The sequence below is a fragment of the Mycoplana dimorpha genome, from assembly GCF_003046475.1.
Classification (GTDB): Bacteria; Pseudomonadota; Alphaproteobacteria; order Rhizobiales; family Rhizobiaceae; genus Mycoplana; species Mycoplana dimorpha.
In genome coordinates, this window is sequence record NZ_PZZZ01000005.1 from 1 (window position 1) to 54916 (window position 54916).

At 64.2% G+C, this 54916-nt stretch carries 58 protein-coding genes and 1 tRNA gene (1 of these 59 cut by a window edge); 22 read left to right on the plus strand and 37 right to left on the minus strand.

Going from position 1 to position 54916, the window contains the following annotated elements; translation table 11 throughout:
• Positions 1–609 precede the first annotated feature (609 nt).
• From cyoA to cyoD, 4 genes are read left to right on the plus strand one after another with little or no spacing between them, the layout of a single operon-like run.
• Positions 610–1458 carry a ubiquinol oxidase subunit II gene (gene cyoA, locus C7449_RS12900; RefSeq protein ID WP_245414381.1) on the plus strand — a complete coding sequence of 283 codons (849 nt, stop codon included), beginning with the start codon at positions 610–612 and terminating at the stop codon, positions 1456–1458.
• A gap of 2 nt (positions 1459–1460) precedes the next feature.
• Positions 1461–3473 carry a cbb3-type cytochrome c oxidase subunit I gene (locus C7449_RS12905; RefSeq protein WP_108003228.1) on the plus strand — a complete coding sequence of 671 codons (2013 nt, stop codon included), beginning with the start codon at positions 1461–1463 and terminating at the stop codon, positions 3471–3473.
• Positions 3470–4162 (plus strand): cytochrome c oxidase subunit 3, encoded by a 693-nt coding sequence (locus C7449_RS12910; RefSeq protein WP_108003229.1) that lies wholly within the window; start codon positions 3470–3472, stop codon positions 4160–4162. The genes C7449_RS12905 and C7449_RS12910 overlap by 4 nt, the downstream gene beginning before the upstream one ends.
• The gene (cyoD, locus tag C7449_RS12915) at positions 4162–4581 is read left to right on the plus strand and encodes a cytochrome o ubiquinol oxidase subunit IV (protein ID WP_108003230.1); all 420 of its coding nucleotides are present in this window, start codon (positions 4162–4164) and stop codon (positions 4579–4581) included. The genes C7449_RS12910 and cyoD overlap by 1 nt, the downstream gene beginning before the upstream one ends.
• A 43-nt stretch (positions 4582–4624) precedes the next feature.
• On the opposite strand, the gene nhaA is transcribed toward cyoD, so the two are convergent.
• Both nhaA and C7449_RS21960 read right to left on the minus strand, forming a co-directional pair.
• Positions 4625–6463: a Na+/H+ antiporter NhaA gene (gene nhaA, locus C7449_RS12920; RefSeq protein ID WP_108003231.1), complete on the minus strand. Its 1839-nt coding sequence runs from the start codon at positions 6461–6463 to the stop codon at positions 4625–4627.
• 455 nt (positions 6464–6918) lie between these two features.
• Positions 6919–7572: a hypothetical protein gene (locus C7449_RS21960; RefSeq protein ID WP_210204733.1), complete on the minus strand. Its 654-nt coding sequence runs from the start codon at positions 7570–7572 to the stop codon at positions 6919–6921.
• A gap of 314 nt (positions 7573–7886) precedes the next feature.
• Between C7449_RS21960 and C7449_RS22345 the strand changes: the two genes are divergently transcribed.
• From C7449_RS22345 to C7449_RS12940, 4 genes are read left to right on the plus strand one after another with little or no spacing between them, the layout of a single operon-like run.
• Positions 7887–8015 carry a hypothetical protein gene (locus tag C7449_RS22345; RefSeq protein WP_280952476.1) on the plus strand — a complete coding sequence of 43 codons (129 nt, stop codon included), beginning with the start codon at positions 7887–7889 and terminating at the stop codon, positions 8013–8015.
• Positions 8012–8248 (plus strand): PepSY domain-containing protein, encoded by a 237-nt coding sequence (locus tag C7449_RS21795; protein WP_108003233.1) that lies wholly within the window; start codon positions 8012–8014, stop codon positions 8246–8248. Before C7449_RS22345 ends, C7449_RS21795 begins: the two co-directional genes overlap by 4 nt.
• A complete protein-coding gene (locus C7449_RS12935) occupies positions 8248–8910 on the plus strand; it encodes a response regulator transcription factor (protein ID WP_108003234.1) in 663 nt (220 codons plus the stop codon). Before C7449_RS21795 ends, C7449_RS12935 begins: the two co-directional genes overlap by 1 nt.
• The gene (locus C7449_RS12940) at positions 8907–10331 is read left to right on the plus strand and encodes a sensor histidine kinase (RefSeq protein ID WP_108003235.1); all 1425 of its coding nucleotides are present in this window, start codon (positions 8907–8909) and stop codon (positions 10329–10331) included. Before C7449_RS12935 ends, C7449_RS12940 begins: the two co-directional genes overlap by 4 nt.
• Before the next feature lie 225 nt (positions 10332–10556).
• On the opposite strand, the gene C7449_RS21800 is transcribed toward C7449_RS12940, so the two are convergent.
• On the minus strand, positions 10557–10733 hold the full coding sequence (locus tag C7449_RS21800) for a hypothetical protein (protein ID WP_170115880.1): 177 nt from the start codon (positions 10731–10733) through the stop codon (positions 10557–10559).
• Positions 10734–11041: 308 nt separating this feature from the next.
• Here C7449_RS21800 and C7449_RS12945 point away from each other — a divergent pair, with 308 nt between their 5' ends.
• Positions 11042–11902 carry an NAD(P)/FAD-dependent oxidoreductase gene (locus C7449_RS12945; protein WP_245414382.1) on the plus strand — a complete coding sequence of 287 codons (861 nt, stop codon included), beginning with the start codon at positions 11042–11044 and terminating at the stop codon, positions 11900–11902.
• A gap of 55 nt (positions 11903–11957) precedes the next feature.
• On the opposite strand, the gene C7449_RS12950 is transcribed toward C7449_RS12945, so the two are convergent.
• Positions 11958–12359, minus strand: a complete 402-nt coding sequence (locus C7449_RS12950) for a DUF2188 domain-containing protein (RefSeq protein WP_108003237.1) — start codon at positions 12357–12359, stop codon at positions 11958–11960.
• A gap of 161 nt (positions 12360–12520) precedes the next feature.
• On the opposite strand from C7449_RS12950, the gene C7449_RS12955 reads away from it, so the two are divergent.
• Together C7449_RS12955 and C7449_RS12960 are read left to right on the plus strand one after the other, a co-directional pair.
• Entirely contained in the window at positions 12521–12793 is a 273-nt protein-coding gene (locus C7449_RS12955) for a hypothetical protein (RefSeq protein ID WP_108003238.1), read from the plus strand.
• A gap of 75 nt (positions 12794–12868) precedes the next feature.
• Positions 12869–13123, plus strand: a complete 255-nt coding sequence (locus C7449_RS12960; RefSeq protein WP_108003633.1) for a PilZ domain-containing protein — start codon at positions 12869–12871, stop codon at positions 13121–13123.
• 105 nt (positions 13124–13228) lie between these two features.
• Here the strand turns inward: C7449_RS12960 and C7449_RS21805 are convergent, their stop codons facing one another.
• The 8 genes from C7449_RS21805 to C7449_RS12995 form a co-directional block, all read right to left on the minus strand.
• Positions 13229–13375 (minus strand): hypothetical protein, encoded by a 147-nt coding sequence (locus C7449_RS21805; RefSeq protein WP_170115881.1) that lies wholly within the window; start codon positions 13373–13375, stop codon positions 13229–13231.
• A 39-nt stretch (positions 13376–13414) separates the two neighbouring features.
• Positions 13415–13954: an eCIS core domain-containing protein gene (locus tag C7449_RS12965; RefSeq protein WP_108003239.1), complete on the minus strand. Its 540-nt coding sequence runs from the start codon at positions 13952–13954 to the stop codon at positions 13415–13417.
• Between the two features lie 202 nt (positions 13955–14156).
• Positions 14157–15437, minus strand: coding sequence for an NRAMP family divalent metal transporter (locus C7449_RS12970; protein WP_108003240.1), 1281 nt, complete (start codon positions 15435–15437; stop codon positions 14157–14159).
• Between the two features lie 240 nt (positions 15438–15677).
• Positions 15678–15753: transfer RNA gene (locus C7449_RS12975), tRNA-Ala, on the minus strand.
• 129 nt (positions 15754–15882) lie between these two features.
• Positions 15883–16050, minus strand: coding sequence for a hypothetical protein (locus C7449_RS21810; RefSeq protein WP_170115882.1), 168 nt, complete (start codon positions 16048–16050; stop codon positions 15883–15885).
• Between the two features lie 347 nt (positions 16051–16397).
• Positions 16398–16652: a hypothetical protein gene (locus C7449_RS12985; RefSeq protein ID WP_108003242.1), complete on the minus strand. Its 255-nt coding sequence runs from the start codon at positions 16650–16652 to the stop codon at positions 16398–16400.
• Positions 16653–16852: 200 nt separating this feature from the next.
• Entirely contained in the window at positions 16853–17785 is a 933-nt protein-coding gene (locus C7449_RS12990; protein WP_108003243.1) for a DUF5996 family protein, read from the minus strand.
• Between the two features lie 150 nt (positions 17786–17935).
• Positions 17936–18634 carry a gamma-glutamyl-gamma-aminobutyrate hydrolase family protein gene (locus C7449_RS12995; protein ID WP_108003244.1) on the minus strand — a complete coding sequence of 233 codons (699 nt, stop codon included), beginning with the start codon at positions 18632–18634 and terminating at the stop codon, positions 17936–17938.
• Between the two features lie 268 nt (positions 18635–18902).
• On the opposite strand from C7449_RS12995, the gene C7449_RS13000 reads away from it, so the two are divergent.
• Positions 18903–20045, plus strand: coding sequence for a cache domain-containing protein (locus C7449_RS13000; RefSeq protein ID WP_210204734.1), 1143 nt, complete (start codon positions 18903–18905; stop codon positions 20043–20045).
• On the opposite strand, the gene C7449_RS13005 is transcribed toward C7449_RS13000, so the two are convergent.
• Both C7449_RS13005 and C7449_RS13010 read right to left on the minus strand, forming a co-directional pair.
• The gene (locus C7449_RS13005) at positions 20042–22015 is read right to left on the minus strand and encodes a glycosyltransferase family 2 protein (protein WP_108003245.1); all 1974 of its coding nucleotides are present in this window, start codon (positions 22013–22015) and stop codon (positions 20042–20044) included. The genes C7449_RS13000 and C7449_RS13005 overlap by 4 nt on opposite strands.
• A gap of 2 nt (positions 22016–22017) precedes the next feature.
• Positions 22018–23220 (minus strand): HlyD family secretion protein, encoded by a 1203-nt coding sequence (locus tag C7449_RS13010; RefSeq protein WP_245414383.1) that lies wholly within the window; start codon positions 23218–23220, stop codon positions 22018–22020.
• A gap of 359 nt (positions 23221–23579) precedes the next feature.
• Between C7449_RS13010 and C7449_RS13015 the strand changes: the two genes are divergently transcribed.
• The 3 genes from C7449_RS13015 to C7449_RS13025 are packed head-to-tail and all read left to right on the plus strand — an operon-like array spanning position 23580 to position 25454.
• Positions 23580–24797, plus strand: a complete 1218-nt coding sequence (locus tag C7449_RS13015) for an Nramp family divalent metal transporter (RefSeq protein ID WP_108003247.1) — start codon at positions 23580–23582, stop codon at positions 24795–24797.
• Position 24798: 1 nt separating this feature from the next.
• Positions 24799–25143, plus strand: coding sequence for a hypothetical protein (locus tag C7449_RS13020; protein ID WP_108003248.1), 345 nt, complete (start codon positions 24799–24801; stop codon positions 25141–25143).
• The gene (locus C7449_RS13025; RefSeq protein WP_108003249.1) at positions 25140–25454 is read left to right on the plus strand and encodes a hypothetical protein; all 315 of its coding nucleotides are present in this window, start codon (positions 25140–25142) and stop codon (positions 25452–25454) included. The genes C7449_RS13020 and C7449_RS13025 overlap by 4 nt, the downstream gene beginning before the upstream one ends.
• A 30-nt stretch (positions 25455–25484) precedes the next feature.
• Here the strand turns inward: C7449_RS13025 and C7449_RS13030 are convergent, their stop codons facing one another.
• Positions 25485–26258 carry a helix-turn-helix transcriptional regulator gene (locus C7449_RS13030; protein ID WP_108003250.1) on the minus strand — a complete coding sequence of 258 codons (774 nt, stop codon included), beginning with the start codon at positions 26256–26258 and terminating at the stop codon, positions 25485–25487.
• 89 nt (positions 26259–26347) lie between these two features.
• Between C7449_RS13030 and C7449_RS13035 the strand changes: the two genes are divergently transcribed.
• The 5 genes from C7449_RS13035 to C7449_RS13055 all read left to right on the plus strand — a co-directional run bounded on the left by C7449_RS13035 (position 26348) and on the right by C7449_RS13055 (position 31125).
• Positions 26348–27442 carry an ABC transporter ATP-binding protein gene (locus C7449_RS13035; RefSeq protein ID WP_170115883.1) on the plus strand — a complete coding sequence of 365 codons (1095 nt, stop codon included), beginning with the start codon at positions 26348–26350 and terminating at the stop codon, positions 27440–27442.
• Positions 27443–27509: 67 nt separating this feature from the next.
• Positions 27510–28667, plus strand: coding sequence for an ABC transporter substrate-binding protein (locus tag C7449_RS13040; RefSeq protein ID WP_108003251.1), 1158 nt, complete (start codon positions 27510–27512; stop codon positions 28665–28667).
• Positions 28668–28678: 11 nt separating this feature from the next.
• A complete protein-coding gene (locus C7449_RS13045; RefSeq protein WP_108003252.1) occupies positions 28679–29530 on the plus strand; it encodes an ABC transporter permease in 852 nt (283 codons plus the stop codon).
• A 9-nt stretch (positions 29531–29539) separates the two neighbouring features.
• Positions 29540–30346 carry an ABC transporter permease gene (locus C7449_RS13050; protein ID WP_108003253.1) on the plus strand — a complete coding sequence of 269 codons (807 nt, stop codon included), beginning with the start codon at positions 29540–29542 and terminating at the stop codon, positions 30344–30346.
• A gap of 20 nt (positions 30347–30366) precedes the next feature.
• Positions 30367–31125 (plus strand): SDR family NAD(P)-dependent oxidoreductase, encoded by a 759-nt coding sequence (locus C7449_RS13055; protein ID WP_108003254.1) that lies wholly within the window; start codon positions 30367–30369, stop codon positions 31123–31125.
• A gap of 209 nt (positions 31126–31334) precedes the next feature.
• Here C7449_RS13055 and C7449_RS13060 read toward each other — a convergent pair whose 3' ends face one another.
• Genes C7449_RS13060 through C7449_RS13090 form a run of 7 tightly spaced genes read right to left on the minus strand, consistent with a single transcriptional unit; the run spans position 31335 to position 39180 of the window.
• Positions 31335–33092: an ABC transporter ATP-binding protein gene (locus tag C7449_RS13060; RefSeq protein ID WP_245414384.1), complete on the minus strand. Its 1758-nt coding sequence runs from the start codon at positions 33090–33092 to the stop codon at positions 31335–31337.
• Between the two features lie 8 nt (positions 33093–33100).
• Positions 33101–34060 (minus strand): acetamidase/formamidase family protein, encoded by a 960-nt coding sequence (locus C7449_RS13065; protein ID WP_108003256.1) that lies wholly within the window; start codon positions 34058–34060, stop codon positions 33101–33103.
• Between the two features lie 8 nt (positions 34061–34068).
• A complete protein-coding gene (locus C7449_RS13070; RefSeq protein WP_108003257.1) occupies positions 34069–35685 on the minus strand; it encodes an ABC transporter substrate-binding protein in 1617 nt (538 codons plus the stop codon).
• Between the two features lie 28 nt (positions 35686–35713).
• Complete coding sequence (locus tag C7449_RS13075; RefSeq protein WP_108003258.1) at positions 35714–36634, minus strand: ABC transporter permease; 921 nt, start codon at positions 36632–36634, stop codon at positions 35714–35716.
• Positions 36634–37533: an ABC transporter permease gene (locus tag C7449_RS13080; RefSeq protein ID WP_108003259.1), complete on the minus strand. Its 900-nt coding sequence runs from the start codon at positions 37531–37533 to the stop codon at positions 36634–36636. Before C7449_RS13080 ends, C7449_RS13075 begins: the two co-directional genes overlap by 1 nt.
• Positions 37508–38119 carry an ANTAR domain-containing response regulator gene (locus C7449_RS13085; protein ID WP_108003260.1) on the minus strand — a complete coding sequence of 204 codons (612 nt, stop codon included), beginning with the start codon at positions 38117–38119 and terminating at the stop codon, positions 37508–37510. The genes C7449_RS13080 and C7449_RS13085 overlap by 26 nt, the downstream gene beginning before the upstream one ends.
• On the minus strand, positions 38116–39180 hold the full coding sequence (locus C7449_RS13090; RefSeq protein ID WP_245414385.1) for a transporter substrate-binding protein: 1065 nt from the start codon (positions 39178–39180) through the stop codon (positions 38116–38118). Before C7449_RS13090 ends, C7449_RS13085 begins: the two co-directional genes overlap by 4 nt.
• A 549-nt stretch (positions 39181–39729) precedes the next feature.
• Here C7449_RS13090 and C7449_RS13095 point away from each other — a divergent pair.
• Complete coding sequence (locus tag C7449_RS13095; protein ID WP_108003262.1) at positions 39730–42051, plus strand: methyl-accepting chemotaxis protein; 2322 nt, start codon at positions 39730–39732, stop codon at positions 42049–42051.
• Between the two features lie 160 nt (positions 42052–42211).
• Here the strand turns inward: C7449_RS13095 and gndA are convergent, their stop codons facing one another.
• The 14 genes from gndA to blh form a co-directional block, all read right to left on the minus strand.
• On the minus strand, positions 42212–43627 hold the full coding sequence (gene gndA, locus C7449_RS13100) for an NADP-dependent phosphogluconate dehydrogenase (RefSeq protein WP_108003263.1): 1416 nt from the start codon (positions 43625–43627) through the stop codon (positions 42212–42214).
• 57 nt (positions 43628–43684) lie between these two features.
• Entirely contained in the window at positions 43685–44233 is a 549-nt protein-coding gene (locus C7449_RS13105; protein WP_245414386.1) for a gluconokinase, read from the minus strand.
• Positions 44234–44283: 50 nt separating this feature from the next.
• On the minus strand, positions 44284–44607 hold the full coding sequence (locus tag C7449_RS13110) for an EthD domain-containing protein (protein ID WP_108003264.1): 324 nt from the start codon (positions 44605–44607) through the stop codon (positions 44284–44286).
• Positions 44608–44681: 74 nt separating this feature from the next.
• On the minus strand, positions 44682–45587 hold the full coding sequence (locus tag C7449_RS13115) for a 2-hydroxyacid dehydrogenase (RefSeq protein ID WP_108003638.1): 906 nt from the start codon (positions 45585–45587) through the stop codon (positions 44682–44684).
• 64 nt (positions 45588–45651) lie between these two features.
• The gene (locus C7449_RS13120; protein WP_108003265.1) at positions 45652–46425 is read right to left on the minus strand and encodes an amino acid ABC transporter ATP-binding protein; all 774 of its coding nucleotides are present in this window, start codon (positions 46423–46425) and stop codon (positions 45652–45654) included.
• Positions 46426–46446: 21 nt separating this feature from the next.
• Positions 46447–47250 carry a transporter substrate-binding domain-containing protein gene (locus tag C7449_RS13125; RefSeq protein ID WP_108003266.1) on the minus strand — a complete coding sequence of 268 codons (804 nt, stop codon included), beginning with the start codon at positions 47248–47250 and terminating at the stop codon, positions 46447–46449.
• 51 nt (positions 47251–47301) lie between these two features.
• Positions 47302–47964 carry an amino acid ABC transporter permease gene (locus tag C7449_RS13130; protein WP_108003267.1) on the minus strand — a complete coding sequence of 221 codons (663 nt, stop codon included), beginning with the start codon at positions 47962–47964 and terminating at the stop codon, positions 47302–47304.
• Positions 47965–47974: 10 nt separating this feature from the next.
• A complete protein-coding gene (locus C7449_RS13135) occupies positions 47975–48643 on the minus strand; it encodes an amino acid ABC transporter permease (RefSeq protein WP_108003268.1) in 669 nt (222 codons plus the stop codon).
• Between the two features lie 107 nt (positions 48644–48750).
• Complete coding sequence (locus C7449_RS13140; protein WP_108003269.1) at positions 48751–49782, minus strand: LacI family DNA-binding transcriptional regulator; 1032 nt, start codon at positions 49780–49782, stop codon at positions 48751–48753.
• Positions 49783–49992: 210 nt separating this feature from the next.
• On the minus strand, positions 49993–50613 hold the full coding sequence (locus tag C7449_RS13145) for a sulfite exporter TauE/SafE family protein (protein WP_210204735.1): 621 nt from the start codon (positions 50611–50613) through the stop codon (positions 49993–49995).
• Complete coding sequence (locus tag C7449_RS13150) at positions 50610–51041, minus strand: YeeE/YedE family protein (protein ID WP_108003271.1); 432 nt, start codon at positions 51039–51041, stop codon at positions 50610–50612. Before C7449_RS13150 ends, C7449_RS13145 begins: the two co-directional genes overlap by 4 nt.
• Complete coding sequence (locus C7449_RS13155) at positions 51038–51448, minus strand: YeeE/YedE family protein (protein WP_108003272.1); 411 nt, start codon at positions 51446–51448, stop codon at positions 51038–51040. Before C7449_RS13155 ends, C7449_RS13150 begins: the two co-directional genes overlap by 4 nt.
• Positions 51445–51792, minus strand: coding sequence for a sulfite-sensing transcriptional repressor BigR (gene bigR / locus C7449_RS13160; protein WP_108003273.1), 348 nt, complete (start codon positions 51790–51792; stop codon positions 51445–51447). Before bigR ends, C7449_RS13155 begins: the two co-directional genes overlap by 4 nt.
• Complete coding sequence (blh, locus tag C7449_RS13165; protein WP_108003274.1) at positions 51783–53081, minus strand: bifunctional sulfur transferase/dioxygenase Blh; 1299 nt, start codon at positions 53079–53081, stop codon at positions 51783–51785. Before blh ends, bigR begins: the two co-directional genes overlap by 10 nt.
• A 234-nt stretch (positions 53082–53315) precedes the next feature.
• Here blh and C7449_RS13170 point away from each other — a divergent pair, with 234 nt between their 5' ends.
• On the plus strand, positions 53316–53924 hold the full coding sequence (locus C7449_RS13170; RefSeq protein WP_108003275.1) for a DsbA family protein: 609 nt from the start codon (positions 53316–53318) through the stop codon (positions 53922–53924).
• Positions 53925–54099: 175 nt separating this feature from the next.
• Here the strand turns inward: C7449_RS13170 and ugpC are convergent, their stop codons facing one another.
• Positions 54100–54916, minus strand: partial view of a sn-glycerol-3-phosphate ABC transporter ATP-binding protein UgpC gene (gene ugpC, locus C7449_RS13175; protein WP_108003276.1) — the 3' portion only. Its footprint extends 236 nt past the window's final position; the window shows 817 of its 1053 coding nt (coding positions 237–1053); its start codon lies beyond the right edge, outside the window; the stop codon is at positions 54100–54102.

Consider the following 54916-nt stretch of genomic DNA (forward strand, 5'->3'; position numbering starts at 1 on the left):
GGGTGGAGCAGCCCGGTAGCTCGTCAGGCTCATAACCTGAAGGCCGCAGGTTCAAATCCTGCCCCCGCAACCAGAACCACCATCCAAACCGCCTCACAAAAGCTCCTCCGCATAAGCGCCGAGGAGCTTTTTTGCGTTTTGCGAGCGCAACTCAGGACGGGTCCGCCGCCAGCAGCGGGTAGGGATGGCGCCGGGATCCGGGGTCACCGTCGCGGTATGATCTGGCGAGGGGCTGCGCTGGAGTTCATTCTGGCCGGCAGGGACGGGGGCGTTGCGCGCGGCGGTGGAAAGCGGCACAGCGACGTCCAGGCGGCGAATGTCAATTGAGTTCCGGGCTGATGAGAAGTAACATGCATCGGCTTGCAACTGCGGTCTGCACCATGTCGGGATCGCGTCGTTCAAACGACCTGAAGAGTTCCGGGAGCGGTAAGCGGCCACTTCGGTACATGCCGGTGCTCGGTCACCGTGCGACTAGTCTCAATCACACTTGAAGTCTTCTCGGTGGCGGAGCGTGCCCAGATGAGGGTGGTCGAGGTGAATCGACAGCTGGTCTCGAAGCAGGCCCTGCGCGTGTGCCGATGTTCGGTCCTGGGCCTGTTGAGCGTCGGCTTGACATCGTGCTCCGGCATCCTGGCGCCGATCGGTCCCGTCGGCGCGGGGAATGCCGAGATCCTCATCGATGCGACGGTGGTGATGCTCGTTATCGTCATTCCCACCATCATCGTGGCGTTCTGGGTGGCGTGGCACTACCGGGCGTCCAACGCCGCTGCCGAATATCTGCCGTACTGGTCCTACTCCGGGCGCATCGAGGCGGTCGTCTGGTCGATCCCGATCCTGACGATCATGTTCATCGGCGGCCTGATCTGGATCGGTTCCTACAGGCTGGACCCGTTCCGGCCTCTTCCCTCGAGGGATCCGACCCTGGAGGTGGAGGTGGTCTCGCTCGACTGGAAGTGGCTCTTCATCTATCCCGAGCAGGGGATCGCAACGGTCAACCAGCTCGTCATGCCGGTCGGCACTCCCGTGCATTTCTCGATCACGTCGGCCAGCGTCTTCAATGTCTTCTTCATCCCCCGCCTGGGTTCGATGATCTATGCGATGCCGGGCATGGTATCGGAGTTGCATCTGCAGGCGGACAGGGCGGCGCAGATTGCCGGGCTGTCGGCCCAGTTCTCCGGCGACGGTTTTTCCGACATGGATTTCGAGGTCCGCAGCGTGCCGGATGCGGAATTCGGCGCCTGGGTCGACGGCGTCCGCGGCACCGGACCGACCCTGGACCAGGCAGCCTATTCGGAGCTTCTGAAGCAGAGCCACCGGGTTCCGCCGTCGTCCTACCGGGCTGCGGATCGCGGCCTCTTCCACGCCATCGCCACCCAGCAGATTCCTCCGGGACCAGGTCCACAGCCGGAGGGCCCGGGGCATGCGGGCCGTGAAGTGTCCACAGGCGGGAGTGATTGACCATGTTCGGGAAGCTCGACCTGTCCGCAGTGCCACTGTCCGAGCCCATCCCGTTGATCACCTCGGCCGTGGTGATCCTCGTCGCACTGGGGGTGCTGGTCCTGATCACCGTTCGGGGCTGGTGGCCTTATCTCTGGCACGACTGGATTACCAGCGTCGACCACAAGCGGATCGGCATCATGTACTGCCTGCTCGGCGTCCTGATGCTCATTAGAGGTTTCGCGGATGCGATCATGATGCGGACCCAGCAGGCAGTGGCGATCAATGCGGAGGGCTATCTGACGCCGGAGCACTACAACCAGATCTTCACCGCGCACGGGACGATCATGATCCTGTTCGGCGCCATGCCGCTGGTGCTCGGTTTCATGAACTTCCTGGTTCCGCTGCAATTGGGCGTCCGCGACGTGGCCTTTCCGACGTTCAACTCGGTGGGCTTCTGGCTGACGGCAAGCGGGGCGCTGCTCATCAACATCTCGCTCTTGATCGGCGAGTTCGCCCGCACCGGATGGCTGCCGTATCCGCCGCTTAGCGAAACGGCCTACTCGCCGGGTGTCGGCGTCGACTACTACCTGTGGGCGGTGCAGATCTCTGGAATCGGCACCCTCATCACCGGGATCAACATCGTCACCACGGTCCTGAAGATGCGCTGCCCCGGGATGAGCTATCTGCGCATGCCGGTATTCACGTGGACGGCGCTGGCGTCGTGCCTGTTGATCGTCGCCGTCTTTCCGGTCCTGACCGCCACGCTGGCGATGCTGACCCTGGACCGGTACGTCGGCTGGCACTACTTCACCAACACGGCGGGCGGAAACCCGATGATGTTCGTGAACCTGATCTGGGCGTGGGGGCATCCGGAGGTTTACATCCTGATCCTGCCGGCCTTCGGCATCTTCTCCGAGATCTTTTCGACCTTCTCCGGCAAGCCGCTCTTCGGCTACCGCTCGATGGTCGCCGCTACCCTGTTCATCTGCGTGGTCTCGCTGCTTGTGTGGTTGCATCACTTCTTCACCATGGGCGCGGGAGCGGCGGTGAATACCTTCTTCGGCATCTCCTCCAGCATCATAGCGGTCGGCACCGGGGTGAAGATCTACAACTGGATCTTCACCATGTACGGCGGGCGCGTCCGGTTTGAAGTGCCGATGCTATGGTCCATGGGCTTCATCTTCACCTTCATCATCGGCGGACTGACGGGCGTTCTCCTTGCAATCCCGCCAGCGGACTTCGTGACGCACAACTCTTTGTTCCTGGTGGCGCACTTCCATAACGTCATCATCGGCGGCGTCGTGTTCGCGATATTCGCAGGGGCGGAATTCTGGTTTCCGAAGGCCTTCGGTTTCAGGCTTTACGCTGGCTGGGGCAAGGTCGCCTTCTGGTGTGCCTTCATCGGCTTCTGGGTAACCTTTACGCCGTTGTACATTCTGGGGCTGGAGGGGATGACGCGGCGCCTGCAGCATATCAACGTTCCGGAATGGGGCCCTTGGCTGTATGTCTCCGTGGTCGGCGTGGCAATCCTCATCGTCGGCGTGGTCGCCCAGGTCGTGCAGCTCGTCGTCAGCATCCGGGACCGGGAACTGCTGCGTGATGTGACCGGCGACCCATGGGACGGCCGCTCGCTCGAATGGGCCACGCCTTCTCCGCCGCCCTTCTTCAATTTTGCGGTCATGCCAAACGTCGAGGGGGAGGAAGCCTACTGGGGCATCAAGCTGCGCGCCATCGAAACACAACAGCTGGCCCCGGAGCCCAAGTACGCGCCGATCGAGATGCCGGTCCACAGCCCGGTCGGCGTCTACACGGCGTTCTTCGCCACCGTCTTCGGATTTGCGATGATCTGGCACATCTGGTGGCTCGCCATCGTTGCCCTGGTTGCCGCATTTGCGGGATTTGTCGTGTTCGCCTGGCGCGACGTCCACGAGTTCGAGGTCCCGGCGGAAGAGGTCGCGCGGGCGGAACGGGCTCGCCGTGCCTCGCGGGAGGCTCTTCTGCGGAAACTGTCGGAGGAGGGGGCGCTGCCATGACCGAAACAGGACTCCCCGCAAGCGTCGAAGCCATCCGCCGCGTCCGCGAGGATCCGCACCGGCTCGGTCATCGTGCTCACGGGCCTGCAGAAATCATCGCCGGCGCCGGCCACGGAATGACCGGGCCGGCCAGCAAGCGCATCATCGTCGGATACGGTTTCTGGATCTACCTCCTGAGTGACATCGTCGTGTTCTCCTGCTTCTTCGCAGCGTTTGCGGTACAGCGGGGAGCAACAGCCGGCGGCCCGACGATGGACCAGATCATCGAAGTGCCCCGGGTCGCGATGCAGACGGCGGTGCTGCTCGTGTCGAGCTACACCTGCATGCTGTCGTTTGCTGCCACCAACGCGCGGAGCAGGCTCTGGACCCAGGTGTTCCTGGCTGCGACAGGCATTCTGGGGCTCGTGTTCATCCTGCTCGAACTGCAGGAGTTTGCCGAATTGGCCGCACGCGGGATCACCCCCCAAAGGAGCGGGATGCTGACATCCTTCTTCGGCCTCGTGGGCCTGCATGGACTGCACGTGTCGGCGGGCCTGCTGTGGCTCGGGACCATGATGGCGCAGATCCTGGTGAAGGGTTTTCGTCCGGAGATCGTTCACCGGCTGATCTGCTTTAATCTCTTCTGGCATGCCCTAGATATCGTCTGGATCGGCATTTTCACGATCGTCTACCTGATGGGAGCGGGCTGATGAGCAATCTCGCATCTGACGAGGAGCTCCCCACCGGGGTGCTCGACAACAGGGAGGACCATTCTCCGGGCGACGAACCGCTGGAGGACGCCGGCCACTGGGTGCGCCACGCCAATCTGGGCCTGACCCTGTCGATCCTGCTTACCGCCGGGGCGTTCTTTCTCGCAGGCTCGAACATCATCTACGGTCCGGCCGTACCAATCGCGCTGATCGTGCTCGCGATAGCCCAGATGGGCGTGCATCTGGTGTTCTTTCTCCACATCACGACCGGACCGGACAATACAAACAATGTCCTGGCGCTCGCCTTCGGCATCCTGGTGGTCTTCCTTATCGTCATCGGATCGATCTGGATCATGGATCACCTGATGCAGAACATGATGCCGACGCGCATGGAAGACATGATGCAGATGCAGCCGTAGCAATCGACGGTTCCCGTTGGCGGTGGCCCTGGGGAGGGAACCGTCATTTGCGGCCATCCGCCTCTTCGTTTGATGGCCTTTTCCACAAAATCACCACGCCCAGGACGCCGGCAATCACCGAGGCTGCGAAAATGGCGATCTTAGCCGCCGCGAAGTCGGCCGGCGATGCGAATGCCTGCCCGGCGATGAACAGCGACATGGTGAAGCCGATGCCCGCCAGCGCCCCGGCGCCAAGCAGCTGCCGCCAGGTATAGGCGTCAGGCTTGATCGCAATCCCGAGGCGAACCGCGAGCCAGGCGGCGAGCGTGATTCCGAGGGGCTTTCCGACCACCAGCCCAAGAATCGTCGCAAGCATCAGGCCCGCATGTCCTTCGACGACTGCGAGGGACAATGCGACGCCGGCATTGGCGAGCGCGAAGGCCGGAAGCACCATGTAGCTCGACCAGGGCTCGACCGTGCGCAGCACCCGGGCGGCCGGCGACTCGATGCGGGCGTGGATCGCATCCAGAGCCCGCAGCGCAGGCTCCGGAAGGCCATGGCGCATCGAGGCCTCTCCCGGCCGTTCGACGACCGCCTGCACGACCGTCTCGGCCTGGGCCATCAACGCATGGAGGTTGGCCGGAGGGCGTGTCGGGATCACCATCGCGAGCACCACCCCGGCAAGCGTCGCATGAAGCCCCGCCTGGTGAACGCAGAACCACAGCACCGTGCCAAGGACTGCATAGGGAAGGACCCGGTACACGCCCCAGCGGTTCAGCATGACCAGGCATCCGACGATAACGGCCGAGGCAACGAGATAGGCGGCATCGATATGCCCGGAATAGAACAGCGCCACGACGACGATCGCCACCAGATCGTCGACGATCACCACCGCTGTCAGAAACACCCGAAGCTCCACCGGAACGCGGTCGCCGAGAAAGACGATCAGGGCGATGGCGAAGGCGGTGTCGGTCGAAATCGTCGTTCCCCAGCCATGCATCAAAGGACCGGCGGGGACGACCGCGAGAAAGATCAGCGCCGGCACGATCATGCCGCCGAACGAGGCCGCGATCGGCAGGGCCGCGGCGCGCGGGGCGGCGAGGCGGCCGACCGTGAATTCGCGCTTGATCTCGAGGCCGACGATAAGAAAGAACACCGTCAGCAAGCCGAGATTGATCCAGTCGAGCAGCGGCAGGCTGAAGGCAGCATCGTTCCACTGCACCCCGAAGGGAACCTGCCAGAACGCCTCGAAGGCCGGACCATACCGGGAATTCGTCAGGCCGACGGCGAGAACCGACATCAGCAACAGCATGATTCCGGCGGACGGTCCCCAGCGGACAAAGTCCAGCGAGGCGGTCTGGATGCGATGTCCGACGGAACCGAGCATCGCCTCGGAAAGCGAATGTTCGTCCCACGCGCCTTCGTAGCGGCGGCCATTGATGAAGAAGGTGGGAGCCAGGACGACGCCGCTGCGCTGCCCGCTTTCCGCATCTTCCTGCACATTGCGTTCGGCCGATTGCCAGGCGGTCCCTTCCGCCTCTGGCGGCGGCAGATCGAAGTCTGCCGCTATTTCGTCCAGATCGCCTTGAGCTATGCCGGGTCCTCGCCTCATCAGCGCCGAGTGGACCGGCCAGAATTCCCCACTGGTCGCGAATGCGTATTCGGCGAGTTCCGCAGCCTTCCTCCCGTTCTCGCTATCGCCCGGGAAATGCCGGAAGACGTAGCTCATCTGGGCGCCGAAGCGATCCCGCAGATTTCTTACGATCTGATGCGTGGCGCGGCAGGAAGCGCTGACATAGCTCCCATACTCGACCAGCACCATCTCGGCTTCGGCGGAGCCGAGCAGGTGATCACGGTTGGCGTCAACGGGTCTGTCGAGATTGGTCGGACGCGCGGGGCTCATGCAGACCCTTCCCTTGCGAGCGTTCGAGCGAGCGTTCGAGTTCTACCGCCTGCTACGTCCGCATTCGGCCAGAATACTATCTGTCATGGGACAAGGCCACTCGCTGGACATCGGGCAAAGCAGTTCGCTGCCGTCGCCGGCCAGGCGTGCTCACCGATGTTGAGTGGCCGCGGCAGCAATGAGATGGGGCACCGTCGACTTGCCGAGCAAAGCTTATCTAATGCGCTCGGCGGGGCGGCGTGCAAGCCGGCTTCCGGCAACCACCGGCTTCAGCTGCGAGTGGCGGCGGCTTGCCGAGCGGGCGCTCATACCGTGCAGTCGCGGTGGTCGCGCACACTTGCTGCTCGACGTGTGGCTCCGGGGAGATGCCAACGGGAGCGCGGTGGCGCTATCCTGGCGCGAAATCCTGGACGGCGGCAGCAAGGATGACCGCTGCCGCCGACTGGCACCGCAGCCTAGCGCAGGAACCCGATCAGGCGTTCCGTGTCCGCCTGGGTGGCAGGGCGCTCTTCGACCGTGCGTCCCTGGGCATTCTTCCTCTCATATCGGCCGCTCTCGATCTCTTCCTTCGAGCCGTCCGGGAAAGAAACCTCGATCTGGTTGCCCTTGACCTCGACCTTGATGCCCGTTGCGGGGTCGACGTGCTCGCGCCCCTTGCGGTCATCATCCTTTTCCTTGTTGTTACGGTCGTGGCGGCCATGGCGGCGGTGGCCGTCATCACGATCATCGTGCGAGCGGTCATCGCGAGCGCGGTCGCCGCCGTGGTCGTCGCCAGCGCGGTCATCGCCGCCGCGGCCGCGACCCGAGTGATCCGAATCTCCATGGCCTCCGCCGCGACCGCTGTGCTCGCCGCGTCCGCCATGGTCGTCGCGTCCGCCATGCTCGCCGCGGTCGCCGCGGTCGCCACGGTCGCCGCGGTCGCCACGGTCGCCGCGGTCGCCGCGGTCGCCACGGTCGCCGCGGTCACCGTTCTTGGCGACGGCGCTCGCCGCCTTGATCTCCGGTCCAAAACTGCCGACAGTGAATTGGTAGGGCACAATCGTGAGCATCATCGCCACGGAGGTCCGCAGCAGGGAGAGGGGAATGGATTTTCTCGGTTCGAAGCGCATGTTGTTTCCTTCCTTCGGATGATTTCGCCATTGCTTCAACGTCGCCATCGACCGGCCGATCTTAGTCGCAGCCGGGCATCCCAGCCTGACGCTGCCTGTCAGCTTGAAGTCAGATTGTCCGTGCTAGGCTGGTGCGATGAGTGAGTTGTCCCTTCTGTCGCGCCGGCGGGTCCTTGCCCTGGCGGCCTTCCTCATGGCCGGCTCACCCGGGGCTTGGTCAAAGGATGGAGATTCCGGCGGGCATTCTGGCGGTGGCGGCTCGGACCATGGCGAGGGGGGCGAGGGGGGCTCCAGCGGCCATGGCGGGGGTGATCATGACAGCGGCGACGGGCGCGGCCGGGGGAGAGGACGAGGCCGCGGAGGCGACGACGGGGATGGCCGGGGCCGAGGACGAGGCCGTGGGCGGGGCAACGACGACGACGATCGCGACGACGACGACTTGAGCGACCAGGAGTATGCCCGGCGCGGTGTCGAGCGCGGTGAGATGGTGCCGCTTTCGAGCGTACTCAGAACGGTGCGGGCGGCAAGGCCTGGCCGGGTCGTCAATGTCGATCTGGTGCGAACGACCAGGAGAGGCGCGATCTACAGGGTGGTCGTGATGGGATCGGAGCACGATCTGTGGCAAATCTCCGTCGATGCCGAACGCAACAGAATTCTCGGGATGAGGCGTTACTGATGCGCATCTTGATCGTGGAGGACGAGGACGCGATTGCGCTTGAGGTGGCGGCCGCCCTGAAGCAGGCCGGCTATGTGGTCGATTGCAGCGCCGATGGCGAGGACGCCTGGTTCCGGGCCGAGACCGAGGATTATGACGGCGTGGTGCTCGACCTCGGCCTGCCGCGCCTGGACGGGCTGACCGTGCTGAGGAGATTGCGCACCGGCGGCGCCAAGGTGCCGGTCATCATCCTCACGGCGCGCGGCAACTGGATGGAGCGGGTCGAAGGCATCGATGCCGGAGCCGACGACTACCTGCCAAAACCCTTTCAGATGGAGGAGCTTCTTGCACGGCTCGCCGCCATTCTGAGGCGGTCGGGCGGCCATGTCTCGTCGACCATCGAGGTCGGGCCGCTCAGGCTCGATCTCAGGCGCCAGGCCGCCTCGATCGAGGGGCGCTCGGTCGACCTGTCTTCGCTCGAGTTCCGGCTGCTGCGCTATCTCGTTCACCATCGGGGGCGGATCGTCGGCCAGAGCGAACTGGCCGAGCATGTGTATGAAAGCGGGCGCGAGCCGGACAACAATGCGCTGGAGGCCCTTATCGCGCGGCTGCGCCGCAAGGTAGGCGCCGACCTGATCACGACGCGCCGCGGCCAAGGCTATGTGGTGGAGGCTGACGGATGAGACGTCTCATCGACAGTCACTCGTTGCGCTTCCGGGTGCTGCTTCTTGCTGCCGTCACGATCGGGGCGACGCTCGTCGTTGCCGGCGTATCGGTCAAGCTCCTGTTCGAGCGCCACATCCAGCGCCGGCTTGCAGCCGAGCTCGAAACCCGGATCGTCGATCTCGCGGGATCGATTGCCGTCGACCCCGACGGCAAGGTCGCGGTCACCCGGCCGCCCGCCGACCTGCGCTACAATGAATTGCTGAGCGGAGCCTATTGGCAGATCTCCGCCGGCGACCTGGTTCTCGAGCACTCCCGTTCGCTGTGGGACCAAACCCTGCCGGTTCCGGAGACGGGCGCTTCGGACAAGCCCTATGAGGCCGCGGTTGAAGACGGCGCGGAACTCTACCTGCTGGCGCGCCCGCTGAAGATCGGCGAGGGTGCGGCGAGCCGGGACCTGACCCTCGTCGTTGCGCTGGATCACCGCGAGCTCGAGGCGCTCACCGATGCGTTCGGAAGCGAGCTCAACCTGGCGCTGGCGGCAATCGCGCTGGTCCTGTTCGGTGGCGCCTTCGTCCAGATGAATGTCGGCCTGGCGCCGCTCCGGCGGCTTCATGGCGCCGTCCAGAGCATTCGCAGCGGCAAGACGCAGCGGCTCGGCGGCGAATTCTCATCCGAGGTGATGCCGCTTGCCGAGGATCTCAACAGGCTGATCGATCGGCACGAAGCGCTGCTCCAGAGCGCCCGGGATCGCGCCGGCACGCTTGCGCACGGCTTCAAGACGCCGCTGACAATCCTCGGGCTGGAGGCCGGGAAACTCGAAGCGCAGGGCCAGCGCACGTTTGCGCGCGTGCTGCGCGAGCAGATCGAGACCATGCGCCGGCATGTCGAGCAGGAACTGGCGCGAGCCCGCATCCGCGGCACGACCGTTGCAGACAGCGCCCTTGGCGCCGGTGCGGGAACCGATCTCGCCAGCGACACTGCCCGGCTTGTGGACCTCGTCCGCCGCATGCCGCTTTCCGACCGGCTGGTATTCTCCATCGAGGTGCCCGATGGATTGAGCTTGCGCATGGATCGGCACGACTTCGGGGAAGTGCTGGGCAATCTGCTCGACAATGCGCGCAAGTGGGCCCGTTCGGCGGTGATCGTGAAGGCAGCCAGCATGGATGCGGACACCGTGCTCCTCGAAGTCATCGACGACGGGCCGGGGTTCGAGCCGGCCGCAAGCGACCAGAACGCAAGAAACGCCGATGGGTCGGGCCTCGGGCTGAGGATCGTGCAGGACGTGCTCGACGCCTACGGGACTTCCCTTCAGATCGCCCGTCGAGATGGCCGGACGGTCGTCAGCGTGAAACTGCGGTCGAAGGCCATGTCGTCGGCTGCAGCCGCATCACCTGTGCGGCATCTGGAAAGCGCGACACGCACTCGCGGACACGCCTGAACCGCCGAGTAGGCGAGGCGGGTGGGAGACAGAACACTTAGGATCTATGCCGTCCGAGAAGAAGCGGCTCGGTGTCGGCGCCGGCTCCTTGAGCCGCATTGCATCCCTGCCGCGGCGCAGCGTGACGGCTGCACCGCATCCTCCTTCATTCACGGTTGTAAGTGGCTTGCAAATCTCACCGCGCAAAAAAGCGCGCTGATTGCGCGCTCCTTCCGCGATCAAGCCTTACTTGTCGTTCTTGTGGCTTTGCTGGCCAGCTTTGACGTGCTGTTCGTGCGTCCCGCCGCGGGTGCTGCTGGACGAGGAGGAGCTCTTCGAATCGGAAGCCTTCTTTTCGGACTTATCATCGCCGTGTTTGCTCGGCTGACTGGATTTGCCGTGTGAGCGATTTTGGTCAGGCATGACGTTCTCCTAGGGTGTCGAAGTCTGATCGACTTCATTCTCTCAACCCTTCGGATCGGAATCGGTTCCCGAAAATCGTGATCGGCGATCAACGGCCCTGACCGCCGGCGCTTGCGCCGATCCATGCCAGCTGCGACGCGACGGTTCCCGAGGTGATGCGCCTTCTCGGAACCAAATGCCGCCGCCCAAGTTCCACACCGAGTTTCGGCAGCTTTGGTTCCCAGCACAGACACGGCGGGGGAAAACCCATCCAAATCGAACAGGCCAAGTTTTGCGATTGTCTCGTTATCGGCGGTGGACCGGCAGGTTTGACGGCGGCGATCTACCTGGCGCGCTTCCATCTTTCGGTTGCCGTGCTCGATGACAACACCGGCCGGGCCCGGAGCATACCGATGTCACACAACCATGCCGGTTTTCCGGAGGGCATCAGCGGTGAAGAGCTGCTTTGCAGGATGCAGTCGCAGGCCGTCAAATACGGGGCCGAGATCTTTCACGGCAAAGTGGATGAGCTCGGCAAGGTCGATGGCACCTTCGTCGCACGCCTGGGAGACACTCTCGTTGAAGGACGGGCGGTTCTTGTCGCCACCGGCACCGCCAACAGGAGACCCGCAATGCCGCCGGAGGAGCATGACGAAGCCGTCGCTCGCGGCCTGCTCCGCTACTGCCCTGTTTGCGACGGATTTGAGGTGACGGACAAGCCAGTCGCTGTCATCGGCTCCGGATCAAGGGGATTCAAGGAGGCGATGTTCCTGAGGGGCTACACGAAAGACCTGACCTTGTTTGTACCTGAGAGCGACCTAACGGCCGGGGAAATCGGGCGCTTGAAAGATGTCGGCATACGCGTGGAGCAGGGCCCGATTACTTCGATCGTTCTAGGGCAGGATACGATCAGCCTGGCAACGGCAACGGGCGTCGAAGCGTTCGCGTCGGTATATCCAGCCCTGGGCTCGGACGCGCGGTCCGAGCTCGCAGCCGGGCTCGGGGCACGCTTGTCGGATGAAGGCTGCATTCTTGTGGACGATCACCAGCGGACGTCCGTGCCAGGCGTCTACGCCGCCGGAGACGTGGTTATCGGCCTGGACCAGATCAGTTCTGCGATGGGGCAGGCCGGCGTGGCCGCCACGACCATGAGAAATGATTTGTCCGAGAAGGTGGCCCTGATCCGATAGTCACCTTCCCGGCGACAGTGCTCCTGTTTGTGGTGCGATCCGCGCCTGCGCTCTGCTATGCTCTGCGGCCAAGAGCATAGCCTGCCAGCAAACCAGCAAGGCCCGCCAAAGCAAGCATGGTGCCGAGGGCGGCGGGGTGGCCAGCCGGCGAGGCGGCGGGCGAGCGCACCGGGTGGGCCCTTGGCGAATGCCGCGAAACAACGTGGTGACGCGATAGCGTATCCCGGACCTCAGTGTCCGGCCGGTCGTACCCCGACGTTTCCTCTTCGTGCCACTGGCCGGCCTCGTCCTGGAACTCGATGTGCTCGCTGGCGCCGGCTCTTACGTGGTTCTCGGCAGCCGCATCCGCAGCCGCGCGCGCTTCATCATGAGTGGCGAACGTCTCGGAGAAGACGTCTCCAGCCTTGTATGCCCATCCCCCATCGTGTTCCACAACCTCGTATGTGACCGTAGTCATTGCGCTCTCCACTTCTTCTCAGCGGGAACCGTTTGCGCCACCTCATAGTTCCGTAGCCGGCGGCGTGTTCGACGCCTGCCGGGCTCGGCTGCATCCCCCTCTTTCTGGCGATTGCCGACGGGGGCCGAGGCCGGTAACCAGACGGCCCATCGGAGGTGAACGTGCGCATTTATGGGTTTCAGATCACGCCCGGATCGAACAGATCTTTCGGTTACTGCGAAAGCGCAGCAAGGGCCTACGAACAGGCAAGAGAGCACCGCGAAAACATAAGGCGTGCCGCCAGGTCGCAGCGTGTCGGGCCGATCGCGGTATATGAGATCGAACTTGCAAATGTGACCGCCGAGGCTCTCGTCACGGTCCTGAATAATCCGGACACGCTGACCGAGGCGTTTACCGTCTCAAAACGGGTCCTGGGCTATGTTGCGGAGACGTGAGCCTGGAAGCGGGCCGCGGGCCGCGCCAACCGGCAAAAATCTCCCTATATCGGCTGTCATGTCAGGTACACGGTGGTGAATAGTCCTTCGATCGAGAACCGGTCGGCCCAGCGGAGGCGCACTCTTCTCGGGGCGAAAATCGTTATCAACAGTGGGGGGTCTGTTTTCGATTGCATCGTGAAGAACCTGTCCGAGACAGGCGCGCTGATTCACATCGAAAACTCCCTGGCAGCACCATCGCATTTCACCCTTCAGCTGTCGGATGGTCGGCACTTCGAATGTCAGGTGATGTGGCGCGGAGCGACCAGGCTGGGCGTCAAGTTTCAGTGAGTTTGCTGAACGCCACTCTGGCGCGAGAAGGCATCGGGGTTGATTCTGCCGATGCTCCCAACCTCGACCTGGCGGTCTGTCCGCTGCCGCCGACTTCAAGAGCGCTCAGCTCGGCAGCATCCAGAATATCGACCCGAACACTACGATGAAAACAATGATCGCGGCGAGCAGGCGGCCAAGCCCTTCGTTTGTGTTCGTGCTTGTTCCGACGACAAGGTAGTAGAGTGAACGGCGATCTGCTTGGCTATCCAAGTCGGCCTCCTAGCGGTCCTCGAAAAGGCTTGTCGCTGACTATTCCCTGCCGGTCCACGCCAGGTACCGCGCTTCCTCGTCATAGGCTTCCTGTTCAACGGAGCTGGAGCTGCGGATGTATCTTGTCGCAAAGCCCCGCACTCCCCAGTCTCGATATTGTCGGACATGGGTAAGTTCGTGAACCCAGCCGGCTTCGTTGTGGAGCGCATCGTCTTCATGGGCGAAGACGATAACATAATCGAGGGTGATGGCACCTGCCGCCCCGAGACGGAAGGTATTCTTCTGCAGACTGAGCTCGCCGCCGCCCCCGACGCGATAGCGGGCAACATCCAGGATTTCACCGTCTACAAATCCCTCCAGCTTTTGCCGGATGGTTGGGGGTATTGGATGAACGCCGGCCGACAGGGCGTCATCTCTCGAACTCTCGATTGCTTTTTGAAGAGCCGGAGCAGTCGCCTCGACGAAGCCGTCGATCACGTCATCCAGCAGGCCTTCGGCGCGCACCTGGCCATCGCTGGAAAAGGACCAGACGAGCGCGAGTGCCGTCAAAACGCTGTAGGTGCATCCACTGCGAGACATTGGCCGCTCCCAATGCTGGCTCGGTGAAAGATAGGCGGTTCGATGGCCTTTGAGGCAATCATCCTATGGTAGTGCCGAGGCGTCGCAAAGCCAACCTCGATCGCCCTTACCGCTTGCCCTGGATCTTCTGTCGGGTTCTTGCGCCCCGGTACACCCGAGCCCTCCGCCGCGCGACTGCGGCGCTGGCCCACGGCGCCAACCGCTACAACAGGAACATTGCGGCCGTTGCCAGCATCATCACGAGCGCGGTCAATCCCCCTAGAGCCGCCATCCACCACGGGGCGAGCAGCTTGCCCATGATGCCGGGACTGCGCGCCATCATCGTCATGACGGCGATGAGCGGCGCCGCAAGTATCCCGTTCACGACGGCGCTCCAGTAGAGCATCTGGAAGGGATCGATCTTGGAAAAGGCGAGACCGACGCTGCCGAGCGTTGCTGCGGCGATCGTTGCATAGAACGCCTTCGCCCTGTGGGGCGCGCGGTCCAGCCCGCGCGGCCAATCGAACAGCTCAGCCACGGCAGAGGCGGCCGAAGCCGCAAGTACCGGTACCGCCAGCAAACCCGTTCCAACGATCCCCGCTGCAAACACGCCGAATGCAAAAACCCCGGCTATCGGGCGCAAGGCCTCGGCCGCCTGCTCGGACGTCTGGATCTGCGTAATTCCATTCGCATGAAGAGTAGCCGCCGTGGCCGTGATGATGGCCAGGGCGACGACATTGGAAAATCCCATCCCGATCAGCGTGTCGATGCGGATACGCGCAAGTTCCGGTTCCGCCGCCTGCGGGTTGGTCTTGAGCCTTCCCCGGTTCCTCACCCGGAGCTCTTCGACCTCCTGACCGGCCTGCCAAAAGAAAAGGTATGGGCTGATCGTTGTCCCCAGGATGGCTGTCAGGGCCATGGCGTGACCATTGTCGAAGGTGAACTGCGGGATCAGCGCACCGCGCAAGGCCGTTGACCACGGCAGGTCGACGGCGAAGACGACGATGACGTAGGCGAACAGCGAAAGGGTGAGCCATTTGAGGAACAGCGCATAGCGTTGGTAACTGACGAAGACCTCGAGCAGGACGCAGATGATGCCGAAGATTGCCGCATAGAGAAGCGGCGGGCCTGCGATCAGGAGGCGCAGCGCCGCCCCCATGGCGGCGAGATCGGCGCCTATGTTGATGAAGTTGGCGACAAACAACAGCAAGACGGCGGCCCTTGCCAGCCACGGCGAATAGTGACTGCGAAGGTTCTGGGCAATGCCTTTGCCCGTGACGGCGCCGATCCCGGCACTGAGGCCCTGAACCGCTGCCATGAGCGGGTAGCTGAGCAACATCGTCCAGCCGAGGGTAAAGCCGAACTGGGCGCCAACCTGGCTGTATGTGGCGATACCACTTGGATCGTCGTCGGCTGCGCCAGTGATCAAGCCAGCACCGAGCTTTTTCAGGATTTTCGAACTTGACCGCTCTTCAGTGTCGTGGAGGGGGGAGGATTGCGCCATCGCAAGCCGTCTCGGATCTTAGCTGCCGGTCCAAGACAATTCGCGGCAGGAGCTTTTGTTCCTCCAAGCGTCCGACGGAGTGAAACCGCGCCACCTCTTCAGTCAGCTGGTAGGGACCGAAGGGACCGTGCCCGGCGTTCTTCGTGCGCAGGTGCCTTAGGGGAAGGGGCGATCCGTCCAGGACTTGGGCATCTTCGGACCCACACGCCTGAGATCAGCGCGGCAGTGCACCTGCCGTGTTGGTGGAGCCGAGCGGGATCGAACCGCCGACCTCCGCAGTGCGATTGCGGCGCTCTCCCAGCTGAGCTACGGCCCCTCCTCTACAGTACACCACCAGAACCCGCTTATGACAATAGTGGCCGCACTGGAACTCGGAACGCGGCAACGGCAGCGCCGAGCATCTTTGGGAAACAGGCAACCAATTTGGGTTGGGCCGCCCGGCGGGTTACCCGTCGTCACGCGGATCTCCACACGGCCAGTACATGACATCGACGAGGATCGATCTGAAAAACGCACCACGACGGACGTTCGCCGCTGCCCACTCGTCGACGCCCACGCACCATTCCACGAGCATGGCGCTCGTTTGGGTCTGCGCACCGATGATGCGCTTCATGTCCGCGATGCCCTCTGCGCAAACCTCATCCTCGCAGTAGCCCTTCTCGCTTGCTACACGCGCTATGGCGCTCTTGCCGTTCGATACGGTCCAGCCCCATGCACCGTACAAGAAAGCTACGGTGACGAGCGTCCAAGCAGCACTCTTCCACTCCCAAGTGCTTGCCAGAACTAAGGGAGCGGTTGCCACCTTCCCATCGCGCCCACCCTACATCCAATAGGCGCAACGTGACACAATGCACGCTGTAGTCAATGGCTGCGATCTTCCGTTGCCTGCAAGGCGAATGAGCTCCGGGGCTACGTTGCAGACACATGGAAGCCGTTGGGAAACGGCGCCGAAGAGGCGCACTATTCAGAGAGGTCGGGCGGACCGCGCCTGAAGACTTTCCTGCGCTGCGCGCCCCTGAGCATCCGCAGATGGATCAGCGCCAGAAGCCCATCCCGATCATGCGTTCCGGCCATAAACAGCTCAAGCAACTGGCGAGCGATCTCGTCCGCCATGGCGGAGTGATCCCAGATGCGCTCCTGCTCGCACACGTCCTTCAGAACCTGTCTCAGGAGAGCCTGTTTTCCCGCCTCATCAATATCGAAGCGCTCGATCATCGCCGTCTTCCTTCAGGAAGCACGCCGGCGACGGGGGAGGCGCCGGCGCGCTCAAGCTCAGGTGTCGGAAGCCAGGATGAGAGGCCTGAGCCTATCGGAAAAACTCCGGCGAAGGCACCAGGTTCCCGCCAGGGCATGGGCACCTTTAAAGAATCGACCGCAGCGTCTTGCTCGCAGCGGCAACCCAAGTCAGCCGCAGCCTATACGGGCCGCGGTATTCGCGGTGCGCCCGGCCGGCATTCCAACTCCCGCCGCGGCCAGCTTCCCGTGTCGGCGGCTGCCCGATAGGTGGACTCCAGGAAGAGCAGCAGCACCCGCTCGGGATCGTTGCTCTGGCGCACTGCTTCATAGGGGAGAAGGAACTCTCCGAGCTTTTCGTCGAACCAAGCCTCGGCGGGGTCGACTTTCTGTTGCGAGAACGCGGCAGGGGCCGGATAGGCATAGGAATAGAACATGGCATCCTCGGCCCCGAGACCCCCGGGCCAGAACCCCGCCGAGGACACTTCGTGGCTGTAGGCTTCCCGCGCGACGCTGTCCGGCAGGTTCGGCACTCCGCCAGGATGCAGTGGCGCCTTCCTGCCGGAGAAGCGTGTCACCGCCAGGTCGAAGGATCCCCAGAAGAGATGCACGGGGGAGACCTTGCCGAGGAAGGCAGTTCGAAACTGGTTGAAGACGCGCGAGACGCAGACCAGGCTCTGGTGGAAGCGGCGCACCGCATCCGCATCGTAGGGGCGTTTCGTATGGTCCTCTGCGAACGGGATCGGGTCAGCAACTTCGTTCGGGACGCCGTTTATTGTCGGTCGGCCACCGACCGCCTGTATCGACTCCTTGGCCCAGCTGAAGAACTCGGCGATGGTCATGGGTTGCAGAGGAACAATTGCCCGCGCGCCGCCCTCCGCCTCGACCACAAGAGTGTGGTCGCAGAAATCGAAGCTGACGGTGATCAGCACACGGTCCGGAACGGGCCCGGTCGTCAGGCCGCGCGGGGTAACGTAGAGCGTGGCGTGCCAGGAGTGGTTAACCCATGGCGTATGCGCAAGGCGGTACTTGCCGATGATCTGACACCACAGGTGAAGGGCCGTGCAGGTCTCACGCCACTGCATGTATGGAATTGAGGGCCAGCCATCCATCATGGTCTGATCCTAGCACATGATCAGCCCGAATTCGATCATGGGGACCGTTCGAACGAGCGGACGCACCCAACCGAGCGGAGAGCAGGAACGATCGGCCTTGCAACAAGCTTCCCCACGCCAGACACGCGAGGGATTGACCAAGCCCCGATGTTAGTTGCGTGCCGCGTTCACAAACGCGTCAAAGATTCGCAGGCCTGGATGATCTTCCGCATCGAGCATTTCCGGATGCCACTGCAGGCCCATCGCGAAGGCGCGCGCAGGCACCTCGATCGCCTCGACGACGCCATCGTCCGTTGACCGGGCGGTAACGGTCACGGCGCTGGATACCTCGACAATCGCCTCGCGGTGAAAGGTGTTCACACGGAAGGCATCGGCCTGGAAGATATCCGCCATCCTGGTGTTCCTGGAGATCTCGACGGCATGCCTTACATCCTCCCGGTCGTGCTCAAGCGCGCCTGGCCAGGAGGAATGAACATTCGAGACCATCCGGCAGCCGAGCAGGCAACCAAGCATCTGCATGCCGTTGCAGATGCCGAGGACGGGTTTGTCGCGCTCGAGAAATCCCTGCATCAGCGCCATCTCGACGGCGAGACGATCGGATGGCGGATATTGGGACTTGTCGCCTTCGACATACCATTCGGTCGGAAAATTGATTCGCCCGCCGACGCTCAAGAACCCGTCGAACTCGTCGACGACCTGATCGACCAGATCAAGCGCGTAGGGGATGCCGAACCCAAAGGCGCCAGCCCGGTCGATAGCGGCAAAGTAGTTCTTGGAAATGTCGTAACGGTCGGCGCTCGAACTGGTATTCTCGCTCATGATCACAGCGATCTTCGGCCTGCGGTTCATTGTGTTCCCTCTTCCTGACGCGCCAGATTAGAGCAGCGCCGGGAAACTGGATCCAGTTTCCGGTCAAAAACAAGTGTTTATTTCATTTTTGGCTCGAAGAGCTGACTGCCACTGAACTTGGCGTGCAACGGCGGGCGGCGCGCGGGCTCGGCGGCACTGTCGGGCGGCCCTGATTGCCGATCGCTCGGCCCGCTTCCAAGAACTGACACTGGTCCGGCCTTCCAGTCTGCAATATTGGAATCACTGGCAGACGTTGGAAGGAACCGGAATGGCAAACACTGAAAGGGCTTCGGCACCATCTTTGGCAACCGTGACGATCGCATTCGTGCTGGTCAGTGGCTTGATCGGGCTCGCCAGCGCTTACGAGGTCATCAGCGACCGGGCGCGGGCGTTCGAGCAAGCCAGCCTGACACGGGCGGTGGAGACCCGGGTCAAGGGGGCGCAAGTTGCGCTGGCCCAGGCCTTGTACAGGGAGTGGAGCAGTCTCACCTCGGTTCGCCGAAGTGCACGTCCGGACGAGGCGGCCAGGATAAAGGATCAGCTCAGCACGCTTACGGGTGAAGGCACGATCATCTCCTGGGCCGGATTTGCGAACAGCGAAGGCCGGGTCGGGGCAGCCTCCAACGATCTGCTGCTTGGTGCCGATGTCAGCTCGCGACCATGGTTCCAGCGGGGCTTGCAGGGCGACTATGCCGGCGACGTTCATGAAGCGGTCTTGCTCGCTTCCAAACTGCCCCCGGCAGCGGACGGGAGGCCGCCGAGCTTCCTCGACCTCGCGACCCCGATTGCTGCCCCCGACGGCACGATCGCCGGGGTTCTGGGCCTGCACCTGAACTCCGACTGGGCACAGAGGCTCGTCGGAGAACTGGCTGACGCAATGAACCTGGAGCTCTTCATCGTCAATCCGCAGGGAAAGGCGGTCCTTGCGAGCGATGGCGGCAATTATGCAGACCTCGACATACCAAGTTTCCGGATGGCGCGGGCCGGGGCGACCGGCGTCAATGTAGAGACGTGGCCGGACGGCAAGCTGTATTTTACCGCAACCGTCCCGGAGCTGGCCTATCGCGGCCTTCCGAAGTTCGGCTGGAACATCATCGCCCGGATCGACGCCGATGCGGTCATCCAGCCGGCCAAGGCGATGTCGAAAGAGGTGCTGTTCAACCTTTTCATGTTCGGGATGCTGCTCGTCCTGCTGACGCTTCTCTTCATCGTCGCCTTCATCCGCCCCTTCCGCGCCCTGGCCAGGAACGCGCGCGCCATCGCCCAGGGCGAGGACGTCTACCCATTCGAAAGCGGCCGGACCGCGGAGCTGTCCACGATCGGTGCGGCACTCGCCCGCCTTCAGGGACTGGCTCGCGATCCGTCCGAGGACGACGACGGGTTCGAGGAAAGCAGGCAACGTCGTGCCTAGCGCCGGACGAGCCTGACCAGTCCATCGCCCAGAATGCCGCCCAGTCGGGTGGATGTGACGCTTGGAACATTGCCTTCGGCATAAAGCCGCCGCAGCAGCGCGTCGTACTGGTCGGGTTGCATGGACAAGGAGAGCACACCGCCGTCGCCCGTGCCTTCGATCACGGTGGCAGGCATGACCCCGACGCCGCGGATCTTGATCTCGAGGGCATGGCCGGCAACCAGCGCCAGTCCGCGAATCCGTGCGCTCTGCTGCGTCAGGTCTGTCATCCAGACCCGCTTGAGCGCCCCGTCGACGGAAATCACCACCCGCTCCGGCTGGTCGGCGAAGTGTCGCTCGACCCGCGGCAGTTCCACGCAGACCGCAAGGGTGACGCCGAGGATCACCAGATTGTAGAGCGTCCAGAAAAGGATGATGACCTTGCCGTCACCGGCATCGTTGTAGGCAAAGCGGTCGGAAAGGATTCCGATCAGCAGACCGATCAGCGTCAGCACGGTGAGCACGAGAAACGGCATCATCAGCCGCCACTGGACCACGACCCTGGTGCGGTCGCCGCCCTTCGCCGTGACGCTGAACGGGTGGCCTTTCGGCTTGATCAGTCCCGTGACCGCCGCCCGGACAATCGGGATTGCACCGAGCAGTTGGCCGACGTCGTTGACGATCGGGACGACCATTCCGGAGGAAATGAAATTGAGGACGAAGAGTATCCAGACGATGTAGGGGCCGAAATAGCGGATGACGTCGGGGACGCTGGCGTCCACCACGGTGACGTTGAAGAACCAGAACAGGAGCGGGAACGTCATCGCCGCCAGCCGGAAGGAGAAGGTGGTGAGCCAGTAGAACACCGAATCGATGACGCTCCAGCGGTCGCGCAGCCGCAGCCCGTTGCGTGTGAGCGGGCCGAGACGCCCGCGGGCGATCTGCATCAGTCCCAGGCACCACCGCGAACGCTGGGTGACATATTCCTTCAAACCCTCCGGAGCCAGGCCTTCCGTCAGCGGTTCGTTCAGGTAGACGGTGCGGAAACCGGCTTCCTGAAGTGAAAGCGTGAGCAGGAAGTCTTCGGTGATGCTGTCGGTCGGAAAGCCGCCGGCGGCTTGCACGGCCTCCCAGCGGATCACGGACGACGTCCCGCAGCAGAAGGCAATTCCCCACGCGTCGCGGCTTGGCTGCAGGTGATCGAAGAAGAAGCGCTGCTCGTCCGGATAGGAACGGCTGAGCCCGAGATTGTGCTGGATCGGATCGGGGTTGAAGAAGTGCTGGGGCGTCTGGACGAGACCCACCTTGCCATCATGGAACAAGGCGAGGGCGCGCGGAATGAAGCCCCTGTGAGGCACGAAGTCGGCATCGAGGACCGCGATGAACTGCGGCGGCTCGGGATCGGCGGCCAGAACGCCAAGCGCGTGGTTGATATTCCCCGCCTTGGAGCCCTTGTTGTCCGGACGCCGCAGATATCGGGTACCGCGCGTCTGGCAGTAGTCGCGCAGCCAGTCGCGCCGCCCGTCGTCCAGGACCACGACCTCGCAGTTGGGATGATCGCTGGCCTCGGCGCCGACGATTGTCCGTTCCAGCACCGACAGGTCTTCATTGTAGGTGGCGATCAGGATCGCCACCCGCGGGGCGGCCTCCGGCTCCCACCAGCGCTGGTGCCGGTCCACCTCTTCGGACCGCGAACGCGTCCGGGCGAGGATGACGAAGGAGCTCATCGAAGACAGCACAGCGGCTGCTTCCAGCAGGAGGAAGCCCCAGCTGAAAAGGCAATCCCAGGTCAGACCGGCGGGTGCAAGCGTCTCTGAGCCGCGCCACCAGATGTAGCGGAGGGAAAGCGCTATTGCGATTGCGAACAGCAGGCCTCGGTGGACGTTGTTGCGCGGGTCGAGAAGCAGCGGCAGGACCAGGGCCAGGCCCGCCGCCAGCAGAACCGAGGCGTAGGCCGACTGCACCTCCGTGACTTGGAGCAACCCGAACATGTTCAGGCCCAGAGCCGTCTGAACCAGTCGAGCGGTCGGCTATCGAAGAAAACCCGGCCGGTGCGGCCGATGAGGCAGCTCAAGCCCTGCTCTTCACGCAAGGCGGGAACATCGAGCGTGACATCAAAGCGCTGCAGGTGCCGCTGGCTTGGCTTTATGGCCAGATTTTCATAGATCGTCTCGGTTCCGGACCCGGCAAGGCGCGTGACGGTGCCGTCCAGCAGCCTGGAGCTTCCGTCCAGCCGGAAGCTGGCACGATCCCCGTGGCTGATCGTGTTGTAGACGCTTTCCGAGACGGACAGGCTGACGATCGCAGTGCTGCAGTCGACCAGCCGCACAAGATCCTGGCCACGCTGGATGGTCTCGCCGGAAGCGGCAAGATAGTCCCAGATCAGCCCGTTGACGTTTGACTCCAGCACCGCCGTGGAGAGCCGGTTGACGCGGCTGCGCTCGGCGGCGATCCGCGTGTCGATGGCCTTCAGCGAGGCGGTCTGTGCCTCGAGCTGCGCCTGAAGCTCGGCCTTCTGGACCTCCAGTTCGGAAATGCGTTGTTCCGAGTAGGGCGCATCATTGTAGCCCTCGCCGAGGAAGATCCCACGTTCCGCGGCGGCGAGACCGATACTGGACACCGCGCCTTGCTGCTGGGCGTTCCGGAGTTCCAGTTCGGACACTTCGGCAAGGGAGCGGGCCTCGTCCAGCGATTCGGCGGCCTGCACGCCGCGCTCACTCAGGCGAGTGGAGCGTTCGAGACGGGAGTTCGCATAGCGCAGGCGCGCCTCGGCTGCGGCACTCAGGGAGGCTGCGGCATCCACCTGAGCCCGCAACTGCTGCGTTCGCTCTTCGAGGTAAACGGCAGCCCGGGTCCGCAACTTGTCGATGGCATTGGTCAACGACTCGATCGTCACCGTGATGCGATCGATATTCGCCTGATGGGTGGCTCGATCATTGAGGAGGTCGGCCAGCTTGGCGTCGTCGACGAGTTGGCCGGAGATCGTTCCTATCGGATCATTGAGACCTACCCGGGCGCCCAATGGCCGCTCGGTGAGTTGCAGACTGCCTGCGATCGGCGCTCGCAACGTGGTCAGACGGGCATTCACGAAGGCATTGCCGCTTGCTCCGGTCAACTGTTCGCCGATGATTATGAACAACGCCCCGGCGATAACGATCAGTCCCACCACGATCCGCAGCAACTTCATCCGACCCATTCACTGCACCTCTACTTTCCGAACTGAATTCATGAACGACGACAAAGGTTCAATCTTTCCGATCGGTATGCAAAGACGGTCAACAAGTCGTAAACCTCGCTACCCTGCGTCAGGGGGGACGAGGCGCTGCTGGGAACCTCCCTCCCGCTTCAGGCAGGGCGGACCGTCCTGTTCCGGCGGCCCGCCGCCGATCGGCCGTCCTCCACGGAACAGCGGGGCTGATCTCCGCGTTACTTTCGGTCCTGGGCCACTGCCCTTTCGTGGAGAGCGGTCCCACCCTTCGGAAAGATCGTCCGCAACCGAAGCGCGTCGAGTCGGCGTCGGGCATAGGAACGAACCTGCCCCCGTACGGAGATGCCATGAAGAAATGGCTCGAGGTTTCGCTTGGGATCGTTACCAGCGTCGGCGGTTTCCTGGAGACAGGTTCGATTGCGACATCAGCCCAGGCCGGGGCGGCCTACGGCTTCGCCCTCATCTGGGCCGTCGTCCTCGGAACGGCATGCCTGATCGTGCTCGTCGAGATGTCCGGGCGGTTCGCGATCGCCAGCCGCTATACGATCGCCGACGGTATTCGCGACCGCTTCGGCTCCAACCTTTTCATCCTCGTCCTGGTCGTGATGTCGATCGTCAATCTGATGGTGCTTGCCGCCGAGATCGGCGGCGTGGCGCTCGGCCTACAGTTCCTGACCGGGTGGAGCTTTCAATGGTGGGCGTTGCCCGTCGCCTTCGCCGTCTGGCTGCTGCTGTGGCGCGGCACGTTCGGCACGATCGAAAAGGGCGTGTCGGCGCTCGGACTGATCTCGCTCGCCTTCGTGGTCGCCATGTTCGTCATGGGACCTCCCTGGCGCGACGTGGCAAGGGGCGCACTCCCGTCTCTTCCCGACAGGAACGGCGCGCACTACGCGTTCATCGCCGTCAGCATCCTCGGAGCAACGATCTCAAGCTATCTGTTCTTCTTCTATTCTTCCGGGGTCATCGAGGAAAAGTGGGACAAGTCGTATTTCGGGATCAACAGGATCACGGCGACCTTCGGCATGGCGTTCGGGGGCGTGCTTGCCGTTGCCATCATCGTCCTTGCCGCCATGGTCTACCCTCCGCGCGGCATCGAGGACATCGAAAGCTACGACCAGATCGCGATGATCCTGACCCCGGCGCTCGGCGCCTGGGGCATCTACATCTTCTCGCTTTCGCTCCTGATCACCTGTTTCGGCGCCGCGCTGGAGCTGAGCCTCGCCCAGGCCTATATCACCGCCCAGGGGTTCGGCTGGAACTGGTCCGAGGACGCAAAGCCGAAGACCGATCCCGCCTTCAGCCTAGTCTACACGGTCGCCATCGTGATCGCCGTCATTCCGATCGCCGCCGGTCTCGATCCCCTGCGGATCACTATCTTTTCGATGGCGATCACCGCCATGAGCCTTCCGCTCGGGGTCATCCCGTTCCTGTTCCTGATGAACGATGAGACGTACGTTGGCGAACATACGAACGGCTGGATGGGTAACGCGGTCGTCCTGTTCATTGTCGGACTGGCGTTCGCGCTCGCCATCGTCACCGTGCCGCTGCAGGTTTGGGGAGGCTGACGTGCACCTCGTGCGAGACGTTCTCGACAAGCAGCTCGTCGACAGGACAAGGGTTCGCGTCGGACGGGTCGACGACATCGTCCTGCGCCTCGACGAGCGCCGGCGCCCGAAGGTCGAAGCGCTGGAGCTCGGCATGTCGACGTTGGTGAGGCGGCTGCTGATAAGCGTCGGCCTTCGGCGCCTGGCTCGCAGTTCGAGCGGAGGATATCGGCTCGCCTGGTCTCATGTCGAAAGGGTCGGCGTCGACATAACGGTCGATGTCGATCGCCGGGACCTGCCGCTGGAGCGCTGGCAGCAATGGCTTCGTCGAAACGTCCTGCGCTGGATTCCAGGCGGCCTGTCATGAGCGAGCTGTTCCTCAAGTCCTTGGTGGGGGCACGGGTGTTCGGGCCGGGCAACACGGTGGTCGGACGCATCGAGGAGGTCGTTGCGGAGGCGGATGGCGACGAGCTCTTCATCGTCGAGTATCACGTCGGCACCTTTGCGTTTCTCGAGAGACTGGCTTCGTCTTCATTCGCTCGCGCCGTGCTCGGGGCTTTGGGCCTTCGCTCCGGTGAGGGACTGGTCGTTCCCTTCGAGCAGCTCGATCTTTCGGACGCAGCTTCGCCGCGGCTGCTTTGTGACCCGCAGCAACTGAAGCCGCCGGCTCGCAGCTGACGCCCCCGGCGTTTCGACCGGTGCGGCGCCTCAGGAAATGACGCCCGCCAGGAAGCGCGAGAACAGCTCGCCCTGTGAGGAAATGCCGAGCTTGGCGTAGATGTTGCGTCGGTGGATGCGCACCGTTCCGGTGGAGATTTTCAGGGCCTGTCCGGTCGCCTCGGCCGAATACCCCTTCAGGATGAAGGCGACGATCTCGCGCTCGCGGCGGGTCAGCCGATCAAGCCCCTGTCCGGTGATTTCGGGGCGGCCGGCCTTCTGGGCCCTGAAGTCCTGCGCCAGGCCGCTCCACTGCCGGCGCATCAGCGCGGTGACGACCGGCGCCACAGCCGCCAGCCGGCGAAATTCGGTCCGGCTGAACACCTTCTCCTCGCGCATCAGCGAAAGCACCACGTGGCATTCCCCGGGCATCTCGGCGAAGAAGCCGATCTCCTCGGCGATCTCGGTGCGCTTGTAGTAGGTGCGGAAGTATTCGCCCTGGTAGAAGCGGTCCGGCGCGAGTGTCTTCAGCCGGTATAGACCGGGCGGCACCGGGCGCACGGCGCTCTGGCAGAACGGGTCGAGGAGATACGGCCCCTCCTGATAGTCGGTGACGAACACGCGGCGGCGGTGCTCCGGAAAGGTGTCGAAGATGTCGATCGGCTTGCTGTCGCCGGAGTATCCGAAGATCACCGTGAAGGAAAAAGGCACGATCGCCTGCAGCCAGGTGGTGAGCGCCGGGCAGAAGCCCGTCTGGCCGATCAGGTCGATGACGGTCGCCAGCTGCGGTGCAAATGGCGGACTCTGCCGTGAACCTGTCGTCATGAGATAAGCTATGCCTTTTGTGATATATACAGTGCAGGCAGAGTTTTCTAACTTTTTAGGCGAGTCAAGCAATAGTAGCCGAAGTCGACATGGTGAATCAGACAATTGCCGAGTTGCGGAACGTGACCAAGCGTTTCGGAGCGGTGACCGCTGCGGAAGGCCTGAACCTGGCGATCTTCCAGGGCGAGTTCCTTTCCTTCCTCGGCCCCTCGGGCTGCGGAAAGACCACGGCGTTGCGCATGCTCGCAGGCTTCGAACAGGCAAGCGAGGGGGACGTCCTGATCGACGGGACGGTGGTCAACGGCGTCCCGCCCCATCAGCGTCCGGTCAACATGGTGTTCCAGCAGTATGCGCTGTTCCCGCACATGAACGTGGCGCGCAACGTCGCCTACGGGCTGAACCAGCGCCGGCCGCGCCTTGCCAGGGCCGATATTGCCGCCAAGGTGGCGCGGGCGCTCGACATGGTGCGCCTGTCGGGCTTCACCGACCGGCGGATCTGGGAGATGTCAGGCGGCCAGCAGCAGCGGGTGGCGCTGGCGCGGGCGATCGTCAACGAGCCGAAGATCCTGCTTCTCGACGAGCCGATGGCGGCGCTCGACAAGAAGCTGCGCCACGACATGCAGATCGAGCTGAAGTCGCTGCAGCGGGAACTCGGCATCACCTTCGTGCTCGTTACCCACGACCAGGAAGAGGCGCTGTCGATGTCGGATCGCGTCTGCATCATGCACCAGGGCCGGATCGCCCAGATCGGCACGCCGGAAGAACTCTACGACCAGCCGCAGAACCGCTATGTCGCCGACTTCATCGGCCGGTCGAACTTCATCGCGGCGCGTGCGGTCGGCCGCGACGGCGAGCGGCTGGTTGCCGAAGGGCCGGGCGGCCTGCGCTTCGTTGCGCGCGCGGCGGAGAAGACGGCAGGCGAGGGGACGGTGACGCTGTCGCTGCGTCCGGAGGAGATCCGCGTCGCGCCGGACGGTGCCGCGGGCGAGGGGCACGAGATGCGGGTGACGCACCGCATCTTCCTCGGCGAGCATGTCGAATACCATCTGCGTTCGGCCGCGCTCGATCACCTGATCGCAGTCGTGCCGCGCTCGACCGACATTGCCGGGGGAACCCCGGGCGTCGGCGTGGCCGTTCGCGTCTCCTGGCGCGACGGCGCGGCGCTCGCGCTGGCGGAAGACTGATTTCGTGCGGCCGGGCACAGGCGTTCCCGGCATCCGTTTGACTACGTCGACAACTGGGAGGATATCGATGACAGACAACAACGGGACTATCTCGGCCAAGGAATTCCTCGAGCGGCTGGAAAGCTACCGCAAGGGTTCGATTTCGCGGCGCCATTTCCTCGGGGTCACCGGCCTCGGGCTCGCCACTTCGGTTCTGGCCGGCGCCATGCCCGGCCTTGCATCCCGCGCCCGCGCGGCCGGCAATATCGGCGATCGCGTGGTGATCGCCACCTGGCCGAACTATCACGACCCGGCCGATTTCGAGGCCTTCAAGGCCGCCACCGGCTGCGCCGTCGACATGAACGTCTTCGGATCGAACGAGGAGATGCTGGCCAAGCTCCAGGCGGGCGGCACCGGCTGGGACGTGGTGGTGGCGACCAACTACACGATCACCACCTATGCCGGCGAAAAGATCATCGAGGAGATCGACCTGTCGCGGCTGCCGAACTACGACAAGTCGGCCACCGACCCGCGTTTTGCCGGCCCGGGCATCATTGACGGCAAGACCTACGCCATTCCGCGCAACGTCGGCACCACCGGCTTCTGCCTCAACACCGCCGATTTCACAGGCACCCGGCCCACGAGCTGGAAGGAGTTCTGGGACCTGACGAAGGGCGAGCTCTCGGGCCGCTCCATCGTTCATGACTACCAGCTTACCGCCATCGGCAATGCGCTGAAATATTTCGGCTACTCCTTCAACTCGGTCGATCCGAAGGAACTGGAGGACGCCGAGAAGCTGCTGATCGAAGCCAAGCCGCATCTCTTTGCGATCACCTCGGACTACCAGCCGCCGATGCGCTCGGGCGACGCCACCATGTCGATGTGCTGGACGGGGGACGCGACCCAGCTTCACCGCGACATGCCGGAGATCGTCTATATCCTTGGCAAGGAAGGCGGCGAGATCTGGTCGGACTTCTTCACCATTCCCGCCTCGGCGCCGCACAAGGATGCCGCCTACGCGCTGATCGACTTTCTGCTCGAGCCGAACCTGGCGGCGAAGGAAGCCCAGTTCCACGGCTATGCCACCGGCGACAGCCGGGTGGATGCGCTGCTGCCGGCCGAGATGCGCGAAAGCGAGATCCTCTATCCGGCGGCCGAGCTTCTCAATGCGCTGGAATTCGGCGCGGCGGTCACCATGACCAACCCGCAGCGCGCCGAAATCCTCGCACGCTTCAAGTCGGCGTAAGGGAGCGAGACGTGCGGCCATCCCTGCGCACCACCCTGTTTCTGGCTCCGGCCACGGCCTGGCTCATTGCCATGCTGGTGCTGCCGCTTGTGGTGGTCGTCGTCTTCAGCTTCGGCGAAAGAGGGGCCGCGGGCGGTTACGTCCCGGCCTTCACCTTCGACAATTACTTCAATCTCGGCGCCCGCTGGGCGGCGTTCAGGAATACGCTGACGCTCGCCCCGCTTGGCACGGTGCTGTGCCTGCTGATCGCCTATCCGCTCGCCTATTTCCTGGCGCAGAAGGCCGATCCGCGCTGGCGCACCGCACTCCTGATCCTGGTGATCGTGCCGTTCTGGACCTCGATCCTGATCCGCTCCTATGCCTGGATCCAGATCCTCGGCGGCAACGGCCTGCCGCGGCTGATCGGCGAGCTCGGCTTCGACCGGCCGCGCTTCATCAACACGCCTTTCGCGGTGATGGTCGGCATCGTCTACGGCTATCTGCCGCTGATGGTGTTTCCGATCTACGTGGCGCTGGAAAAGCTCGACCGGCGCCTGCTGGAGGCCTCGAGCGACCTCGGCAGCCCGCCCTGGCGCACCTTTCTCCAGGTCACGCTGCCGCTGTCGCTCGCCGGCGTGGCGACGGGCTCCATGCTGGTGTTCATCCTGCTGATGGGCGAATTCCTCATTCCGCAGCTGCTCGGCGGCGGCAAGGTGTTCTTCGTCGGCAATGCGCTCGTCGACCTGTTCCTGCAGTCGCGCAACTGGCCCTTCGGGGCGGCGATGGCAGCGACGCTGGTGCTGGTGATGCTCGTCACCGTGTCGCTCTATCTGCGCAGCCTGCGGCGGCTTTCCGGCGGGCGCGACGACGTGGCATTGATGTAGGGAATAGCGATGCGACTCTATGCTCTCGCGGTCTACCTGTTCCTCTATATCCCGATCGGGGTGATCGCGCTCTTTTCGTTCAATGCCGGGCGGCATGCCGCACAGTTCAGCGGCTTCTCGCTGCAGTGGTACGGCAAGACGCTGGCCAACCCCTTCGTCGTCAACGCCGTCAAGACCAGCTTCACCGTCGCCGTCACCTCGGCGCTGCTCGCCACCCTGTTCGGTACGCTCGCGGCGGTCGCCCTGCAGGGCGTGCGCGGCCGGCTGCGCCTCTTTTACGACGCGCTGGTCTATGTCGCGGTGATGGTGCCGGGGATCGTCATCGGCATCGCCACCCTGATCGCGCTGGTGACGGTGTTCGACACGCTCAACCCGCTTCTGGCCACGCTGTTCGGCCCGGAGAACCCGATCCAGCTCGGTCTCGGCAAGGGTTCGCTGATCGCGGCCCACGGCCTCTTCACCATGGCGCTGGTCATCATCATCGTGCGCGCCCGCCTGCAGGGCATGGACCGCTCGCTGCTCGAGGCCTCCGCCGATCTCGGCGCGCCGCCGATGCGCAGCTTCGTCCAGATCACCCTGCCGCAGATCGCTCCTGCGGTGCTGGCCGGCTTCCTGCTGGCCTTCACCTTCAGCTTCGATGACTTCATCATCGCCTTCTTCGTCGCCGGATCCGAAACCACCCTGCCGATCTACGTATTCTCGTCGATCCGGCGCGGCGTGACGCCGGAAATCAACGTGATAGGCACCCTCGTTCTGGCCGCCTCGTTGCTCAGCCTGATCACCGCGCAGGTGGTCATGCGTCGGCGCAGCCACTGAGACCTCAGGAGTTTTCAAAGATGGAGTTGAAAGATCGTGTCGCGCTGGTGACGGCGGGAGGCTCGGGCATCGGCCGGGCGGGGGCGCTCGCCATGGCGCGCGAGGGCGCCCATGTGATCGTGACCGACCTCGTCGCCGAGCGGGCGGCGGCGGTGACCGCCGAGATCGCCGCGGCCGGCGGGCGGGCGGAAGGCTTTGGCCTCGACGTGCTGGATGACGCCGCGCTGGAAGGGGCGATCCTTGCCGCGGCCGAGCGCCACGGCCGGCTCGACGTGCTGCATTCCCATGCGGGCGTCCAGGTGCCGGGCCGGCTGGACCAGGTCGATGCCGGCCAGATGGACCTTTCCTGGCGGCTCAACGTCCGGGCCCATTTCGTCGCCGCCAAGGCCGCGATGCAGGTCATGGCGCCGCGCCGGCAGGGCTCGATCATCGTCACCTCATCGAATTCCGGCGTGCAGTACGATCGCGAGATGATCGCCTATTGCACCACCAAGCATGCGGTGATCGCCATGGTCCGCCAGATCGCGGTCGACTTCGCCCGCCACAACGTGCGCTGCAACGCGCTGTGCCCGGGTTTCGTCGACACGGTGTTCAATGCGGGCTTCGAAGTGCAGATGGGCGGGCGCGCGGCGCTCGAGGATTACGTCCGCGACGCCATTCCCATGGGTCGGTTCGGCTCGGCCGAGGAGATCGGCGAGGCGATCCTCTACCTCGCCTCGGACAAGTCCGCCTTCATGACCGGCCATGCGCTGGTGATCGACGGGGCGGAAAGCCTGTAGCCGCTGACGGGAATTGTTTTCCGGTTTGCGCGCCTGGTCTTCGGCCGAGGCCAGTATCAGCCGCGCCTTAAGAATGGCGGAGGCGAGGCTGGATCGTCGCCGCGTGCTGAGCAGCCGGCGAGGGCAATCCACGCCGGCGTCCTTTTCCTGCAATTTCGCGGTCGCGCTTCCAATCACCCTGACTTGAAAAGTCTCGGGATTGGACGACTTTACTGCGCCACGAGGTGGCCGCCGCCGATATCGACGAGGTTCACCTTTTCCGGGCCCTCGCCGACCTTCCAGACGGGGCTCGGGATCTCGCCCGAAAGCCGCAGGCCCGGTTGGCGTTCGCGGCGCGGGTCCGGCACCGGCACCGCGGCCAGAAGGCGCTTTGTGTAGGGATGCTGCGGATTGCCGAACAGCTGCGCGCGCGTCCCCATCTCGACGATCTGGCCGAGATACATCACCGCCACGCGGTCGGAGATGTTTTCCACCACCGCCATGTCGTGGCTGATGAACAGGTAGGTGACGCCGCTTTCCTTCTGCAGGTCGCGCAGCAGGTCAAGCACCTTCGCCTGGATCGACACGTCGAGGGCGGCGACGCTCTCGTCGCAGATGATCAGCTTCGGCTTCAATGCAAGCGCGCGCGCGATGCAGACGCGCTGGCGCTGGCCGCCGGAGAACTGGTGCGGATAGCGGTTGTAGACGTTCGGTGACAGTTCGACGCGTTCGAGCAGTTCGCGCACCCGCGCCTTCTGCTCCTCCGGCGTGCCGATGCCGTGGATGACCAGCGGTTCGCGGATCAGTTCGCCGACGGTCATCCGCGCATCGAGCGCCGCCATCGGGTCCTGGAAGACGATCTGCAGGTCGCGGCGGATCGCCTTGCGGCCCTTGCCGTCGAGGTCGCTCAGCGCCTTGCCGTTGATCTCGATCCGGCCGGTATGGGGCACGAGCCCGACCAGCGCCTTCGCCATGGTCGACTTGCCGCAGCCGGACTCCCCGACCAGCGACAGCGTCTCGCCGCGAAAGATTTCCAGCGACACGTGCTCGACGGCGTGGACACGCGCGGCGACGCGGCCGAGCAGGCCCTGGCGGATCGGGAAGTTCACCGACACATCATCGTAGCGCACGAGGACGTCGCGTGCCTCATGCTGGGGGCGCGACGCGCCGGTGCCGATCCGCGGCACGGCTGCGAGCAGGTCGCGGGTATATTGCTCCTTGGGAGCATCGAAGAGGTCGATGGTCGGCGCCGCCTCGACCATCTTGCCCTTGCGCATGACGATGACGCGGTCGGCCATCTCGGCGACGACGCCCATGTCATGGGTGATCAGGATGACGGCGGTTCCGAGTTCTTTCTGCAAGTCGCGCAGCAGGTCGAGAACCTCGCGCTGCACGGTGACGTCCAGCGCCGTCGTCGGCTCGTCGGCGATCAGGACGGCGGGGCGGAGCGCAATCGCCATGGCGATCATCACGCGCTGGCGCATGCCGCCCGAAAGCTCGTGCGGATACTGCTCCAGCCGCTTTTCCGGCTGCGACAGGCGCACGGCCTTGACCGCCTCGAGGGCGCGGGCACGCGCCTGTGACACAGACAGCGGCTCGTGGGCGCGAATGGCCTCCACGAGCTGGCGACCGATGCTCATGACCGGGTTGAGCGCGGTCATCGGCTCCTGGAAGATCATCGCGATGCGCGCGCCGCGCATCGCCTGCATCTTCCTCTCGGGCAAGGTGGTCAGTTCCTCGTCGCCGAAGCGGATGGAGCCGCCCGTCACCCGAACCGCGGGTGCGGGCAAAAGCCCCATGCAGGCAAGCGACGTAATCGACTTGCCCGAGCCGCTTTCCCCCGCGATCGCAAGCGTCTCGCCCCGATGAAGATCGAAGCTGAGCCCCTCGACCAGCGGAACGAGCCCCTGGTCCGAGCGGGCGGAGACCTGCAGGTCGCGCACTGACAATACGACGTCGACTGCCGCATCGACTGCGGGAGAAAGCATGGCTGCGGTCATTCGAAGACGGCCCTCGGGAAGTAGAAGCTGACCACGACGTTCGGCATGTCGACGATCTCGGAAATGCGAAGATCGCCGCAGGTCGAAACGAGCATGTAGGCGTCGACCGGGTCCATCTTCTGCGTCGTGGCGAGAAGATCGACCATGTTCGCGACGGCGTCCCTGGCCGCGGCCCACAGGTCCGGACCGATGCCGGTCGTGACCTCATAGCCCTTGGCATCGAGATGCCGCGTGACCGGGCCCGGCGTGGTGAAGCGCGGCGTCTTCAGCGGCTGGTCCTTGATGAGGTCGAGCGTCAGCACGACGTCGAACGGGCTCTCGATCGCGGTGCCGCAGACTTCGCCGTCGCCCTGTGCGGCGTGGGTATCGCCGACGGAGAACAGCGCGCCCTCAACCTCGACCGGCAGGTAGAGGGTGGTGCCGGCCGCAAGGTCGCGGATGTCGAGATTGCCGCCGACGCGGCGCGGCGGGACGACCGAATGATGGCCGTTCTCGGCCAGCGCGTTGCCGATGGTTCCGGCAAACGGCTTGAGCGGCACGCGGCCGTTCTTGCCGAACAGCGCCGGCTCCATGCTGGTGGCGTCGAACTTCCAGACGTTGAGGGCCGGTTCGGTGAACTGGTCGGCGAGCAGGCCGAAGCCCGGGATGTTGGCGGTCCAGCCGAAGCCAGCGCCGTCGCGAAGCTGCGGCGTGAAGCTCTCGATCGTCACCTTGAGGACGTCGCCCGGCTTGGCACCATCGACGTAGATCGGCCCGGACACCGGGTTGATTTTGGCGAAATCAAGCGCCTTCACGTCCTCGACGGTGGACTGGGGGCCGAGTTGGCCCCCAGAGCTGTCGAGGCACTGAAACAGGATCGTCTCACCCGGCGCAGCCTTAAGGGCGGGGGCAAAGGAATTGTCCCAGCCGAAATGGTGCTGATGGGCGTGGATCGTGTGGTTGCAGTGCTTGCACATAACCAGCCTTACTCCTTGATGAAGACGTAGTCGTAGTTGACCGGGATCGAGACCGGGTCGACGTAGAGCGCGTCGTCACCGCCCATGCGGGCCGACTTCAGGGTGAAGCGCTGCTCGTTGAACACCGGCGCCCACGGCGCGTCTTCCATCACCTTCATGTAGATCTCCGACCACTTGGCGAGACGCTCGTCCACCTTGGCCGGGTCGACTATGGAGTCTGCCTCGGCAGCCATCTTGTCGAGGTCCTCGTTGCAGTACTTGGCCCAGTTCCAGCCGCCTTCGACGGCGCCGCCGCAGCCGAGGATCGGGCCGTAGAAGTTTGCCGGATCCGGGAAGTCGGCGATCCACGCCATGCCGCCCGACCAGATCATCGGAGCCGTGCCGGCGCCGCCGGCCTCGATCACGTTGGCCTGGGCCAGCGACTTGATCGACGCGTTGATGCCGATCGCCTTGAGGTCCTGCTGGATCGCCTGGGCGATGCGCGGGTTCGGGTCGGTGTTCATGACGAACAGCTCGGTCGCGAAGCCGTCCGCGTAGCCAGCGTCGGCGAGCAGCTTCTTGGCGCCTTCCGGATCGTACTTGTAGCCCTCGTAGCCCTTGGTGTAGCCCGGCATGGAGGGCGGCAGCGGCTGGTTGGCAGGAACGGCACGGCCGTTGATGACCTGGACGATGCGGTCCTTGTTGATCGCCATGTTGACGGCGCGGCGCACCTCGACCTTGTCGAACGGAGCCTGCGTGACGTTCATGGTGATGTAGCCGGTGTGCAGCTGGCCGCCTTCGACGACAAGGCTGGCCTGGGCCTTGTCCTTCATGACTTCGACGAACTTCGCCGGCGGGATGCCGTCGCCCGGAATGTCGACTTCGCCGTTCTGCGCGCGCAGCAGCGCAACGACCGGCTCCTGGCCGACTTCGACCGTGAAGCTGTCGAGATAGGGCACGCCCGAGATCCAGTAGTCGGCGTTCTTCTCGAACACGAGACGCTGGCCGAGCGTCCATTCGGTCAGCTTGAAGGCGCCGGTTCCAACCGGCTTCTTGCCGAAATCGGCGCCGGCCGCCTCGACGGCTTCCTTCGGGACGATGAACGAGAAGTTCAGCGCCATCACGTGCAGGAAGGTGGCGTCGGGGCGCGACAGCTTGAAGACGACGGTGCCGGCATCCGGAGCCGAAACGCCGGAAACGGTGTCGGCCTTGCCTTCTGCCGCTGCGTCGTAACCCTCGATCATGGCGAAGAAGCCCTGGCCGGGCGACTGGGTGGCCGGGTTGACGACGCGGTTGATCGAGTAGACGACGTCGTCGGCGACCAGCTCGCGGCCGTTGTGGAACTTGACGCCCGGGCGCAGCTTGAAGGTGTAGGTCAGGCCGTCATCGGAAATGTCGTAGCTTTCGGCGAGGCCCGGACGCAGGGTCGTGGTGCCCGGCTCGTAATCCATCAGGCCGTCGAAGACCGACTTGATCATCGACCAGTTCTGCCAGTCGTAGCCGATCGCCGGGTCCAGGGTCGCCACGTCGTCCTTGTAGGTGACGATCATGTTGCCGCCGTGCTTGGGCTCCTCGGCCTGGGCCGGGGCAAGGGCGGGCAGGGCGAGGATGCCCGCCAGCGCGGTCGAGAGTAAGAACTTCTTCATGTATTAGTCCCTCCAGTTGGTTGATGGTTCAGCGCAGCTTGATGCGCGGATCGATGAGCGGCGAGATCAGGTCGGCGATGAGGTTGCCGATGACGATGCCGAAGGCGGAGACGAGCGTGACGCCCATGATGATCGGGATATCGACGCGCTGGATCGCCTGCCAGGCCAGCTGGCCGATGCCGGGCCAGCCGAACACGCTCTCGACGACGACGATGCCGGACATGAACAGGCCGATGTCGATGCCGATCATGGCGATGATCGGCAGGATGGCGTTCGGCAGCGCATGGCCGAGGATGACCTTGCTGCGGCCGAGGCCCTTGGCGCGCGCGGTGCGGATGAAGTCGGCGCGCAGCACGTCGATCATCGAGGAGCGCATGATGCGCGAATACCAGCCCGAACCGAGGATGCCGAGCGTCAGCGCCGGCAGCACCAGATGCGCAAACGTGCCGTAGCCGCCGATCGGAAACCAGCCGAGCTTCACGGCGAAGACGAACAGCAGCAGCAGGGCGACGACGAACTGCGGCGCGGAAACGGTCAGGAAGCTCGTCAGCATCAGGCTGTTGTCGACCGCCTTGCCGCGGTTGAGGGCCGCGACGATGCCGAGCGGCAGGCCGATCAGCAGTTCACAGCCAATGGCCGCGACGAGCAGGAGAAGCGTCGCCGGCAGGCGGGATGCGATGAGCTCGGCCACCTCCGTCTTCTGCAGGTAGGAGCGGCCGAAGTCACCCTGGACAAGGTTGAGCAGGTAGTTCGCGTACTGGACGAAGAACGGCTGGTCGAGACCGAGCTGCTGGCGGATGCTTTCGACCGTCGCCGCGGTGGCGGAACGACCGGCGATCTGCCGCACCGGGTCGGCCGGCAGCACGTAGAGCAGCACGAAGGTGATGAACGAGACGCCGAGCAGGATCAGCGCCGACTGGACGAGGCGTCTAAGGATATAGGCAGCCATCAGTCACGCCCCTGTTGTGTCGGATCGAGAATGTCGCGCAGCGCGTCGCCCACGAGGTTGAAGGCGAGCGCGAGCAGTAGGATCGCTGCGCCCGGAATGAAGACGAGCCAAGGTGCGGACTGGAAGTAGGTCTGGTTTTCGAAAATGATGTTGCCCCACGACGGGATCGGCGGCTGAACGCCGATGCCGAGGAACGACAGCGTCGCCTCGAGCAGGACGGTCGTCGAAATGCCGAGCGTGCCCCAGACGATCAGCGTCGGGATCAGATGCGGCAGGATGTGCATGAACAGGATGCGACCGTGGCCGGCGCCGAGCGTCTTCTCCGCAGCGATGTAGTCGCGTTCGGCGAGGGACGAGGTCTGGGTGAAGATCACGCGAGCCGTCTGCACCCAGTTGACGAAGGCGATGACCATCGCGACGATCCACAGCGACGGCGAAAAGATCGCGGCCAGGCAGATCGCAAGAAGAAGCGCCGGAAATGCCATCATCAGGTCGGTGAAGCGCATCAGCACCGCGCCGACCACGCCGCGGAAATAGCCCGCGGTCACGCCGACGATCGTGCCGATCAGAAGGGCTGCGCCATTGGCGACCAGGCCGATCACCAGCGAGGTCTGGGCACCGTAGAGGATGCGCGAGAAGAGATCGCGGCCCAGAAGATCCGTGCCGAACCAGAACGTCGCGTTCGGCGGCAGCGGCGCGCCCTCGATCGTCAGGCCGTCGAAGAACTGCTCGTAGGGGTCCAGCGGCGCGATCCACCGGGCGAAGACGGCCCCGCCGACGCAGATGAGGATGATCAGCAGGCCCAGCAGGGCGAGCTTGCGCTGCGCAAGCCTGCGCAGCACGGAAGGCCCGTTCTCCGGCGCGACCAGTGGTTCAGGCGAGATCGATGCGTCTGCCATCGTCGGTGCCCCTCTCGTTCGAATGGTTCGCAACCAGCCGCTCCGCGGCGGTTTCGATCGTCACGCGCCAGGCCATGGCGGTCTGGCGCAACAGGTCATAGGCTTCGGCTTCCGTCTTGCCCTTCATCACGAAGATCATGACGGCGCGCACGATGGTCTGCCGGGCCGACAGGCGGTTCTGCAGGTCGGCGATCAGCGCCTCGGATGCATTGGCGCGGTCGAAATTGCTGCGCGCGACGAGCAGCGCGGCATAAACGCCCTTGTCGCTCATCGGCTTGAGGATCTGGGCGTGCGCACCCATCTCCATCGCCCACTTGAGCCGGCCGGGCGCCTCCGACCCGATCAGCGCGATCATCGGCATCGGCGACTGGCCCGGCGCCCAGGGAAACTGTTCATCGTGCCCCATGTCTGCGTCGTAGAAGATGAAGTCCGCCCCGATCGCCTCGGCCGGAAGCTCCGGCCAGGCCTCGCGGACCTCGAGCCCGATCACGCCGAGCTGGCGGATGAGCCCCTGTACGGAGGGGTGCGGTCGATGCAGGATCCAGGCTACCGCGCCACCAAGGTTTTCGGTCCTGATGCGCGTCATGAAACCACCTTCAGCATCGAGCCGCCATGAGAGGTTTGCGAACGGTGCGTGAGATAGGGGTCGGCGCGCAGTGCCGGCAACCGCTTGATCTCGTGAAACCGGCCGCTCTCGAGCCGGGCAATGATGGCGGGCTGACGCGCGTGGAGATGGGCAGGGTCGAGCCGCGGCGCGTGGCCGGCGCGCATCGCCGCGTTGAGCACCTCCGCAAGGGCAAGCCCCTCCGCCCCCGGACGACCGTGGAGCAGCAAAGCCAGCTCATGCACGGATTGCCGCGCCATCTCGTGGAACGACCCGCCGGTGCCGCCGTCCGGCTCGAACCAGGGGCCGGCCGAGATCAGCCCCTCCGCCGCGTCGCCGGCAGCGCCGATCTCGCATTCGGTGAAGTTGCACGACAGGACGGTCAGGCGATGGGCGAATTCAGGTGCCCGCTTCAGCTCGGAAAGCCGTGCCAGGAACGCGTAGGAGCTGTCTCCGATCAGCGAGTTCAGGATGAAGTCGGGCTTCAGTGCCCGGATGTCCTCGATGATGTGATCGAGGTCGGTGTCGCCGATCGCAAGGTAGCGATCGCCGAGTACCTGGCCGTCGGCCGCCGCGACCCGCTCGCGGGCGATCTGCGCCATCTCCCAGCCCCAGATATAGTTCGAGCCGACCAGATAGGTGCGGGCGCCAAGCGTCGGAAGCGCCCAGTCGAGGAGCGGCAGCAGGTGCTGGTTGGGGCAGGAGTGCATGTAGGCGACGCGCTCGGATGCCTCGAAACCCTCATAGGGCACCGGATACCAGAGAATTCCGTCGAAGCGCTCGAGCTCGGGGATGACCTCCTTTCGGCTGGCGGAGGTGATGCAGCCGAAGATGTGGCGCGCCTCGGACACTTGCAGGATCTCGCGGCAGAGCGGCGCATAGCGATCAAGCCGCCCTTCCGGGTCGCGCTCGATGACGCGGAACGAAACGTCGAGGCGCGGATCGGCGTTCACTTCCCTCACGCCCTGCAGCACGCCCTCGCGGGATGCGCGAGACAGCGCGGCATACATGCCACTGCCTGACAGCAGAACTCCTATGTCCACGACCCGCTTCATCGGTGCCCCAAATGCAAAAAAACCCCGCGCCGGCGCGCCGAAAAGCGCGGTCGGAACGGGGCTCAAATGCCAAATATTTAATTTAGCTTAGCGGCTGGGCCCGCAGATTGGAAGCTAAATTGCGGCACAACCCCGCTAAAATCAACAACTGTGTCCCGCGCGCCTCTGGCTGCGCAACATTTGTGCATCGGCTGGATTTTTCCGCGGATAGTTCCCACGGAAGGGCTGCGACGCCACTGCTGATTGAGCGCCAAACTGGCACGTTCCCGCAAAGGATGAATTCGAAGTGATTCGTCAGCATTATATTAATCATTATCGCTTTTCATCCAGGTGCCTCCCAAGCAGGCTGCACGCACCGGTCTCTCGAGTGCGATCCACGGCAGCGCCGTCTATGTCTTGTAGATAAAGGGGGCTGGGTCAAAGGCCTGGTCTTGTTGCCGCACTGAGGCGGCCACTGCCGAGCTGCGATTCAATACGTCGCGGCATGACGCCACCACGACCATATTCTGTCTATTTCATCTATTTACGGGGCCTACCATGCTTTTCAAGTCGACCACGGGTCGAAACATTTTTGCCGTTGCTGCGTGCGGCGTCGTTGCCACAATCTCCGTGTCGGCGTTCCTCTTCTTCCGCTCCTACGAGGACGTCAAAGCGAGCAGCCTGGAGCGTATGCGCGAGATTGCGAAGGCGCAGGCGTTGGTCGTCGAAAAGGAAATTGGCGGGACCGTTCACATCGTCAACGGGCTGGCCTCCTTTCTGGAAACGGCAAAAGAGAACAGCGATGCTGACCGAACCAGGATCGACCACGTCCTTAGTGACATGCTGAAGAACAATCACAACGTGCTTGCGTTGTGGACCGGCTGGGAGCCGAACGCATTCGATGGCAGGGACGGTGACTTTGCAGGTGCGACCGGCCACGACCAGACGGGTCGCTACGTGCCGTACTTCGTGCGTGGCGAAGATGGGAAAATTCTTCATACTTCGCTGACCGGCTACGCGACCGCCGGTGAGGGTGACTTCTATCAGTTGCCCATGAAGCAGCAGAAGACCGTTGTCATCGAGCCATATCCCTATGCCATTGGCGGGCAGGAGGTCCTGATCACCTCGATTGCCATGCCGATCATTATCGACGGCAAGCCCATGGGTGTCGCCGGCCTTGATCTTTCGCTGCGAGAGACGAGCGAGGCACTGGCGGCTCTCCGCCCGATGGAAACGGGCCATTTGAGCCTCGTCACCGGTTTGGGCAAGATTATCGGGCATCCTGATCAGGGCCTGATCGGAAAGAGCCTGTCTGAAGGTGGTGCGCAGACGACCGGCTGGGACGAGTTGGTTGCCAATCCGGGCGTCGAGCGGGAGATAACCGCACAGGATGGCACCGTCCACATAGCCATTGCCTCGCCCGTGGCGCTGACCCCCGACATGAAATGGTATGCGATCGTGTCCGTGCCGAAGAGCACGGTTCTCGCACAATTGGACGCGATGATGCGTGACGCCGCGCTGATCATCCTGATGGCCGCCGTCGTGCTCGCCCTGGCCGGCTGGCTCATCGCTCGTCGATTCATTGGTCGCATCTCAAACATCATCGGCGAGACGGCGCAGATCGCGCAGGGCAATCTTCAGCTCACGTTGAAGGACAGCCAGGCCAATGACGAGATCGGCGACCTCGCGCGCTCTCTTGAAGTCCTGCTCGAGAACAACCGGTCGAAGGCCCGCCTGGAAGAGGAAGCGGAAGCCAACCGAAGCCTTTCCGAGAAGGAGCGGATCGCCCGCCAGGAACAGGAGGCAAGGGACGCCGCGGCTGTGAAGTTCGCCGTCGACAATCTTGCGGTGGGGCTTTCAAAGCTGTCGGACGGCGATGTGTCCTACCGGATCGAACAGCCCTTCACCGAAGCGCTCGACACCGTGCGCCGGGACTTCAACAACTCGGCCGAGAAGCTGGAATTGACCCTCACGCAAGTTTCCGACAACGCACGGAACATCAATGCGGGCGTGAATGAGATCCGTTCGGCTGCCGATGACCTGGCCAAGCGCACCGAGCAGCAAGCCGCCGCCGTCGAGGAAACCGCTGCCGCTCTTGAGGAAATCACCGCCACGGTGAAGAACTCGACCGTGCGCGCGCAGGAAGCGGGGCAACTTGTCGCCCGGACTCGCTCCGGAGCGGAGAAATCCGGTGAAGTGGTCCGTCGTGCTGTCGCGGCGATGGAACAGATCGAAAAGTCGTCCGTGGAGATCAACAACATCATCGGCGTTATTGATGAGATCGCCTTCCAGACCAACCTGCTGGCGCTCAACGCCGGCGTGGAAGCCGCCCGCGCCGGTGACGCCGGCAAGGGCTTCGCTGTCGTAGCGCAGGAAGTGCGCGAACTTGCCCAGCGTTCAGCAACGGCAGCCCGCGAGATCAAGGAGTTGATCGGCACCTCGAGCACTCAGGTGCGGGAAGGCGTGCATCTTGTCGATGACACGGGCCGAGCGCTCGAGACCATCGTCGCGGAGGTGCAGGAGATCAACCGGCACGTCAACGGCATCGTAGAAGCTGCACAGGAACAGTCGTCCGGTCTCCAGCAGATCAACACTGCCGTCAATCAGATGGACCAGGACACGCAGAAGAACGCGGCGATGGTGGAAGAGACCACGGCGTCCACCCACGGCCTGGCGCAGGAAGTGGGTGCGCTCAATCAGCTTCTGGCACAATTCAAGTTGTCCGGCAGCGTGCGGCAGGCACCGAACCCTGTTCGCGCGGCAACGGGCAGGGAGGCATTCGTGGCGTCTCCGGTTCGGGCCCTCGGCCGCAAGATTGCCAGCGCCTTCTCCGGCAATGCCGCCGTCGATACCTCCCAAGAGCGTTGGGAGGAGTTCTGAGTAGCGAACGCAACGTTTGAATGGCTCGTCCGCCCCGAGGCGGGCGGACGAGTGCTATCAGGGCCTAACGCCAAGGCGGAGCCAGCCCGGCTTCGAAACCTTGCTTCACACAGCCGCTAGGTTCGACAACGCGGCCTGGTCTCGACGGCAGGACGCAGGGTCACGATCCCCATGGGCCGTGATGCTGGTCGACGCCGTCGATACGGTCGAAGCCGTGGGCGCCGAAGAAGTCGCGCTGGGCCTGGATGAGGTTCGCCGTGCCGCGGCCGCGGCGGTAGGCGTCGAAATAGGCAAGCGCCGAGGACAGGGCGGGAACCGGCAGGCCGGAGAGCGCCGCATGCGAGACGACGCGGCGCAGCGCCCCGTCCGCGTCCTTCACCATCTGCGAGAAGGCCGGGGTGACGATGAGGTTTGCCGCCTGCGGATCTGCGGTGAAGGCGGAGGTGATCTCGTCGAGGAACTGCGAACGGATGATGCAGCCCGCCCGCCAGATGCGGGCGATCGTCGGCATCGGCAGGTTCCAGTTGTAGTGCGCCGACGCTGCGGCCATCACCGCAAAGCCTTGCGCATAGGCGCCGATCTTGGCGGCGAGCAGCGCGCTTTCGAGATCGTCGATGAAGGCCGCCTTGTCTGTCGGGAGTTCGACGGGGGTCGGCAAGCCGAAGATCGTTTCCGCCGCCTCGCGCTCGGCCTTCTGCGACGACAGGATGCGGCCGGCAACGGCGGCTTCGATCGCGGTGGCGGCAACGCCCAGGTTCTGGGCCTCGATCACCGACCACTTGCCGGTGCCCTTCTGGCCGGCCGCATCGACGATCATGTCGACCATCGGCTTGCCAGACACCGGATCGGTGGCCTTGAGGACTTTTTCGGTGATCTCGGTCAGATAGGAATTGAGCCGGCCGCCGTTCCACCTGCCGAACACCTCGCCGATCTCGGCAGCATCCATGCGGAGGCCGTCGCGCAGGATGCCGTAGATCTCGGCGATCATCTGCATGTCGGCATATTCGATGCCGTTGTGGATGGTCTTGACGAAGTGGCCGGCGCCGTTCTCGCCGAGCCAGGCGACGCAGGGCTCGCCATTGAACCGGGCGGAAATCGAGGTCAGGACCGTCTCGACCCGCTTCCAGCTTTCCTCGGTGCCGCCGACCATGATGGAGGGGCCGTGGCGGGCGCCTTCCTCGCCGCCGGACACGCCCATGCCGATGAAGGTCAGGCCGCTGTCCTTCAGATTGTCGAAGCGGCGTATCGTGTCGTGGAAATTGGCGTTGCCGGCGTCGATCATGATGTCGCCGGCCGAAAGATAGGGCTTCAGCAGTTCCATCTGCTGGTCGACCGGTTCGCCTGCCTTGATCATGATGATGATCGGCCGCGGCGGACGGATGGCGGCGACGAATGCCTCCAGGGTCTCGCAGGGGACGATCCGGTCCTGCAGGGCCCCGGCTTCAGCGTGGAAGTTCCGCGTCGCTTCCGGCGACCGGTTGAAGACGGCAATCCTGTTGCCCTTTTCAGCGATATTGAGCGCCAGGTTGGAGCCCATGACGCCAAGGCCGATAAGCCCGATTTCTGCCTGTTCCACTTTACACACCTCCGTTCGGTTCGACGTGTCCGGCACCAGAACGTGCCTGCGAAAAAGTTACGCCCCCCGACCGGCGCGAGCTGCGAGCGCCGCCTGTGCGGCGGCGACGATCCGTTCGAGGGGCTGATCGATGTCGACGGTGACCACGTCGCTCTCCCCGACAGGCGGCTCGAGCGTCGCCAGCTGGCTGTCGAGAAGCGACGAGGGCATGAAGTGGCCCTTGCGACCGCTCAGCCGCGACGCCAGCAGGTCGCGCGAGCCGTGCAGGAAGACAAAGGTCAGCGGCTGGCCTGCGCAAGCCCGCAGGTGCTGCCGGTAGGCGCGCTTCAACGCCGAGCACGACAGGACGACGTCGCCAGGACAAGCGAGTTCCCGGCCCAGCGCATCCAGCCAGGGCAGGCGGTCGGCATCGTCGAGGGGCACGCCCAGCCGCATCTTTTCGACATTGGCGGGGGGATGGAGGGCATCGCCTTCGACGAAGCGGCAGTTGATGTGGTCCGCAAGCCGAGCTCCGACCGACGACTTTCCGCAGCCCGAAACCCCCATCACGACGATCGGCCCGAAACCGCCGGCTTCAGGGCCACCCCGTCTTTCAGCCGTCGACATGAAGCCTATTCCCTGGCGATCCTGCGCCGCCGTTGTCGTGCCCGGCACCCTCAGGCCTGGGCAAGCTCAAAGACGTGATGGTGGATATGGCCGTCGAACATTGCCAGCAGGCCCTTCGTCACTTCCCGGCTTTCGTAGCGCACAGGGGAGTCCAAGGCGCGCGCCAGTGCCTCGCGGTCGTCATAGGCGGTCGAAAGCACCATCGCGATAGCCGGAGCGCCTTCGTCGCGCTCCACGGAATGGAGAACCCGCACCTCGCGGACGCCGGGAAAGGCCAGCCACAGGGGCATCAGCTTCTCGGCGATATAGCTCTTGAACGCGTCTTCCTGGCCGGCATGGATGGTGCCCTCGAACAGGGCTTGGCGGATGATCATTGACCGGGCTCCGTTTGTTTTATGATCAGATGCAATCGCTGGCGCACGGTCGCTTCAGACGCGCCCGGAGTTGCTCAGTTGACGGTCGTCGGCGGCTTTTCGCCGGCGAAATGGGCGGCGATGTTGGCGAGCACCAGTTCGCCCATGGCAATCCGCGTCTCGACCGTGGCGCTTGCCTGGTGGGGCATCAGCACCGTGTTGGGAGCGGTGAAGAATTCTTCGCGGATCTTCGGCTCGTTGACGAAGACATCGAGGCCGGCGCCGGCAATCGTGCCGTCGTTGAGGGCGGCCAGCAGCGCATCCTCGTCGACCACGGAGCCGCGGGCGATGTTGACCAGGACGCCGGTTTGCCCGAGCGCCTTGAGGATGCCGGCATTGACGATGTTCTCGGTGGCGGCGGTCGCGGCGATCGCGAGCACCAGGATGTCGCTGTCTTCGGCCAGCGCCAGCGGCGAGGCGCAGGATTTCCAGGCGACGTCGGTGATCGGCGAGCGGTTCCAGTAGCGGACATCCATGCCGAAGGCTTCGGCGCGGCGGCCGAAGGCCTTGCCGATCTGGCCGAGGCCGAGAATGCCGACGCGCTTGCCCTTGGGGCTGTGGCCGAGCGGGAACGGGTCCGTGCCCCATTTGCCGTCGCGGACGAAGCTGTCCCCCTTGACGACATGGCGGAGCACGGCGAGCAAAAGCGCGATGCCGAGATCGGCGACGTCGTCGGTCAGGACGCCGGGCGTGGTCGTGACGTCGATATTGCGGCTGCGGGCGAGTTTCAGGTCGACCTTGTCGGTGCCGACGCCGTTGATGGCGATGACGCCGAGCGACGGCAGCTTTTCCATCCACTCGCTCGAAAGGCCGGTGCCGCCGCCGGTCGCGACGGCGCGGATGTTCGGCAGCGCCTGCTCCAGCGCCGCCCTTGAGGCCGGATCATACAGCCGGTGAACCGTGTAGGCCGCATCGAGCCTGTCCTCGATCAGCTTCATCATCGGTTCGACGAGCAAAATATCAGGCTTCACGTTTTTACTCCGAGTTCGTCGAATGGATGCGGCGTCAGGAAATCTGGCCGATGAAATTCTTGAGGCGCTCGTTCTTCGGATTGCCGAAGAATTCGTCCGGAGAGCCCATTTCCAGGATCTCGCCGCGGTCCATGAAGATCACCCGGTCGGCGACCTGGCGGGCGAAGCCCATCTCGTGGGTGACGCACAGCATCGTCATGCCTTCGCCGGCGAGGTCGATCATGGTGTCGAGCACTTCCTTGACCATTTCCGGGTCGAGCGCCGAGGTCGGCTCGTCGAACAGCATGATCTTGGGGTTCATGCAAAGCGCGCGGGCGATGGCGACGCGCTGCTGCTGGCCGCCGGAAAGCTGGGCCGGGTATTTGTCCGCCTGTTCGGGAATGCGCACCCGCTCCAGGTACTTGCGGGCGGTGGCTTCCGCCTCGGCCTTGGAAATGCCGCGCACCTTCGTCGGTGCCAGCGTGCAGTTCTCAAGCACGGTCATGTGCGGGAAGAGGTTGAACGACTGGAAGACCATACCGGTCTCCTGCCGCACGATGTCGACATTCTTGCCGCCGGCGGTGAGATCATGGCCATCGACGACGATCCGGCCCTTCTGGATCGTCTCCAACTGGTTGATGCAGCGGATCAGCGTCGACTTGCCGGAACCGGAGGGGCCGCAGATGACGATCCGCTCCCCCCGCTTGACCGAAAGCTCAATGTCGGTGAGTGCATGGAAGTCGCCATACCACTTGTTGACGCCCTCCATTTGCACAGCAAGATCGGAAGCTCCCCGCACGTCCGTTGCGTTTGCCTTTACCTCAGTCATGCGAGGAACTCCCTTCTACACTTACTTTTCTGCGGTCGCCACGAAGTCGGGCAGCGGAGCGCCGAGCCACTTCTCGTGGATCTTGTTGAGTTCGCCGTCGGCCTTGACCTTGTCGATGAAGGCGTTGACGGCCGTCAGCAGTTCGGTCGAACCCTTGCGAACGGCGATGCCCTGGACCTGCTGGCTGAGCTCCAGCTTCTGGGCGAAGCGGCCCGGAGCGGCCTTGTCGATCTGGGCGGCGACGACGTTGGAAACGCCGATCAGTTCCACCTGACCCGACAGCAGAGCCTGGACGGCGCTGGCGTCGTCATCGAAGCGCTGGATCTTGGCATCGGCAGGCGCGACCTTGGTGACGGCGGTATCCTGCGTCGAGGCGCGCGCCACGCCGATCGCCTTGCCGGAAAGGTCTTCCGGCTTGGAGACGGCAGCGTCGGTCGCGCCGAAAACGCCGATCGAGATGCCGGCATAGGGCTGCGAGAAGTCGACGCTCTTGGCACGCTCCTCGGTGATGCCGAGCGAGGCGACGAGCAGGTCGACCTGGTTGCTCTGCAAGTAGGGGATGCGGTTCGGGCCGGTGACCGGCACGATCTGAACCTCGACGCCCCATTCCTTGCCGATCAGCTTGGCGACGTCGGCGTCGTAGCCATCCGGCTCGTTGTTGGCGTTGATGATGCCGAACGGCGGGAAGTCGACAAGCATGCCGATCTTCACCTTGCCCGCGGCCTTGATGTCTTCGACGGTCTGGGCGGCGGCCGCCGTGGCCATTGCGCCCATCATCAGGCCGGCGCCGATCGCCGCCATCATCATGCGTCTGGAAATGTTCATGTTCCTACCCTTTCACTTGTGCCGGGCTAGCCCCCTCCGGCGCGGGTCCCGTCAACGTGTCGTTGCCCGGGAGAATTTCAGTTCCATGCGGCGCGCCAGAAGGGAGAGGGGCCAGCACAGAGCGAAGTAGACCGCCGCCACCGTCGAGAAGACCAGGAATGGGCTGAAGGTGGCGTTGTTGATGATCTGCCCCTGGCGGGTCAGCTCGGTGAAGCCGATGATCGCCGCAAGCGAGGTTCCCTTGATGAGCTGCACGAGGAAGCCGACGGTTGGCGCGACCGCGATCTTGGCGGCCTGCGGCAGGATCACGTAGCGCATGCGGTTGAAGTAGCGCAGGCCGAGTGCCGTCGCCGCCTCCCGCTGGCCGGACGGCACCGCCTCGATGCAGCCGCGCCAGATCTCGCCGAGAAACGCGCTGGCATGCAGCGTAAACGCAAGCGCCGCCGCGATCCAGGGATTGATGCCGAAGCCCAGGATGTTGAGCCCGAAGAACACCAGGAAGAGCTGCATCAGCAGCGGCGTGCCCTGGAAGATGCGGATGAAGCCGGTCGCAATGAGACGCGGCCATTTCGTGTCCGAGACGCGCGCAAGCGCAATGAACAGGCCACCGATGCCGCCGCTGGCAAAGGCGATCACAGAGAGTGCGATCGTCCACCGCGCAGCAATGACGATGATCCAGAATTCGTCCCAGCCGAAAGGTCTGATAAGAGGCATCAGCGGCTCCTTAGCGGCTCAGCGGATATTTGAAGGCGGCCTTCTCGATCATGGCGAAGATCGTCGAGAAGCCCACGGACATGACGAGATAGATCAGCGTGACGACGATATAGACCTCGAAGCTCGCGAAGGTCGCCGACTGCAGATTGTTGCCGGCGGCGGCGAGGTCGTCGGCGGAGATCGCCGAGACGACGCTGGACGTCAGCATCAGATAGATGAACTGGCTGGTGAGCGCCGGATAGACCGTGCGCAGTGCCGGCTTCATGATGATGTAGCGGAAGATCTGCAATCTGGAGAGGCCGAGCGCCGTGCCCGCCTCGACCTGGCCCTTGTGGATGGATTCGATGCCGGCGCGGATGATCTCGGTCCCGTAGGCGCCGAAGTTGACGACGAGCGCGAGCAGGGCGGCGCTGTTCGGCGTCAGCCGCAGGCCGAGCGACGGCAGGCCGAAGAAGATGAAGAAGATCTGCACCAGGAAGGGCGTGTTGCGGATGATCTCGATATAGGCGTCGATCACCCAGCGAAGCGGCGTGATTCCGGACGTCTTGCCCCAGGCGCAAAAGACCGAAACGATCAGGCCGAGGAGCATCGCGGCACAGGAGAGCTGAATGGTCAGCCAGGCGCCGATCAGAAGCTGGTCGAGGCCAGCAATCACAGGCGCAAAGTTGAACTCGTACATGCCGGGATCACCCCCAATTACCGAGAGGGACGCCGCGCCTCCCCGCGTCCTTTGAAACTTAGATCGATCTAAAATTTTTATCCGGGGGCGTCAACCGCAATTCTCGGTCAATTTTTCCGGTCGGGCCGGCCGCAGGACTGGCGGATGTGCAGGATCGTGTCGCTCACCACGTGGCGCGCCGGCAGGTCCGGGTCGGCGATGCGGTCGACGAGAAGCCGTGCCGCCATCTCGCCGATCGCCACGGGACCGGTTGCAACCGACGTGAGTTTTGGCCGGATCGCCTCGGCATCGGCCACGTCGTCGAAACCGACCAGGGAGATGTCGCGGCCGATCGTCAGGCCGCAGTCGTGGAGCCCCGCCGAGAGACCCAGCGCCACGATATGATTGAAGCAGATGACCGCGGTCGGCCTTTTCGGCTGATCGAAGAGAAGGTGGGTCGCCTCGGCGATGTCGCCGAGTTGCGCCGGGAAGCGGATGATCATGCCGGGTTCGAGCGCCCGCGAGCGCATGGCGTCGTGGAAGCCGTCGACGCGTTCCTGATAGGCCGAGTGGATTGGGCCATGGACGGCAAAGGCGATCGTCTCGTGACCGAGCGAGGCGAGATAGTCGACCGCCTGGCGCATGCCGGCGGCGTAGTCGACGCCGACATAGTCGAGGTCGCGGGAAATATGGCGCAGGACCTGCACGACCGGCATGCCCCAGTCGGCTATCTGGTCGGAGAGGGCTTGCTCGGTGCAGGCGGCCGGGCAGAGAATGACCCCGTCGACCCCGTGCTCACGCATCCGCCGCAGCAGCATCTCCTGCCGCTCGACCTCGTCGCCGCTGTTTGCCAGGATGACGACCTTGCCGGTTGCCCCGATGGCTCCCTCTATGCCCGACAGGAGTTCCGCAAAGAACGGGTTGGTGAGATTGGGGACGATGGCGCCGATGATCTGGCTGCGCTCGACGCGCAGGCGCGCCGCGCCGATATTGTAGACGTAGCCGAGATCCCGCATGGCGTTTTCGACCCGGATGCGCGTCTCGCTTCCGACCAGCGGGCTCTTGCGGAGAACGAGAGACGCAGTCGCCCGCGAGACATTGGCATGGCGCGCGACATCGAGGAGCGTGACGCGGGATTTTCTTCGTTCTTCCAGGGACATTGAATACCGATGGGAAAGTGATTGCGTGGAAAGGACTATAGTTGACAACCGGAGTCGGGCAAACGTTGTCAAGTCCGGCCGCAGCGTGCCGCAGCGTGCCATGGCGCAACAGGCCGGCTCGGCCCCGCGCCCGAGGCGACGTTTTTTGCCTGTGCGGGGGACCAGCCGATACTGCCGTTGCCGTTGCACCAAAAGGGCAACAGTTCAGACTCAGGCCGGGAGGAACGCCCCCCAGCTACGATAAAGGATGTAGGCCGCAACCGTGAAGATCAGCGCCGCGAAGAGGCGATTGAGCACGTTCTTGTAGGCGCCCAGACGGGTGGCGAGCAGCATCCCGAACACGCCGCCGACCACGCCTCCGCCGATGAACTCCGCAGCCAGAACCCAGTCCACCAGGCCTGAACTCGCATAGTTCAAAGCCGTCGCCAGTCCGAAGGTGCCGACGGCTGGTTTTGCCGCCACCGCCTTTCGCGGCTTCAGCATCAGGGCGCCGACGACCACCATCAGAAGGCCGAACAGAAAGATCAGGCGCTCCCCGTCGAAAGCCTTGCCGAGGCTGGAGCCGAGCAGGGCGCCGACGACGCCGAGGCCGGAGAAGACGAGGGCACAGCGCCACCAGACATGCCCCTTGATCGCGTGGCTGGCGAAGTTGGCGAAGGCGTTCACCGAGACGGCAAGCGCGCCCGTGCCGATCGCGACATGCGGCTGCGCCACCCCGACGGCATAGAGCAGCAGCGGCGTCGCCAGCATCGAGCCGCCGCCGCCCAGAAGGCCGAGCATGAAGCCGACCAGCCCGCCCGAACCGACGGCCGACAGGAGGGAGTAGCTCACGCCGCCTTCCTCCAGCCGCGGTCGTGAAGCGCCATGCCGGCCAGCATGGCGATGACGAAGGCCACGGTCTCGGGAAGGCCGAGCGCCAGCGACGCCACTGCCGGCCCCGGGCAGAACCCGCCGATCCCCCAGCCCAGCCCGAAGAGAGCCGAGCCGATCACCAGCGGCGCATCGATCCGGTTGTTCTTCGGCAGATGGAACTGCTCGTCGAAGGCGGGATGCTTCATCCGCCTGATCGCCCGGACCCCGATGAAGGCGACGACGACGGCGCCGCCGAGCACGAAGGCAAGGCTCGGGTCCCAGTCGCCGAAGACGTCAAGGAAGCCCTGGACGCGGGCCGGGTTCAACATGCCGGACAACGACAGGCCGAAGCCGAAGACGATGCCGGCGGCAAGCGCTGCACAGAACTGGGAGACGGGCCGGTTCATAGTCCGAGACCTCGCAGGGCGGCGACGGCAACCACGCCTGCCGAAAGGAAAGTGGCGACCGCCACCATGGAGCGTGGCGACAGGCGCGCCAGGCCGAGAACGCCATGGCCGCTGGTGCAGCCCGATCCCATGCGGGAACCGAACCCGACGAGCAGGCCGGCAATGATGATCAGCGGCCAGCCCGCCTGGATCTCGATCGCTGGCCATGCGCCGAATATCAGGAGGTAGGCGAGGGGGCCAAGGATCAGCCCCAGCACGAAGGCGAGGTTCGTGGTCAAACCGGTGCCCTGGGCGAGACGCCCGACGATGCCGCTGATGCCGGCGATGCGGCCGTTCAACAGCAGGAGCATGACGGCGGAGGCGCCGATCAGCATGCCGCCTGCAAGGGATGGGAGATATGCGCTCATTTGTCTTCCTTCACGCAGAAGATGTCGTAGAGGGCGCCGACCAGTTGCGCGGCCTTCTCCTCCGTCAGGCGGTAGAAGATCTGCTTGCCCTCGCGCCGTGTGGCGACGATGCCCGAGCCGCGCAGCACCGTCAGGTGTTGCGACAGGTGCGGCTGGTGGACGTCGACCTTGTCTTCGAGCTCGCCGACGGAATGCTCGCCCTCCACCAGCGTGCAGACGATCATCAGACGCGCCGGATGGGACAAGGTCTTCAGCAGGTTTGCGACCTCGCCGGCCCGGTTGGACATGTCCGCCGGTGAAAGACCGGCCTTCATCAGTTCCTGGAGATCCATGCTCATTCCCATGCCGCTCCTTGCAACGCATCCAGCGGAAACTTCAGGTAGCGCTTGCCGTTGGCTTCCGGTTCGGGAAGGCGGCCGCCGCGGATGTTCACCTGCAGCGCATGCAGGATCAGCTTCGGCATCGCCAGCGTGCTGTCGCGCCTGGTGCGCAGCGCCACGAACTCGTCCTCGGTGATGCCGACGAGATGCGGGTTGGACTTCTTCTGCTCGGCCACGGTGCTTTCCCAGCGGGGTGCGCGACCGTCGGGCTGGTAGTCGTGGCCGGTGAAGATCCGGGTTTCGTCCGGCAGCGCCAGGATGTCCTGGATCGACCTCCAGAGGACGCGCGCATCGCCACCGGGAAAGTCGGCGCGCGCCGTGCCGCTGTCGGGCATGAAGAGCGTGTCGTGCACGAAGGCCGCGTCGCCGATGACGTATGAAATGGAGGCGAGCGTGTGTCCGGGCGAGAACATCACCTTCGCGTCGATCGAGCCGACCTTGAACGTATCTGCATGGGCGAAAAGCCGGTCCCATTGCGACCCGTCGACCGCCAGCTCGGGCCAGTTGTAGATGCCCTTCCACAGCTTCTGGACGTCGACGACGTGCTCGCCGATTGCCGTTCTGGCTCCGGTCTTCTGCTTCAGGTAGTGGGCCGCCGAAAAATGGTCCGCATGGGGATGCGTATCGAGGATCCACTCGACCACGAGCTCGTTGTCGCGAACATAGTCGAGGATCGCGTCGGCATTGGTGGTCCCGGTCGCTCCGGATTTCTCGTCGAAATCCAGCACCGGATCGATGATGGCGCACTTGCGGGTCACGGGATCGGAGACCACGTACTGGACGCTCCAGGTGCGCCTGTCGAAAAAGCCCTTCACCTGCGGGCTGCGGGCGGCATGCTTCTCAAGCCAGGCTGCGGCCGACGCGGTGTCGAAGCCGCGGCTGCGGCCGAATTCCACGACCTCGCCGGCGGACATGCGGCCGTCGAGGACTTCGCCGATGAGATAGAGGCTGAGGGATCGCTTTCCCGTCTGGCAATGGGCGACGACCGGGCCCTCCGACCGATCGACGGCGCGCTGGAAGGAACGCACGTCCGCCTCGGTGATCGTCTCGGCCGTCACCGGGACGAAGGCGTAGGACATGCCGCAGTGTTGCGCCTGCTGCCGTTCGGCATCGGTCCCCGGCTGGGACGGATCTTCGTGATCGGGCCGGTTGTTGATGAGCGTCTTGAACCCCTGGTCGCGGAACGACCGGATGTCATCGTTGTTCGGCTGCGGCGAAACCCACAGTTTTTTCGAGATCGCGGTGACGGACACGGCTTGCTCTCCTGGTAATATCAATATACGTTTAAATATAACATATAATGAATAGCCGTCAAGGAAGCCGCCGGTTATTTCGCACCGTCCCCTTTGTCGCCGAAGGAGGGGGATAGGATGCCCGTCACGCCGCGCCACAGGCATCGCAGGCATCGGACAAGAACAACGACGGCCCTGGCGAACCGCGCAAGCTGGCGGTTCCTGGCCTGAAGCCTGGAGAGAAGGAGAAAGATAATGATCACCCGTAGAAGCCTGCTCGCAGTCGCCGGCGGCGCCGCCGCCCTTGCCGCGATGCCGCGGCTCGTCTTCAGCCAGGAGAACACAGAGAAGGCAGTCTTTTATGATCCGGACGCCCCGGTACTCGGCAATCCCGAGGGCGACGTCACGGTCGTCGAGTTTTTCGATTACCAGTGCCCCTACTGCAAGAGCCTCCATCCGATGGTCAAGAAAGTGGTGCGGGAGGACGGCAACGTCCGACTGGTGATGAAGGACTGGCCGATCTTCGGCGAGGTTTCCATCTTCGCCGCCCAGGCCGTGCTCGGGGCCGCCCAGATCGGCAAGTACGAGCCGGCAATGGAGGCGCTGATGAAGACCAAGGGAAGCCTCACGGAAGAGGTCGTCGAGAAGGAGCTGACCGATGCGGGCCTGAGCATGAAGGCGATCGTCGCGTCGGTTAACAAGCACACCGCAAAGATCTTCGGGTTGCTCGACCGCAACTACAACCAGGCGCTTGCCTTCAACTTCTCCGGCACGCCCTCCTTCGTCGTCGGGCGGACCACGTTTGCCGGAGTCCTTGATGAGAAGGGCTTGAGGGCCGCCATCGCCAAGGCGCGGGCGGCCTGAGGCAGGGGCACGCGACCAGGTACATTCCAGCAGCGCACCGAGTGGCCGATCCGGCCACTTCCACCGGTGCGCCGTTCCAGACTGCACCGCAAGAATGCGCTGCGCAGCCGAGCAGGCGAGGCTTGCAAGTCTCGATGCCGCAATGGGCCGGCGATGGCGCGGGCCGAGCGCCCCGCTAGACCCTCTTGCCGTCGCTGCCGAAGAAATGCAGCTTCTCGCGCCGGGCGAACACCGGCAGCTGGTCGCCCGCCTGGAGTTCGGTGCGGCCCGGCACGCGCACGACGATGCGCCCGCCGGCCGCCTGGCAGTAGAGGAAGCTCTCCGCCCCCACCGGCTCGACGCCTTCTACACGGGCCAAGAGGCGCAGGGCGCCATCGGCGGCGATGCCGCCGGCCTCGACGCGAACCTCGCAATCTTCGGGGCGGAAGCCGAGCGTCGCGGCATTGCCGGGGACGGCCGGCAGCGTCACCGCGCCTTCGAACTGGCCGCTGCGCAGTGGCAGCAGGTTCATCGGCGGCGCGCCGATGAAGGAGGCCACGAAGGTCGAGGCCGGCTTCTCGTAGATGTCGAGCGGGGCGCCCGACTGCTCGACAAGGCCGGCATTCATCACCACGAGCACGTCGGCCAGCGTCATCGCTTCAAGCTGGTCGTGGGTGACGTAGACCGAGGTGACGCCGAGGCTGCGCTGCAGGTTCTTGATCTCGACGCGCATCTGGCCGCGCAGCTTGGCGTCGAGGTTGGACAGCGGCTCGTCGAACAGGAACACCTTGGGATTGCGGACGATCGCCCGGCCCATGGCGACGCGCTGGCGCTGGCCGCCGGAGAGCTCGCGCGGTCGCCGCTCGAGCAGGTGCTCAAGCTCCAGCGTCTTCGCCGTCGAACGCACCCGCCTGTCGATCTCGTCCTTCGGCGTGCCGCGGTTGCGCAGGCCGTAGGCCATGTTGTCGTAGACCTTCATGTGCGGATAGAGCGCATAGTTCTGGAATACCATG

What these genes read in the sequence shown, in the direction of transcription:
- C7449_RS12905 (WP_108003228.1), top strand. Translation starts at nt 1,461, where the DNA reads ATGTTCGGGAAGCTCGACCTGTCCGCAGTGCCACTGTCCGAGCCCATC.
- C7449_RS12910 (WP_108003229.1), top strand. Translation starts at nt 3,470, where the DNA reads ATGACCGAAACAGGACTCCCCGCAAGCGTCGAAGCCATCCGCCGCGTC.
- cyoD (WP_108003230.1), top strand. Translation starts at nt 4,162, where the DNA reads ATGAGCAATCTCGCATCTGACGAGGAGCTCCCCACCGGGGTGCTCGAC.
- nhaA (WP_108003231.1), bottom strand. Translation starts at nt 6,463, where the DNA reads ATGAGCCCCGCGCGTCCGACCAATCTCGACAGACCCGTTGACGCCAAC.
- C7449_RS21960 (WP_210204733.1), bottom strand. Translation starts at nt 7,572, where the DNA reads ATGCGCTTCGAACCGAGAAAATCCATTCCCCTCTCCCTGCTGCGGACC.
- C7449_RS22345 (WP_280952476.1), top strand. Translation starts at nt 7,887, where the DNA reads ATGACAGCGGCGACGGGCGCGGCCGGGGGAGAGGACGAGGCCGCGGAG.
- C7449_RS12935 (WP_108003234.1), top strand. Translation starts at nt 8,248, where the DNA reads ATGCGCATCTTGATCGTGGAGGACGAGGACGCGATTGCGCTTGAGGTG.
- C7449_RS12940 (WP_108003235.1), top strand. Translation starts at nt 8,907, where the DNA reads ATGAGACGTCTCATCGACAGTCACTCGTTGCGCTTCCGGGTGCTGCTT.
- C7449_RS21800 (WP_170115880.1), bottom strand. Translation starts at nt 10,733, where the DNA reads ATGCCTGACCAAAATCGCTCACACGGCAAATCCAGTCAGCCGAGCAAA.
- C7449_RS12950 (WP_108003237.1), bottom strand. Translation starts at nt 12,359, where the DNA reads ATGACTACGGTCACATACGAGGTTGTGGAACACGATGGGGGATGGGCA.
- C7449_RS12965 (WP_108003239.1), bottom strand. Translation starts at nt 13,954, where the DNA reads ATGTCTCGCAGTGGATGCACCTACAGCGTTTTGACGGCACTCGCGCTC.
- C7449_RS12970 (WP_108003240.1), bottom strand. Translation starts at nt 15,437, where the DNA reads ATGGCGCAATCCTCCCCCCTCCACGACACTGAAGAGCGGTCAAGTTCG.
- C7449_RS21810 (WP_170115882.1), bottom strand. Translation starts at nt 16,050, where the DNA reads ATGAAGCGCATCATCGGTGCGCAGACCCAAACGAGCGCCATGCTCGTG.
- C7449_RS12985 (WP_108003242.1), bottom strand. Translation starts at nt 16,652, where the DNA reads ATGATCGAGCGCTTCGATATTGATGAGGCGGGAAAACAGGCTCTCCTG.
- C7449_RS12990 (WP_108003243.1), bottom strand. Translation starts at nt 17,785, where the DNA reads ATGATGGATGGCTGGCCCTCAATTCCATACATGCAGTGGCGTGAGACC.
- C7449_RS12995 (WP_108003244.1), bottom strand. Translation starts at nt 18,634, where the DNA reads ATGAACCGCAGGCCGAAGATCGCTGTGATCATGAGCGAGAATACCAGT.
- C7449_RS13000 (WP_210204734.1), top strand. Translation starts at nt 18,903, where the DNA reads ATGGCAAACACTGAAAGGGCTTCGGCACCATCTTTGGCAACCGTGACG.
- C7449_RS13005 (WP_108003245.1), bottom strand. Translation starts at nt 22,015, where the DNA reads ATGTTCGGGTTGCTCCAAGTCACGGAGGTGCAGTCGGCCTACGCCTCG.
- C7449_RS13010 (WP_245414383.1), bottom strand. Translation starts at nt 23,220, where the DNA reads ATGGGTCGGATGAAGTTGCTGCGGATCGTGGTGGGACTGATCGTTATC.
- C7449_RS13015 (WP_108003247.1), top strand. Translation starts at nt 23,580, where the DNA reads ATGAAGAAATGGCTCGAGGTTTCGCTTGGGATCGTTACCAGCGTCGGC.
- C7449_RS13025 (WP_108003249.1), top strand. Translation starts at nt 25,140, where the DNA reads ATGAGCGAGCTGTTCCTCAAGTCCTTGGTGGGGGCACGGGTGTTCGGG.
- C7449_RS13030 (WP_108003250.1), bottom strand. Translation starts at nt 26,258, where the DNA reads ATGACGACAGGTTCACGGCAGAGTCCGCCATTTGCACCGCAGCTGGCG.
- C7449_RS13035 (WP_170115883.1), top strand. Translation starts at nt 26,348, where the DNA reads ATGGTGAATCAGACAATTGCCGAGTTGCGGAACGTGACCAAGCGTTTC.
- C7449_RS13040 (WP_108003251.1), top strand. Translation starts at nt 27,510, where the DNA reads ATGACAGACAACAACGGGACTATCTCGGCCAAGGAATTCCTCGAGCGG.
- C7449_RS13050 (WP_108003253.1), top strand. Translation starts at nt 29,540, where the DNA reads ATGCGACTCTATGCTCTCGCGGTCTACCTGTTCCTCTATATCCCGATC.
- C7449_RS13055 (WP_108003254.1), top strand. Translation starts at nt 30,367, where the DNA reads ATGGAGTTGAAAGATCGTGTCGCGCTGGTGACGGCGGGAGGCTCGGGC.
- C7449_RS13060 (WP_245414384.1), bottom strand. Translation starts at nt 33,092, where the DNA reads ATGCTTTCTCCCGCAGTCGATGCGGCAGTCGACGTCGTATTGTCAGTG.
- C7449_RS13065 (WP_108003256.1), bottom strand. Translation starts at nt 34,060, where the DNA reads ATGTGCAAGCACTGCAACCACACGATCCACGCCCATCAGCACCATTTC.
- C7449_RS13070 (WP_108003257.1), bottom strand. Translation starts at nt 35,685, where the DNA reads ATGAAGAAGTTCTTACTCTCGACCGCGCTGGCGGGCATCCTCGCCCTG.
- C7449_RS13075 (WP_108003258.1), bottom strand. Translation starts at nt 36,634, where the DNA reads ATGGCTGCCTATATCCTTAGACGCCTCGTCCAGTCGGCGCTGATCCTG.
- C7449_RS13080 (WP_108003259.1), bottom strand. Translation starts at nt 37,533, where the DNA reads ATGGCAGACGCATCGATCTCGCCTGAACCACTGGTCGCGCCGGAGAAC.
- C7449_RS13085 (WP_108003260.1), bottom strand. Translation starts at nt 38,119, where the DNA reads ATGACGCGCATCAGGACCGAAAACCTTGGTGGCGCGGTAGCCTGGATC.
- C7449_RS13095 (WP_108003262.1), top strand. Translation starts at nt 39,730, where the DNA reads ATGCTTTTCAAGTCGACCACGGGTCGAAACATTTTTGCCGTTGCTGCG.
- C7449_RS13105 (WP_245414386.1), bottom strand. Translation starts at nt 44,233, where the DNA reads ATGTCGACGGCTGAAAGACGGGGTGGCCCTGAAGCCGGCGGTTTCGGG.
- C7449_RS13110 (WP_108003264.1), bottom strand. Translation starts at nt 44,607, where the DNA reads ATGATCATCCGCCAAGCCCTGTTCGAGGGCACCATCCATGCCGGCCAG.
- C7449_RS13115 (WP_108003638.1), bottom strand. Translation starts at nt 45,587, where the DNA reads ATGATGAAGCTGATCGAGGACAGGCTCGATGCGGCCTACACGGTTCAC.
- C7449_RS13120 (WP_108003265.1), bottom strand. Translation starts at nt 46,425, where the DNA reads ATGACTGAGGTAAAGGCAAACGCAACGGACGTGCGGGGAGCTTCCGAT.
- C7449_RS13125 (WP_108003266.1), bottom strand. Translation starts at nt 47,250, where the DNA reads ATGAACATTTCCAGACGCATGATGATGGCGGCGATCGGCGCCGGCCTG.
- C7449_RS13130 (WP_108003267.1), bottom strand. Translation starts at nt 47,964, where the DNA reads ATGCCTCTTATCAGACCTTTCGGCTGGGACGAATTCTGGATCATCGTC.
- C7449_RS13135 (WP_108003268.1), bottom strand. Translation starts at nt 48,643, where the DNA reads ATGTACGAGTTCAACTTTGCGCCTGTGATTGCTGGCCTCGACCAGCTT.
- C7449_RS13140 (WP_108003269.1), bottom strand. Translation starts at nt 49,782, where the DNA reads ATGTCCCTGGAAGAACGAAGAAAATCCCGCGTCACGCTCCTCGATGTC.
- C7449_RS13150 (WP_108003271.1), bottom strand. Translation starts at nt 51,041, where the DNA reads ATGAACCGGCCCGTCTCCCAGTTCTGTGCAGCGCTTGCCGCCGGCATC.
- C7449_RS13155 (WP_108003272.1), bottom strand. Translation starts at nt 51,448, where the DNA reads ATGAGCGCATATCTCCCATCCCTTGCAGGCGGCATGCTGATCGGCGCC.
- bigR (WP_108003273.1), bottom strand. Translation starts at nt 51,792, where the DNA reads ATGGGAATGAGCATGGATCTCCAGGAACTGATGAAGGCCGGTCTTTCA.
- C7449_RS13170 (WP_108003275.1), top strand. Translation starts at nt 53,316, where the DNA reads ATGATCACCCGTAGAAGCCTGCTCGCAGTCGCCGGCGGCGCCGCCGCC.